The sequence below is a fragment of the Pseudarthrobacter sp. NPDC055928 genome (assembly GCF_042270935.1).
Classification (GTDB): Bacteria; Actinomycetota; Actinomycetes; order Actinomycetales; family Micrococcaceae; genus Arthrobacter.
The window spans coordinates 230,687-282,417 of sequence record NZ_JBHJZH010000005.1 but is presented as its reverse complement, the minus strand read 5'-3'; the positions used below and the strand labels follow the sequence as shown (position 1 = coordinate 282,417).

Annotated in this window: 41 protein-coding genes (1 of these 41 cut by a window edge); 16 read left to right on the top strand and 25 right to left on the bottom strand. The window is 63.0% G+C overall.

The window, feature by feature from the left end; genetic code table 11:
- Positions 1–223 precede the first annotated feature (223 nt).
- Positions 224–1,192 (top strand): hotdog domain-containing protein, encoded by a 969-nt coding sequence (locus ACFC25_RS09485; RefSeq protein ID WP_337350436.1) that lies wholly within the window; start codon positions 224–226, stop codon positions 1,190–1,192.
- Positions 1,193–1,220: 28 nt separating this feature from the next.
- Here the strand turns inward: ACFC25_RS09485 and dnaB are convergent, their stop codons facing one another.
- Positions 1,221–2,603, bottom strand: a complete 1,383-nt coding sequence (gene dnaB, locus ACFC25_RS09480; RefSeq protein WP_337345136.1) for a replicative DNA helicase — start codon at positions 2,601–2,603, stop codon at positions 1,221–1,223.
- Between the two features lie 687 nt (positions 2,604–3,290).
- Here dnaB and ACFC25_RS09475 point away from each other — a divergent pair.
- Together ACFC25_RS09475 and ACFC25_RS09470 are read left to right on the top strand one after the other, a co-directional pair.
- Positions 3,291–3,746, top strand: coding sequence for a hypothetical protein (locus tag ACFC25_RS09475; RefSeq protein WP_337345137.1), 456 nt, complete (start codon positions 3,291–3,293; stop codon positions 3,744–3,746).
- 2 nt (positions 3,747–3,748) lie between these two features.
- Positions 3,749–4,324, top strand: a complete 576-nt coding sequence (locus ACFC25_RS09470; protein WP_337345138.1) for a hypothetical protein — start codon at positions 3,749–3,751, stop codon at positions 4,322–4,324.
- A gap of 52 nt (positions 4,325–4,376) precedes the next feature.
- Here the strand turns inward: ACFC25_RS09470 and ACFC25_RS09465 are convergent, their stop codons facing one another.
- Positions 4,377–4,736: a zf-TFIIB domain-containing protein gene (locus tag ACFC25_RS09465; protein ID WP_337345139.1), complete on the bottom strand. Its 360-nt coding sequence runs from the start codon at positions 4,734–4,736 to the stop codon at positions 4,377–4,379.
- A 77-nt stretch (positions 4,737–4,813) separates the two neighbouring features.
- A complete protein-coding gene (locus tag ACFC25_RS09460) occupies positions 4,814–5,440 on the bottom strand; it encodes an FMN reductase (RefSeq protein ID WP_337345140.1) in 627 nt (208 codons plus the stop codon).
- A 174-nt stretch (positions 5,441–5,614) separates the two neighbouring features.
- On the opposite strand from ACFC25_RS09460, the gene ACFC25_RS09455 reads away from it, so the two are divergent.
- A complete protein-coding gene (locus tag ACFC25_RS09455) occupies positions 5,615–6,037 on the top strand; it encodes a DUF1801 domain-containing protein (protein ID WP_376044896.1) in 423 nt (140 codons plus the stop codon).
- 148 nt (positions 6,038–6,185) lie between these two features.
- Here ACFC25_RS09455 and rplI read toward each other — a convergent pair whose 3' ends face one another.
- The 4 genes from rplI to rpsF form a co-directional block, all read right to left on the bottom strand.
- Entirely contained in the window at positions 6,186–6,638 is a 453-nt protein-coding gene (rplI, locus tag ACFC25_RS09450) for a 50S ribosomal protein L9 (protein ID WP_050057159.1), read from the bottom strand.
- Between the two features lie 17 nt (positions 6,639–6,655).
- On the bottom strand, positions 6,656–6,895 hold the full coding sequence (gene rpsR, locus ACFC25_RS09445) for a 30S ribosomal protein S18 (protein WP_003800144.1): 240 nt from the start codon (positions 6,893–6,895) through the stop codon (positions 6,656–6,658).
- 128 nt (positions 6,896–7,023) lie between these two features.
- Entirely contained in the window at positions 7,024–7,611 is a 588-nt protein-coding gene (locus tag ACFC25_RS09440) for a single-stranded DNA-binding protein (protein WP_337345142.1), read from the bottom strand.
- Positions 7,612–7,684: 73 nt separating this feature from the next.
- A complete protein-coding gene (rpsF, locus tag ACFC25_RS09435; RefSeq protein ID WP_050683795.1) occupies positions 7,685–7,990 on the bottom strand; it encodes a 30S ribosomal protein S6 in 306 nt (101 codons plus the stop codon).
- A gap of 267 nt (positions 7,991–8,257) precedes the next feature.
- Between rpsF and ACFC25_RS09430 the strand changes: the two genes are divergently transcribed.
- The gene (locus ACFC25_RS09430; protein ID WP_376044895.1) at positions 8,258–8,923 is read left to right on the top strand and encodes a DUF1345 domain-containing protein; all 666 of its coding nucleotides are present in this window, start codon (positions 8,258–8,260) and stop codon (positions 8,921–8,923) included.
- A gap of 14 nt (positions 8,924–8,937) precedes the next feature.
- On the opposite strand, the gene ACFC25_RS09425 is transcribed toward ACFC25_RS09430, so the two are convergent.
- Positions 8,938–10,353, bottom strand: coding sequence for an amino acid permease (locus ACFC25_RS09425; RefSeq protein WP_337345144.1), 1,416 nt, complete (start codon positions 10,351–10,353; stop codon positions 8,938–8,940).
- Positions 10,354–10,830: 477 nt separating this feature from the next.
- On the opposite strand from ACFC25_RS09425, the gene ACFC25_RS09420 reads away from it, so the two are divergent.
- The 5 genes from ACFC25_RS09420 to ACFC25_RS09400 all read left to right on the top strand — a co-directional run bounded on the left by ACFC25_RS09420 (position 10,831) and on the right by ACFC25_RS09400 (position 18,302).
- Positions 10,831–13,518 carry an AAA family ATPase gene (locus ACFC25_RS09420; RefSeq protein ID WP_376044894.1) on the top strand — a complete coding sequence of 896 codons (2,688 nt, stop codon included), beginning with the start codon at positions 10,831–10,833 and terminating at the stop codon, positions 13,516–13,518.
- A gap of 147 nt (positions 13,519–13,665) precedes the next feature.
- On the top strand, positions 13,666–15,249 hold the full coding sequence (locus ACFC25_RS09415) for a sugar transferase (RefSeq protein ID WP_337350440.1): 1,584 nt from the start codon (positions 13,666–13,668) through the stop codon (positions 15,247–15,249).
- A 23-nt stretch (positions 15,250–15,272) separates the two neighbouring features.
- Complete coding sequence (locus ACFC25_RS09410) at positions 15,273–16,412, top strand: Gfo/Idh/MocA family oxidoreductase (RefSeq protein WP_337350441.1); 1,140 nt, start codon at positions 15,273–15,275, stop codon at positions 16,410–16,412.
- 67 nt (positions 16,413–16,479) lie between these two features.
- On the top strand, positions 16,480–17,646 hold the full coding sequence (locus ACFC25_RS09405; protein ID WP_337345148.1) for a DegT/DnrJ/EryC1/StrS family aminotransferase: 1,167 nt from the start codon (positions 16,480–16,482) through the stop codon (positions 17,644–17,646).
- Positions 17,643–18,302, top strand: coding sequence for an acetyltransferase (locus ACFC25_RS09400; RefSeq protein WP_376044893.1), 660 nt, complete (start codon positions 17,643–17,645; stop codon positions 18,300–18,302). Before ACFC25_RS09405 ends, ACFC25_RS09400 begins: the two co-directional genes overlap by 4 nt.
- A gap of 55 nt (positions 18,303–18,357) precedes the next feature.
- Here ACFC25_RS09400 and ACFC25_RS09395 read toward each other — a convergent pair whose 3' ends face one another.
- From ACFC25_RS09395 to ACFC25_RS09335, 13 genes are all read right to left on the bottom strand, one after another.
- On the bottom strand, positions 18,358–19,674 hold the full coding sequence (locus tag ACFC25_RS09395) for a M18 family aminopeptidase (RefSeq protein WP_376044892.1): 1,317 nt from the start codon (positions 19,672–19,674) through the stop codon (positions 18,358–18,360).
- Between the two features lie 10 nt (positions 19,675–19,684).
- Positions 19,685–20,560, bottom strand: a complete 876-nt coding sequence (locus ACFC25_RS09390; protein WP_376044891.1) for an intradiol ring-cleavage dioxygenase — start codon at positions 20,558–20,560, stop codon at positions 19,685–19,687.
- An 85-nt stretch (positions 20,561–20,645) separates the two neighbouring features.
- Positions 20,646–21,281 carry a response regulator gene (locus ACFC25_RS09385; protein ID WP_376044906.1) on the bottom strand — a complete coding sequence of 212 codons (636 nt, stop codon included), beginning with the start codon at positions 21,279–21,281 and terminating at the stop codon, positions 20,646–20,648.
- A gap of 53 nt (positions 21,282–21,334) precedes the next feature.
- Complete coding sequence (locus tag ACFC25_RS09380) at positions 21,335–22,696, bottom strand: sensor histidine kinase (RefSeq protein ID WP_376044890.1); 1,362 nt, start codon at positions 22,694–22,696, stop codon at positions 21,335–21,337.
- Positions 22,697–22,716: 20 nt separating this feature from the next.
- Entirely contained in the window at positions 22,717–23,619 is a 903-nt protein-coding gene (locus tag ACFC25_RS09375) for an ABC transporter permease (RefSeq protein ID WP_376044889.1), read from the bottom strand.
- 3 nt (positions 23,620–23,622) lie between these two features.
- On the bottom strand, positions 23,623–24,567 hold the full coding sequence (locus ACFC25_RS09370) for an ABC transporter ATP-binding protein (RefSeq protein ID WP_337350446.1): 945 nt from the start codon (positions 24,565–24,567) through the stop codon (positions 23,623–23,625).
- Between the two features lie 184 nt (positions 24,568–24,751).
- Positions 24,752–26,248: a phosphatase PAP2 family protein gene (locus ACFC25_RS09365; protein ID WP_337345156.1), complete on the bottom strand. Its 1,497-nt coding sequence runs from the start codon at positions 26,246–26,248 to the stop codon at positions 24,752–24,754.
- A 50-nt stretch (positions 26,249–26,298) separates the two neighbouring features.
- Positions 26,299–27,495 carry an MFS transporter gene (locus tag ACFC25_RS09360; protein WP_376044888.1) on the bottom strand — a complete coding sequence of 399 codons (1,197 nt, stop codon included), beginning with the start codon at positions 27,493–27,495 and terminating at the stop codon, positions 26,299–26,301.
- Positions 27,492–28,265, bottom strand: a complete 774-nt coding sequence (locus tag ACFC25_RS09355) for a DeoR/GlpR family DNA-binding transcription regulator (RefSeq protein ID WP_337350449.1) — start codon at positions 28,263–28,265, stop codon at positions 27,492–27,494. Before ACFC25_RS09355 ends, ACFC25_RS09360 begins: the two co-directional genes overlap by 4 nt.
- 61 nt (positions 28,266–28,326) lie before the next feature.
- Positions 28,327–30,009, bottom strand: coding sequence for an ATP-binding cassette domain-containing protein (locus ACFC25_RS09350; RefSeq protein WP_337345159.1), 1,683 nt, complete (start codon positions 30,007–30,009; stop codon positions 28,327–28,329).
- 46 nt (positions 30,010–30,055) lie between these two features.
- Complete coding sequence (locus ACFC25_RS09345) at positions 30,056–32,044, bottom strand: penicillin-binding transpeptidase domain-containing protein (protein WP_376044887.1); 1,989 nt, start codon at positions 32,042–32,044, stop codon at positions 30,056–30,058.
- A gap of 114 nt (positions 32,045–32,158) precedes the next feature.
- Positions 32,159–33,598 carry a phytoene desaturase family protein gene (locus ACFC25_RS09340; RefSeq protein ID WP_376044886.1) on the bottom strand — a complete coding sequence of 480 codons (1,440 nt, stop codon included), beginning with the start codon at positions 33,596–33,598 and terminating at the stop codon, positions 32,159–32,161.
- Positions 33,591–35,057: a glycosyltransferase 87 family protein gene (locus ACFC25_RS09335; protein ID WP_337345162.1), complete on the bottom strand. Its 1,467-nt coding sequence runs from the start codon at positions 35,055–35,057 to the stop codon at positions 33,591–33,593. Before ACFC25_RS09335 ends, ACFC25_RS09340 begins: the two co-directional genes overlap by 8 nt.
- Positions 35,058–35,231: 174 nt before the next feature.
- On the opposite strand from ACFC25_RS09335, the gene ACFC25_RS09330 reads away from it, so the two are divergent.
- Positions 35,232–35,309, top strand: a complete 78-nt coding sequence (locus tag ACFC25_RS09330) for a hypothetical protein (RefSeq protein WP_376044905.1) — start codon at positions 35,232–35,234, stop codon at positions 35,307–35,309.
- A 709-nt stretch (positions 35,310–36,018) separates the two neighbouring features.
- Here the strand turns inward: ACFC25_RS09330 and ACFC25_RS09325 are convergent.
- Both ACFC25_RS09325 and ACFC25_RS09320 read right to left on the bottom strand, forming a co-directional pair.
- The gene (locus ACFC25_RS09325) at positions 36,019–36,603 is read right to left on the bottom strand and encodes a histidine phosphatase family protein (protein WP_066288602.1); all 585 of its coding nucleotides are present in this window, start codon (positions 36,601–36,603) and stop codon (positions 36,019–36,021) included.
- Positions 36,603–38,108, bottom strand: coding sequence for a CCA tRNA nucleotidyltransferase (locus tag ACFC25_RS09320; RefSeq protein ID WP_376044885.1), 1,506 nt, complete (start codon positions 38,106–38,108; stop codon positions 36,603–36,605). The genes ACFC25_RS09325 and ACFC25_RS09320 overlap by 1 nt, the downstream gene beginning before the upstream one ends.
- Before the next feature lie 207 nt (positions 38,109–38,315).
- Here ACFC25_RS09320 and ACFC25_RS09315 point away from each other — a divergent pair, with 207 nt between their 5' ends.
- From ACFC25_RS09315 to trxA, 5 genes are all read left to right on the top strand, one after another.
- Positions 38,316–38,816: an NUDIX hydrolase gene (locus ACFC25_RS09315; RefSeq protein WP_376044904.1), complete on the top strand. Its 501-nt coding sequence runs from the start codon at positions 38,316–38,318 to the stop codon at positions 38,814–38,816.
- 82 nt (positions 38,817–38,898) lie between these two features.
- Positions 38,899–41,010 carry a murein biosynthesis integral membrane protein MurJ gene (murJ, locus tag ACFC25_RS09310; protein ID WP_376044884.1) on the top strand — a complete coding sequence of 704 codons (2,112 nt, stop codon included), beginning with the start codon at positions 38,899–38,901 and terminating at the stop codon, positions 41,008–41,010.
- A 174-nt stretch (positions 41,011–41,184) separates the two neighbouring features.
- Positions 41,185–42,747, top strand: coding sequence for an ABC transporter substrate-binding protein (locus ACFC25_RS09305; protein WP_376044883.1), 1,563 nt, complete (start codon positions 41,185–41,187; stop codon positions 42,745–42,747).
- Positions 42,748–42,991: 244 nt separating this feature from the next.
- Entirely contained in the window at positions 42,992–43,948 is a 957-nt protein-coding gene (trxB, locus tag ACFC25_RS09300; RefSeq protein WP_376044882.1) for a thioredoxin-disulfide reductase, read from the top strand.
- 36 nt (positions 43,949–43,984) lie between these two features.
- Positions 43,985–44,311: a thioredoxin gene (trxA, locus tag ACFC25_RS09295; RefSeq protein ID WP_131132027.1), complete on the top strand. Its 327-nt coding sequence runs from the start codon at positions 43,985–43,987 to the stop codon at positions 44,309–44,311.
- 5,186 nt (positions 44,312–49,497) lie between these two features.
- On the opposite strand, the gene ACFC25_RS09290 is transcribed toward trxA, so the two are convergent.
- Together ACFC25_RS09290 and ACFC25_RS09285 are read right to left on the bottom strand one after the other, a co-directional pair.
- A complete protein-coding gene (locus tag ACFC25_RS09290; RefSeq protein ID WP_376044881.1) occupies positions 49,498–50,769 on the bottom strand; it encodes a ParB/RepB/Spo0J family partition protein in 1,272 nt (423 codons plus the stop codon).
- A 66-nt stretch (positions 50,770–50,835) separates the two neighbouring features.
- Positions 50,836–51,731: the 3' portion of a ParA family protein gene (locus ACFC25_RS09285; protein ID WP_337345169.1), read on the bottom strand. Its footprint extends 172 nt past the window's final position; the window shows 896 of its 1,068 coding nt (coding positions 173–1,068); its start codon lies off the right edge, out of view — the gene reads right to left on this strand; its stop codon occupies positions 50,836–50,838.

Here is a 51,731-nt window from a genome sequence, read left to right as displayed (position 1 = left end):
GCTGGGTCAGTTGTGTATAAGCGACTGAACCAACCCCCGGGGGGCGGTGCTCGCCAACGGCCTCACATCATTATCTACCGCGGGGGGTGAGCACCGGGGTGCTCACCGCCGTCGTTGTTTTGTTCCTACACATTCGGTGACGCCCCGGACCGTGAGGTGCTTCTTCATCGGGGCGGGGCCGGAGCTACCCTCGGGTAACGCGGCGCCTCAGTAAGATCGCAGCATGACTGAGACCGCAGCCAACTCCGTAACCCTCCGCTTCCTGGCCGCCCCCATGGACGTAGGACACAGCGGGTCCGTTGACGCAGGGACCGTCCTTGAATGGGTGGACAAGGCCGCGTACGCTGCCGCTGTCGGCTGGGCAAAGTCCTACTGCGTCACTGCCTACGTGGGCAACATCCACTTCGCTGACCCCGTCAACAGCGGCGATATGGTGGAAGTCGAGGCCACCATCGTGTACACAGGGCGCTCTTCCATGCACATCCGTACCGTCGTCTCCTCCGGGGATCCCAAAGGCGGGCCAGCGACGATGCGCAGCCAGTGCATGGTGATTTTCGTGGCCGTGGGCGAGGACGGCAAGCCGATCCCGGTGAAACAGTTTGAGCCGGTCACCGACCAGGAAATCGAACAGCGCGAGCACGCCCTTGCCAGGGTCAAGGTCCGGGAACAGATCGTTGCAGCCATGAAGGACCAGGAATATACCGACGCCGGAACGGCCGAGCGCGTCACGCTGCGGTTCATGGCGGCCCCCACCGATGTGAACTGGGGCGGGAAGGTCCACGGCGGCATCGTGATGAAGTGGATCGACGAGGCGGCCTATGTCTGCGCGTCCCGCTACTGCGGCAAGGACACCGTTGCCGTGTTTTCAGGCGGCGTCCGCTTCTACCGCCCTCTGCTCATTGGACACGTGGTGGAGGTGGAGGCGCGGCTGGTCTACACCGGAACCAAAGGCATGCATATTGCCGTACACGTCCGCTCCGGGGACCCCAAGGGTAAGGAACTGAACCTCACCACGTACTGCCTGACAGTAATGGTGGCGCGCGACGCCGAAGGCACGTCAGTGCCCATCCCCCGCTGGGTGCCTGTCTCGGAGGAGGACAAGCGGCTGCACGCACATGCGCGAGAGCTGCTGGAAATCCGGGGCACTGCTCCCGGAAACCGCCTGCCCAACCACTTGCTGGCGCAGGGCTAAGCGGGCCAGCCCCCAACGGTACGGGAGGTCAGAAGCCGCCGCCACCGGCGTCGGCCGCCATGTTGGCGAACCTCGAGTAGTGGCCCTGGAAGGCCACCACGATGTCCTTGGTGGGACCGTTACGGTGCTTGGCGATCAGGATGTCAGCCTCGCCAGCACGCGGTGACTCCTTGTCATAGACGTCCTCACGGTGCAGGAGGATCACCATATCCGCGTCCTGCTCGATCGAGCCGGATTCGCGAAGGTCAGAGACCATGGGCCGCTTGTCCTGCCGCTGTTCGGAACCACGGTTCAGCTGCGAGAGCGCGATGACCGGAACCTGGAGCTCCTTGGCCAGCAGCTTGAGCGCACGGGAGAACTCCGAAACTTCCTGCTGGCGCGACTCCACCTTCTTGCCGGAACTCATGAGCTGGAGGTAGTCCAGGATCACAAGCTTGAGATCGTGCTGCTGTTTGAGGCGCCGGCATTTGGCCCGGATTTCCATCAGCGACATATTGGGGCTGTCGTCGATGAACAACGGGGCATCGTTCATCCGGCCCATGGTGGTGGCGATTTTGGACCACTGCTCATCCTTGATGGTTCCCTTGCGGAGGTCCTGCAGCCCAATGGTGGCCTCGGCGGACAGGAGGCGCATGGCGATCTCGTTTCGGCCCATTTCGAGCGAGAACATCACCGTGGCCAGGTTGTTCTTGATGGCCGCCGACCGGGCGAAGTCCAGAGCGAAAGTGGACTTACCCACGGCGGGGCGGGCGGCGATGACAATCATCTGGCCGGGGTGCAGGCCGTGGGTCAGTTCATCCAGTTCATAGAAACCCGTGGGTACACCCACCATGCCCTCACCGCGGTGGCCGGAGGCTTCGATCTCATCCACCGTGGACTCCATGACGTCCTTCAGGACGACGTAGTCCTCGGCCGTACGGCGCTCTGCCACAGCGTAAACTTCGGCCTGCGCCTGGTTGACGAGGTCTTCCACTTCGCCATCCGAGCCATAACCGAGCTGGACGATCTTGGTTCCGGCGTTGACCAGGCGGCGCAGCACGGCGCGTTCGGCCACGATCTCGGCATAGTAGCCGGCGTTGGCTGCGGTGGGCACGGTCTGGATGAGTTCATGCAGGTACGCAGGGCCGCCAATCCTGTTGATCTCGGCGCGCTTGGTCAGTTCATCCGAGACGGTGACCGCGTCCGCAGGCTCGCCGCGGCCGTAGAGATCAATGATGGCTTCGTAGATGGTTTCGTGGGCTGGACGGTAGAAGTCCTGGCCACGGAGGATCTCCACCACATCGGCGATCGCATCCTTGGAGAGCATCATGCCGCCCAGGACGGACTGTTCCGCGGGAATGTCCTGCGGAGGTTTCCGGCTGCCTTCTGATCCGCGGGTGCCCTCGATCGAGTCCAGATGCGTTACTGACAAAGCTGCCGTCCTCCATTGTGTGCCGCGGCGGAACCGGTCCGGCCGTGGTTAAAGCTGTTCTTCCTGCGGGTACCTGCGCCGTGGAACATCCGCAACGCAGGCACCAGGACAGGTCTATCCGAGGGCACCGACAACTGGCCATCCGGCGGCCCTGTCGGGTCCAAAGGCTTTGTGCACAAAGAGTTATCCCCAATATCCACAGGTTATCCACAGAGGTACCCGCCACGGCGGGATCCAGGGAATCCGCCGCGGTCCTTCGCGTACTCCGCAGCAGCGTTTTCGCGTCCCAAAAACAGGTATCCCGCTACGCTAGCCCCCCTTTCCCCAAGGGCAAAGCCGCGTGTACCCGCGGCCTGTGGATAACCTGTGCACTAAGGGGCATAGCTTGTGCACAGCCTGTGGGTGACCCTGTGGAAACAAAAAAACTTTTCTCTCCCATAAGCCTCTGACCTGCGGAAACGTCCATCCGGACGTGTGGAGGAAATATTCTTTTACTCAACCTTCATCCACAGCTTGCAGGCCGAGGCTGTTGATTGGGAACTGAATTCCGGGTCCAATCCTCCGCATCCATCCCTAAAGCGTGATGAATTCCACAGCACGTGCCCCGAATTGACGCCTTAGCAGGCGACCTGTATGCGAACCAAGGAATATGCTGTGGATAACCACGATCTGGCATAAGCTCTATACATGGGCGAAATACTGATGGTGCTGTTGCCTGCGTTGGTTTTGGTGGCAGTAATCTGGGCTCTCTCAACAGCCCTGAGCCCCCGTGACTCCGGAATCTCCGACGCCGAAAAATACCAGCAGGACCTCGCGATGCGCTCCGCCGAGCACTATGCCGCCCAAGTCCGTGCCGCCACTGCTGCCCGTGCCCGGCTGGAGGCAAACACGCGGCCCAGCCAGAATGAGGCACAGCAGTCACAGCAGGCAGACAACGCCCGTGCGGCATTGCACGCGCAGGCAGGCGGGCCGTCCGGCCAGCACGGGTACACAGCCCTTCCGGGCGGACAGCTCAATCCTCAATTCGCCCTGCAACTCCAGACGATGGCCCGCAGCGGGCAAAAGCTCCAGGCCATCAAACTCCTCCGCCAGGCGACGCACTTTGACCTGGCTACCGCCAAGAAGTACGTAGATCGGCTTTAGAAATGGAATCGCTTGTGATCCCCGCCCTCATCCTGGTGGTAGTTGCCGCCGCAGTGGCCCTGGGTGCCCGCGCCGTCAGCAGGCGCGTGGCGGCTTCCAACGCAGCCGGCACGGCCGCTCCCGCCACCGACCCTGTGGAGTTGGCGCGCACGGCCGCCGCGAAGCTTACGGAGGACCAGCACCGTCGCCTGTACGCCCTCATCGCCCAAGGGCAGGCCATGGCAGCGATCAAGCTCTACTACGAGGCCACAGACGCCGGCCTGAGGGCGTCACGGGATGCCGTAGGCGCGCTGGCGGCCCACCCGCAGCCTTACCGCAGCCCCGCGTCCGCGGAGCCCGTGCAGGATCCCGACGATGACGACACCCCCCAGCGCTTCCCGTACCGCTACCGGGCCATCGCCAGCAAGGGCGACGTAACCCGCGAAGTCAGCAGCAACATGCTCAATGACGAGATCTACGGGCGGATCCGCACGCTGGTCCGCAGCGGCGATATAGAGGCCGCCGCCACGGCGCTGACCAAGCACTCTGACATCACCCTCAAGCAAGCCCGTGAGTTCATCGCGCTCCTGGAAGACTAGGGCCTGCCCTTCCTCCTTGGATTCCTCCCCGCGGCTGTGATGTGTCCAGGGGCTAGAAGTCGAAGAGGTCCCCCAGCCAGCCCTCCTTCTTTTTGTGTCCGCGGCGGTCGTAGTCGCGGTCATGGCCCTGCTTGCCGTACTTCCGGTCGTCGTATCGCGGCTGGTCATACCGCGGCTGATCACGGCGCGGCTCAAAGTTCGGGTACAGCGGAGGCGGAGTCGGACCAGGCGCCGGGACCGCGGGGCGGGCTGGCGCCTGGGATCCTCCGGCCATGGCCTCGTTGGCGCGGTCGATGATCTTATCCAGTTCACCGCGGTCCAGCCAGACGCCGCGGCACTGGGGGCAGTAGTCAATCTCCACACCACTGCGTTCACTCATGATCAGGTCAATTGAATCCACAGGACATTTCATGTCCCGGTCAACGAGTGGCGGCTCCGGATAGTTCGGCAGAGGTGTCCGACGCCGGATTCCCGCCACCGGAGCCTGCCTCAACGTCCGCCCGAGATACCCGCCAGCAGCTGTTCGAACGGCAGGGACTCCAGGGCCGCCGGCTTGCGGCCAGGCTGCTCCCCTGTCAGGAGTCCTGCAAACTCGGCCGCCGCCCGCTCGATCCGGGACGAAAGGGGCGAGCCGCCGTCGTCGGTGTTTCCCCAGTCCTGCGGGCCTGCGAAGACGCCCGTGGCCGCCGTCCGGGTGCGCAGGTAGCTGAACAGTGGGCGCATCGCGTAGTCCAGGACCATCTGGTGCCGGTCGGTGCCGCCAGTGGCCCCCAGCAGGACGGCCTTACCGTCCAGGGACTTGGGGTCAAGCACGTCAATGAAGGACTTGAAGAGGCCGCTGTAGGACGCACTGAACACGGGGCTGACCGCGATGATGCCCTCGGATGCCTCGACCCCGGCAATGACGTCGGCCAGGCGCGGGGCCGCATAGCCGGTGACGAAATTGTTCGCGATGTCCACTGCGAGGTCCCGGAGCTCAACCACGTCCACAGTCACGTCGTAGCCTGCACGGGAAAGTTTGCGCTCTGCAGCAGCGGCAAGCTGGTCGGCGAGCAGCCTGCTTGAGGACGGCACTCCCAGGCCGGCGGACAGGACGGTGATGCGGCGGGTTTCCACTGTGGACTCCTGAAGTTCGATACGGACTACAATACATGCATTTGCATGTACAGGGATAACCGGTGGTCATTCGGGTTTATTCCACGCGCCTGGCGGATCAGCGTTCCACTGATTCACCACGGCAGGTATCAGGTGGTGCTGGCTGACCTCCTCCGCGTCTGCGAAACTACGAGCATGGCAGAGAACAAGACCAAGCCCACAGATGTTCCTGCGGCAGAATTCCTTGCCGAGGTGGAGCATCCGCAGCGGCGTGCGGACGGCTTCGAGTTGTTGGAGATGATGACCCGCATCTCCGGGCAGGAAGCCGTCATGTGGGGTCCGACCATCGTGGGGTTCGGCGCCTACCACTACAAATACGAAAGCGGGCGGGAGGGCTACGCCGCGGCCGTCGGATTCTCACCGCGGAAGGCGAACTTGGTGCTGTACGGCCTCACCGACGGACCCGATGCCGACCGGCTCCTGCCCGAACTGGGGAAGCACAGGACCAGCGCAGCCTGCCTCTACATCAACAAGCTCGACGACGTGGACCGGAACGTTCTTGAGGAGCTGATCCGGTCTGGCTACAGGCATGTCACCACGGAGCTTGACAGCCCCTAACCTGCGCACGAGGTGGTATTTGACGGTAGTCCGGAGCGTCAACACTGCTCTGAAGTGCCATTTCGATGCAGCGTCCGCACAGAAAACCCCCGCCGCCGGTTAGGCAACGGGGGTTTTCGTGCAGTTCAGTGCTTCGTAGCTGTTAAAACTACTTGCCTGCGACTACGTCGAGTTCGATCACTGCGGCAACGTCGTCGTGCAGACGAACGTTGGCCTGGTAGGAACCGACCGACTTGATGTGTGCCGGCAGTTCAACCTTGCGCTTGTCGATGCGGCCAAGGCCAGCGGCCTCAACGGCGTCGGCGACGTCGCCCTGCTTGACGGTGCCGAACAGGCGTCCGGTCTCGCCAGCCTTGACAACGAGCTTGACCGGCTTGGCGGAGAGTGCAGCGGCCTGCTTCTGAGCGTCTTCCAGGGAAGCGTGCTCGCGGGCGGCACGGGCAGCCTTGATGGACTCAACCTGCTTCTCGCCACCCTTGGACCAGGTCAGGGCGAAGTTGCGGGGGAGCAGGTAGTTACGTGCGTAACCGTCCTTGACCTCGACAACGTCGCCAGCAGCACCGAGACCGGTTACTTCGTGGGTCAGAATGAGCTTTGCCATGTTAGTTAATCCCTTCCTTAGCCGCGGCCAGCGCCGGAGTAAGGCAGCAGGGCAACTTCGCGGGCGTTCTTGATTGCCTGTGCGATCTTGCGCTGTTCCTGCACCGTGACGCCAGTGACGCGACGGGCGCGGATCTTTCCGCGGTCGGAGATGAACTTGCGCAGCAATGCTACGTCCTTGTAGTCGATGACAGTGATGTCAGCGGCCTTCAGGGGGTTGGACTTTGGTTTGGGCTTACGGAGTTCAGCCTTAGCCATCGTGGAGCTCCTATTCTATGGAGCCCGTGGATATTGATCCACGGGATGGTGGTGGTCCGACGGCGGCAGTCGCTTCGGTGCCATGCGGCACTCAGGCGGTCCCGGCGTCGGGCCTTAATTTTTGGTTTTTAGAAGGGGGGTTCGGAATCCGGGCCGTTGCCCCAGCCGCCTGCGTTGGAGACACCGGGCGTTGCCCAAGGGTCTTCCTGCGCTGCGGGCTGGTTGCCGCCCCAGTTTCCGCCGGAGTTGCCGCCCTGGCTTGCACCAGCGCCGCCTCCCCCGAACCCACCGCCGCTGTTGCCGCCGCCGAAGCCACCCTGTCCGCCGTTTCCGGCACCCCCGGCGCCGGAGCGCTGGGTACGGTTGACTTTGGCATTGGCGTAGCGCAGGCTCGGGCCGATTTCATCGACTTCGAGCTCAATGACGGTGCGCTTTTCGCCTTCTTTAGTTTCGTAGGAACGGCTCTTCAACCGGCCGGAAACGATCACGCGCATGCCCTTGGTGAGGGACTCGGCGACGTTCTCGGCTGCTTCACGCCAGACTGCTGCGCGGAGGAACAGGGTTTCCCCGTCCTTCCACTCATTGGACTGGCGATCAAAGGTGCGTGGGGTGGAAGCGATGGTGAAGTTCGCTACTGCCGAACCTGACGGTGTGAACCGCAATTCCGGGTCATTGGTGAGATTACCGATGACCGTAATAGTGGTTTCGCCTGCCATCTACTGCCTCCTTGTTCGATCCTGGATGAAGAATTCGATCCTGCGGGGTGAAGAATGAAAATCGGAGCTGAAGTTACTCAGCAACAACCTTCTGCTCTTCGGGGCGGGTGATCTTGGTGCGCATGATGGTCTCGTTAAGAGACAGCTGGCGGTCAAGTTCCTTGGCGGTGTCCGGCTTGGCGGTGAAGTTCACCACGGCGTAGATACCTTCGGACTTCTTCTTGATGTCGTAGGCCAGTCGGCGACGGCCCCAGATGTCAACCTTTTCGATGGTTCCACCATCGTTGGTGATGACATTCAGGAACTTCTGAAGCGACGGCTCAACGGTACGCTCTTCGACCTCGGGGTCGATGATTACCATCAATTCGTAAGGACGCATATGTGAACCCACCTCCTTTGGGCTAAGCGGTTACGGCATTTCCGTAACAGGAGGTTCATTTGCGATGCCATGCACAGGCCCGGCCACCGGAACGGAGGCAGGACGCAGCACAGACTTCAATATCTTAGTGCATTTGGATCGGATAGGCGATTCGCGCTTGACTCAACGCTATGCGCCATGGTTCCACAGTGGAAGCAGCCATGAGGATATGTGGAAAACCGAGGCTGGGGGACCAGGGTCCTGTGCGCCGCAGCTAGAGTACAGAGCATGGACGCCGCACCACTCAACGACCGCCCCGGCCCGGTCAGGCGCAGCCGGCTGCGGTTCCTGGCAATGCTGGTGGCGGGAATCGCGGCCACGCTGGCGACGGGCGCTACCGGCCGATGGTTACAGGCCCCGGCCGCAGGTTGGGCCACGGCAGCGCTGGTGTATGTGGGCTGGGTGTGGCTGGTAGTGGGGAAGATGGGTCCAAAGGAAACCAAGGCCCACGCCACCGCCGAGGACCCGTCCCGGACCACCACTGACCTGCTGATCCTGGCGGCGAACGTCGCGTCGCTGGCCGCGGTCGCCGTCGTGGTTATGGACTCACACAATGGCGACGGCGGCACGCAACTTGCTGGGGCTGCACTGGTCCTGGCCAGCGTGGCCCTGTCCTGGATGCTGGTCCAGACCCTGTTCACCCTCAGGTACGCGGAGCACTATTACGGCGGGGCGACCGAAGGCGGCGTCAGCTTCAACCAGGACGAACCGCCGCAGTACACGGACTTCGCCTATCTGGCTACCAGCATCGGCATGACGTACCAGGTCTCGGACACCAGCCTGGAGAACCCGCGCATCCGGCGCGAAGCCCTGAAGCACAGCCTCCTGTCCTATGTTTTCGGTACGGTCATCCTGGCCGCCACGATCAACCTGGTGCTGGGCCTGGCGGCCTGAGGACGTCCGGAGACTTACGACGCTTGTGCTGCGCCGACGGCGGCATCCTCACCCTGCGGGGCCTCAGCTGCCGGTCCGGCCGGGCCACCCTTCCGGTAGCGCCATACCCCGATGCCAACCACCACGGCGGCCAGTGCCAGGGAGAGCATCAGGGACTCACGCGTGGATTCCAGGATCACCATGCCGATCAGCAGCGCCACGATGCTGGCGATGGAAACCCAGGTCAGGTAGGGGAACAGCCACATCTTCAGGGCGAGGTCCTTGGCGGCGGCACCCATGCGCTTGCGCAGGATCAGCTGCGAGGACGCAATGACCAGCCAGACAAAGAGTGCGATCGCGCCCGAAGTGTTCACGAGGAACAGGAAGACGGTCTCCGGGGCGATGTAGTTCAGCCCCACGGTGACAAAGCCGACGACGGTGGAGGCCAGGACTGCGGAGGCAGGTACGCCCCGCTTTGAAATCCGGGTCCAGGCCACTGGCGCGTCGCCGCGCTTGGAGAGGGAGAAGAGCATGCGGCTGGCGGTGTAGAGGCCGGAGTTCAGGCAGGACAACACGGAGGTGAGGACCACAATATCCATGATGGTGCCGGCACCGGGGATGCCGAACAGTTCAATTACGGCGACGTACGGGCTCTTGGCTACGTTGGCATCATTCCAGGGCAGCAGGGTGACCACGATGGCGATGGAGCCGATGTAGAAGACCAGGATCCGCCAAACAGTGGACTTGACGGCTTTCTTGACTGCGTCAACGGGGTTCTCGGACTCACCAGCGGCAATAGTGGCGATCTCTGCCCCGAAGAAGGAGAAAACGACCACCAGGATCCCGGCCAGGACCGCTCCCGGCCCGTTGGGCAGGAATCCGCCATTCTCGATGAGGTTGCTCAGGCCCGGTGCGGGGACTCCGGGGATAAGGCCCATAATGGCTGCCACTCCGAAGAGCAGGAACAGCACAATGGCTGCGACCTTGATGGAGGCGAACCAGAACTCGAATTCTCCATAGGACTTTACCGATCCCAGGTTGGTCAGCGTGAGCAGGACCATCAGGATCAGCGCCCACACCCACTGGTCGATTCCAGGGACCCACCGGTGCATGATCGCCGCGCCGGCGGTTGCTTCGATGCCCAGGACGATGATCCAGAACCAGGCGTACAGCCACCCGATGCTGAAACCTGCCCAGCGGCCCAGCGCCTTGTCGGCGTAGGTCGAAAAGGACCCGGTTTCAGGGTTGGCGGCCGCCATCTCGCCGAGCATCCGCATCACCAGGATCACGACAATTCCGGCAGCCATATAGGCCAGCAGGATTCCCGGGCCGGCCTGTTGGATCGCGGCACCGGACCCCACAAAGAGGCCTGCCCCGATGACGCCGGCAATGGCGATCATGGACAGATGCCGCGGCTTGAGCGACTTGGCGAGTTGTTGGTCAGCGTGCATGGGTGCGCCGTCCTTCATGTTGGTGCGGAAATTTGGCTGCCTTGCGGGGCCATAACGACGGGGCGGGAGGCCATCGTGGTTGCTCCGTGCGGTGGATCACACGTTTTATCCCACCCTAGACGCGCACCGGGCGCCGGTTGATGTGCACTGGCACAGAACGCCGGAGGCCAAATCAGATGTTTCCACAGGATGGCACACCATTGCGAACCATCCACTGCCCTGCAGGCAACTTTGAAATGCTCTCGAAACCTAAGTACTCAGGGCTCCAAAACCTGAGTACTCGCGGCTCAAACTACTCTGGTGCGGGATCTGGAACGGGGCTATATTGACTTCCAACGGTTGGGTACCGTGCTGGACGTAACGAAGCGGCCAGGAATTGCCCCGGCTCAGTCATGGGAATGATTGGACGGGGCTTCGACGACACATACAGGAAGTACAAGGCAATATCGGTCTCCTTCAACGATGGATGGGGACCACATGTCGTTAATCGGGCGAAGCAAGGAGTTGGACCGGATCCTCTCAGTGATCCGAGGGCCGAAGGAATCCGCCCTGAGCGTTGTAGGCCGCCGTGGTGTGGGTAAATCCGCCCTCCTGTCCGAGATCCCCCGGCTCTCTGACTACCGGACAGTTTTCCTGCGGGCCAGTGCCTCCGAGTCCGACTGGCCTCTTTCGGGCCTCACTGCACTGCTGAACGGAATCGATGATCCCGTCCTCAACCGGTTCGCCGATGAACTGCTGAGAAACTCCACCGCCGCCCTGGATGTCCCCACCGTGTCCACGATGCTCCTGAATGGACTGCATCAGCGCTCGTCCTCACGCACCGTCGTCGTCGTCGACGATGCAGACCAGTTGGATCCCAGCAGCCAAGCTGTGATCGGGTTCCTCGCCCGCCGCCTTTCCGGGACGGACGTGGCACTTTTCATGAGCGTGCGCGAAGAAGTGCCGGACAGCCCGTTTGGCAGCCTCCCGGCCCTTCACCTCAAGCCTCTGAACTACAACGACACGGTCCGGATGCTGGAGTCAATTCCGGCGCAGCAAGTCGCAACAGCGGCAGTCCACGCGGTGGCTGCTACAACCCAGGGCAACCCGCTTGCCGCCGTCGAGCTTTACACCTGCCTGTTGGAGCGCCAGGCCGAGGGGAAGTACGCCCTGCCTATTCCACTGCCCTGCAAGGGGAGCTTCGAATCCGAATTCGCGGCAACGGTGGGCAGCCTGACCCCGGCCGCGCGGCAGGTCCTTGACCTGATGTCGCTGTCCTGCCGGAGCGATATCGCCACCTTGGAGAAGGTTTACAGCGACCTGTGGACGGGGGTGGACGAACTCCTGGCCAACGGCATGGTCAGCAGGTCCGGCCCGCATCTGCGGATCCAGGACCAGTTGCTGCGGGGCTTCGTCTTTACCGCCATGACGCCGGCTGTCCGGACCACCAACCACCGTGCGCTGGCGGATGCTGCCGGCGAGACAGATCCTTACGCCAGGCGATGGCATCTGAGCTTTACGGCCTTGGAGCGCCAGACGCCGTTTGGCCTCCTGCGTTTTGCCGTTGACCTGATCCGCAACGGGGAAGTGTCCTTCGCCGTGGAGTACATCGAGCGTGCCCTCACCATCAACCCCTGGGAAGCGGAGACTGCGGCACGGCTCGCCAACGTGGCTGAACTGCTGTTCAACAGGGGAGAGTTCGTTTATGCCAGGCGGTACCTGGAATGGGCGCAGCGTGTGACACGCAACCCCGCTCTGATCCTGCGCCTGACCGGCCTGGATTTCGAGATCCAGTTCATCCAGGGCGCCGCTGTGCGCTCCAGCATGGTGCTACGCCTGGTGAAGGAGTTCGGCCAGCACGATCCTGCCTATTCAGCCACCCTGTTAGCGATCGGTTCGCTTTTTTACGCGGAACGGTGGGAGTTGGAAGACGCCCTCCGCCTGCTCCGCCACGCCGAGCAGTTCCAGGACGCTGCCTCCAAGGACTGCCTCGCAGTGACGGACCGTGCCAAACTCCTGATCGAAGCAATCAGCGGCAACACCGGGAATCTGGGCCGCAAGCATGACGCGGGCGCCACAGTAGCTACCCTTCTGGTGCAAGGCCGCGCCCTGACCTACGCAGAGCATTATGAACTTGCCCAGGAGGCCTTCGCAGTGGTGCGGAACTCCGTTGAGGCGAACAACGTCAACTGGAGGGAAACCGCGGACTACCTGGCCGTGGACAACGAAATCCGGGCCGGGAACGTGCGGACCGCTGTCCGGCTCATTGAAGACCTGGAACTCACGGAGCCGGAATCCAAATACCACCGCGGGATGCGGCACATCTTCCGCGTGTGGCGCGCCCACTCACTGGGCGACGAGGCGCTGGCCCGGCTTTACGTGGCGGAGGCACAGCGTTTCTCCGGCGCTGAAAGCCACCCCGCCATCACTGCCCAATTGGCCGCCTGCCAGGGACATTTCGCACTCATGCGCGGCAACCTGGCCGAATCATTCGCCCAGTTGTCCCGCGCCGTGGAGATCGGCATGGCCTTCGGCAACCCGACACTGCTTCGCTGCGAAGCGGACCTGGTGGAAGTGCTGGTGCGGTTGGGACGGCACCGCGAGGCCACCCAGGTCCTGTACCGGCTCGAAAGCCGCTCCGTGGGGCTCAGATCCCCATGGCTGCTGTCCGCCGTCGCACGCAGCCGAGCGATGCTCGCTGACGGTGAGCAGTCGCTTCAGCTGTTCAACCACGCACTTGAGAACAGGGGTGCCCACGACTCACTGCTGGAACGCGCCAGGACGCTGCTCTGCTACGCGGAGCGGCTAGGGGCCTTCGGCCGGCTGCGGGATGCCAGGGACGGCCTGCTGCGGGCCAAAGTGATGTTCGACGAGGTCGGCGCCGACGCGTGGACCCAGCACGTTGATTCCCTGTTGCTGGACGAGCGCGTTGAACCTGCCCGCGCCCCTGGCAACCCTTCCATGCTGATGCTCGCCGACCATGAGCGGGCCCTCGCGCAGATGGTGGCGCGGGGCATGCGCAACAAGGAAATCGCAGCCACGTTGTACGTCTCCGTGCGGACGGTGGAAGTGCGCCTTACCGCGATCTACCGCAAGCTGGGTGTGGAGTCTCGCGCACAGCTCACCGCCCTGGCCGCAGGCAAGGATTCCGCTGCCCGGGAACCCTACGTCCTGCCTGTCCTCTAGGGACCAAAACGCTGGAACCCGCAGTATCCACATTCTTCCCTTCCCGCTACCACAAAGCGCCTGCTTTTCCCCGTAATAACCGCCGTTTCCGGGCTAATTTTGCTTCACAAGTGGAACCCAATGCGGACTCTGCGGGAAGCGATGATCATGGCGGAAATTCCAGTAGCCCCTTTCCGAAGCGCGTCGTTTGGCTGGCCGGTTGAACCCTTGGCCGCGCAGCGGAATGCAACGTCGCCATTGCGTCTGCCGGAATCCTCACCGAAAGGGACCCCGCAGCCACCGGCTGCCGCCCCGGCAACGCCAGGACGCAAGGCGACGGCGGCGTGGATCTCCACCCACATCAACCTCCTGCGCATCACTGACTCGGTCGTGGTGGCCTTGGCCGTGTTCGCCGGCTACCTGCTCTCCAGCGTCGGTTTCACCCCCGGCGTAGAAAGCGACAAAGGCGGAGTCCTCACCGCCACCACGGTTACGCTGCTGTGGCTCATGGCGCTGGAAATATATCGGACCCGCGACTCGAAAGTCCTGGGTGTCGGCGCGGACGAGTACAAGCGCGTTGCCTCCGCAACCCTGCGGATCTTCGGCCTGATGGCCATTGCCGCCGTGGTCTTTTCCGTCCATGGCGGGACCGCGTTCGTCACGGTTTCCCTTCCGTTGGGGCTGGTGGCCTTAACGGGCAACCGCTGGGTGTTCCGGCGCCGGCTCACCAAGGAAAAGGCCCGGGGACACCACCTGTCCCGGGCCATCGTAGTGGGGGAACCTGAGGAAGTCCGTTACGTGGTGCACCAAGTGGCCAAGAAGTCCGGACCCGTCTACAAGATCCTGGGAGTCTGCCTTCCCGGCGCCCGGCGCGGAGCCAGCCTGCGCGTGGATGGCCAGCAGATCCCGGTTCTCTCCTCCACGGACGACATTGCCCGCACCGCCAGGCTGACCGACGCCGATGCGGTCATCGTTGCGGGCCCTCTGCCCGGCGGAAACAAGTTCATCCGCGAACTCGGCTGGAAACTGGAGGAATGCGCCGCGGAAATGGTCCTCGCCGCCACCCTCACAAACGTTGCGGGTCCCCGCATCCACTGGCGCCCGGTGGAAGGACTCCCCCTTATGCACGTGGACATTCCCCAGTACTCGGGGGCGAAACACGCGCTGAAGAGGGTCATGGATGTGGCGGTAGCGCTGGCTGCCCTCCTTGTGCTGTCGCCACTGCTCCTGGTGCTTGCCGTGATTGTGCGGCTGGACAGTCCGGGTCCGGTGCTTTTCCGGCAGGACAGGGTTGGCAAGGACGGCACCGTGTTCGGGATGTTCAAGTTCCGGTCCATGGTGGTGGACGCCGAGGCCCGTCTGGCCGCCCTTACTGAGCAGAACGAGGGTGCCGGAGTGCTGTTCAAGCTGCGCGATGATCCGCGGGTCACCCGGTGCGGGCGGTGGATGCGGAAGTACTCCCTCGATGAACTCCCTCAACTCTGGAATGTTGTGCTCGGCGACATGAGCATGGTGGGACCCCGCCCGCCGCTGGCCCGGGAAGTCCACGGCTACGAACGCCACACTCACCGTCGCCTCCTCATCAAGCCGGGAATCACCGGCCTCTGGCAGATCAACGGCCGCTCGGACCTTTCCTGGGACGAGTCAGTGCGGCTGGACCTCTATTACGTCGAGAACTGGTCCATCGCCGGTGACCTGCTGATCCTGTGGCGGACATTCCGCGCAGTACTCCGGCCCTCCGGCGCCTACTAGATCGTGCGAGAAGAAGGACAGCCATGAAGAGCTTCATTGATCCCTTTCATACACCGGCCCATCGGCTGCCGGCCCGGAAACTGTCAATCGCCGTCGTCGGTGCCGGATATTGGGGGCCGAATCTGGCCCGCAACCTTCAAGCGAGCCCCGTCTGGGACCTGGTTGCCATCTGCGACGTGAACTCAGAACGAGCGCGGGCGTTGGGTACCCCGTTTACTGACGTTGCGGTGGTCGAATCCCTTGATGAACTGCTGGACACCTTCGAGGTGGATGCAGTCGCCATAGCAACCCCGGCGCATGCCCACTACGGGACGGTCATGACGGCTCTTCGGGCAGGAAAGCACGTCCTCGTGGAGGAGCCGATGGCGGACAGCCTCAAGCATGGACTTGAGATGGTGGCCGAGGCGCAGGCAAACGGCCTGGTGCTGATGGTGGACCACACGCACTGCTACTCCCCAGCAGTACTCAAGATGCAGGAGCTGGTGCAGGCCGGCTCGTTGGGCGAGATTCTCTTCGTGGACTCCACGCGGATAAATCTGAGTCTGGAGCGCCCTGAGGTAGACGTGTTCTGGGACGTGGCGCCACACGACCTTGCGATTCTTGACTTCGTTCTTCCTGGCGGCCTGAATCCGACCGAGGTCTCCGCGTTTGGGGGTGACCCGCTTGGTATCGGGAGAAACTGTGTCGGCCACCTAAACTTCAGGCTTCGGAACGATGGCACGGCCCACTTGCACGTGAACTTGCTGAGCCCCACGAAGATACGACAAATGGTCATCGGCGGATCGCTGAGGACCCTGGTGTGGGATGACCTGAACCCGAAGCAACGTCTCAGCGTCTTCGACAGAAGCGTCTCGCTGGACCCGTCACCAAAGTCGGCCAACGAAAAGAGGACTTCCGCTACGGCCTACAGAACGGGCGATATTTGGTCTCCCGCCCTGCCGGAGCGCGAGCCCCTGGGCCAGGTCATAGAGGAGTTGGAATTCTGCATCCGCAACAAGCGTGAGTCGCGCACGGGTTGGGATTCTGCGTTGCGCATTCTCGCAGTGCTGGAAGCAGGGGCGCGGAGCCTCAGTCGTGATGGTCAAACGTCCGTTGTCGCAAGCACCGAACTGGCAGACTCAGCCCGTGCGGGGGCCGAGATCCGGAACATGAGGGCACTTTGAGCGGCCGGGTGGAAGTTTGTGGGCACAAGAACGATAAGACCGCCGAGACAAGGAAAGTTGGTGCCCGATGACTGCGGAAACAGTCCTCGCGGGGATGAGTGCGATGAAGCCATGGCTCGGTGATGAGGAAGCGCGCGCACTGGCTGAGGTTGTGGCCTCCGGTTCGATAGCCCAAGGGCCGAAGGTCAAGGAGTTCGAGAAGGACTTCAGCTCCTTGCAACGCGTGCGCTACGCCGTCGCAACCTCCAACTGCACATCTGCGCTTCATTTGGCCCTCATAGTGGCCGGCATCGGTCCCGGGGACGATGTTGTGGTGCCGTCACTGTCGTTTATTTCGACGGCGAACGCGGTGACTTACGTCGGCGCACGCCCGATCTTCTGTGATGTGGACCCCGCCACTGGGAACGTGACTGCCGAGACTATCCATGCGGCACTCACCTTGGACACCCGTGCCGTGATCGTGGTGGACCAGGGCGGCGTGCCAGTGGACCTGCACCCCATCCGCGAACTGTGTGACCGGCACGAGATCACTGTGATCGAGAACGCCGCCTGCGCAATCGGCTCCACCTACAAGGACAGCCCAGTGGGCACAGGGGCCGATCTGACTGTGTGGTCCTTCGACCAGGAGAACATAGTGACCACGGGTGAGGGCGGCATGCTCACGACCCGCCGCGCTGACTGGGCTGCACGGGCGCGAACCCTCCGCGACCATGCCAGGAGCGTCACGGGCATGGGCCGACCCGAATCGCTGGCGGCACTGCCCGAGGTCTACCTTGAGATCGGCTTCGACTACCGGATGACTGACCTGCAGGCCGCCATCGGAATCGTGCAGTTGGCCCGGCTCGCACAAATTGTGGAGCGGCGCCGGACCCTGGCCGGCCAGTACGTCGCCGGGCTTGCCGGGTTGAGGGGTTTGCGTTTCGTCGCGGATCCGCCGTACGGCACTACCAACTTCCAGTCCTTCTGGGTTGAGGTCCTGCCGGGATTTCCTGTCAGCCGCGAGGAACTGCTGGGGAGGCTGGCTGACGCGGGTATCTCCGCCAAGCGGGGCGTCATGGCGGCGCACCGGCAGCCGGCCTACCGCTGGCGCGACACGGGCAACGCCAGGCTGCAGCACACTGAGCGCCTGACCGACCGGACGCTCATCCTGCCCATCTTCCACGAGCTGGACCCCGTCAGCATGAACCGTGTCATGAACACCATCCATGCCGCCGCCAACGGGGTGGGCAGGTGAGCGAGCTGATCCTTATCGCCGCGAGCGGGCTGGCCCGCGAGGTACTGGCGATGGTCCGCAGCAGCGGTCAGTACGACGTCGTGGGCTTGCTCGATGATGACAAGGAGATGGCGGGAGTCACCGTGGACGGGGCACCTGTCCTGGGGACCATCGACGATGCACCCAAATACACGCACGCTTTTGTGCTGGTGTGCCTGGGCTCCGGAAAATCGCGGGAAGCGGTGGTGGAGCGGCTCACCGCGATGGGCCTGCATGAGGCCCGGTATGCCACAGCGATCGACCCGTCCGTCCAATGTCCGGAGGGATGCAGGATCGGCCGGGGCAGTATCCTGCTTCGGAACGTGACGCTGACGGCGTCGGTCACGCTCGGTTCGCACGTGGTGGCCATGCCATCGGTCACGTTCACGCACGACGACGACGTGGCGGACTTCGCCACGTTTGCCGCGGGTGTGTCGCTGGGAGGCGGAGTGCGGATTGGCCGGGCCGCCTACCTGGGCATGAATTCCAGCGTCCGGGAACGGACGTCTGTGGGCGCCTATGCCACGGTTGGGATGGGTGCCGCCGTGCTCAGCAACGTTCCCGACGGCGAGACCTGGGTGGGTGTGCCGGCCCACGAAATCGACCGGGAGATTTTCTGCTTTGGGAACGGACGCTAAGGATCCGGGAGCCTCGCGGGACTGAGCCCTGGACCCTGGCCGCTGCCCGCGACCCTTACGCGGCAGTCCGGAAGAACAGTTCCGTCACCGCAGCCAGCCGGTGCGGGTCTTCGATGCCGCAGAGTTCGCGCGCAGAATGCATCGACAGCAGTGGCACCCCGACGTCCACGGTCCGGATCCCGAGCCGCGTGGCGGTGAGCGGGCCGATGGTGGAGCCGCACGGCATCACGTTGTTGGACACAAATTCCTGGTACGGCACGTTCGCCTGCCCGCAGAGCCGGGCCCAGAATGCGGCACCGTTTGCGTCCGTGGCGTAGCGCTGGTTGGCGTTGATCTTCAGCAGCGGGCCGCCGTTGAGTTCAGGATGGTTGGCGGGGTCGTGCCGCTCGGCGTAGTTGGGATGGACAGCGTGCCCGGCATCCGCGGAGACACAGAACGACGCCGCCAACGCCTGCCGCCGCTGGCTCACCGTGGCATCCAGGCCGTCGGAGATCCGCACCAGAACATCCTCCAGGATGGGTCCGCACGCCCCGGAACGGGAGTTGGAGCCGATTTCCTCGTGATCGAAGGCCGCCAGGACTGCGATCGGCGCATCGGCGCGGTCAGAACCAGTCCCAGAAGTGGAAGCATGCGCGATGAGCGCCGCCAGCCCCGCGTGCGTCGCCGAAAGGTTGTCCAGGCGCCCGGAGGCAAAGAACTCCCCATGGGCCCCGAAAACCGCAGGCGGCTGCGTGTCCGCAATCACGACGTCGTACCCGCCAATCCGGGCGGGATCAATGGATGCACCGTCAACATGCGAGGCCAGCACCGCCAGCAAGTCCACATTGGCCGGGTTGCCGAGCCCCCACACCGGGTTCATGTGCCGCTGCTTATCCAGCGTGAGGCCGTCGTTCACCGCGCGGTCCAGGTGGATGGCCAGCTGCGGGAACCGGAGCAGCGGCCCGGTGGCCGTGAGGTGCTGGGCGCCGTCGAGCATGACCAGCCGGCCGGCCAACTGCAGTTCCCGGTCAAGCCAGGAGTTCAGCAGCGGCCCGCCGTAGATCTCGACTCCGGCCTGCAGCCAGCCATGGGCCCCAGTGGTCGGCTTGGGCTTGAGCTTGAAAGAGGGGGAGTCGGTATGCGCTCCCAGGATGTTGAAGCCGGTAGCCGGCCCTGCACTTTCCGGCACCACCCAGGCGATGAGGGCGCCGTCACGAACTATGTAGAACGAGCCTGCCCCGCCTTCCCACGGTTGCAGCTCATCCAGGCCTGTGAACCCGGCCGCATCCAGCCTGCGGGCAGCCTCATGGACGGCGTGAAAGCTCGACGGCGAGGCGCTGACATAGGCGCCAAGGTCCTGGATGTGGTCTGCGGCGTTGGAAAGGGAAGGCATGGTCTCGAGTCTAGATGGTCACATTGAGCCCGGCCGTGTATCCGGCGGCAGCCGATCCGGTCATGCTGGCAAGCTGGTAGATCCCGCCGTCGTCACCGAAGACGTTGTCCGATTGCAGAGTGGTCCGGGGGAAGTTCCGCGCACTGGTTTCATAGCCGGCCGTGGCGTAGACGTCCTTGCACGCCGCATCCGTCAGGGCGATCTGTGAAACGGCCAGCACCTGCCCGGCCGAGGTGGCATTGCTCATGGACTCGAACACCTCAAAATGGATGTGCGGCCAGCGGCCCATGTAGGCGCCCGGAAAGATCGACGTGAACGTGACCTGGCCGTTCGCATCGGCCTCCTGGACCCCACGAAGGAAGTTCTCGTTGTCGAGCCCGGAATCATACATGGAGTACTTCCCGTCGCGGTCGCAGTGCCACGCGTAGACGGCCGCACCGGCGAGGGGCACGCAGCCGTTGGAGTTGTCCAGGAGCGTGAGGGTGAAGGTCAGGGGCACTCCCTCGACCTTCGTGGTGGACGTTCCGAAGCTTGTGGTGATGTCCTGCCGCACCACGCCGGAGGCCTCCAGGACGTTGGGCCCGTTGGAACCGTCTCCGGGATATGGCCCCGCGGTTTCCTGGGGGATTTCCGCACCGCACTCGGCAATTGCGCGGGTCAGCGTGGGCGTCGGAGTGGCTGTGGCGGTTGCGGTGGGGGCGGCAGTGGCCGTGGCCGACGCCGAGGTGCTGGCTGTGGACGTCGACCCGCCGGGTGTGCAGGCCGCCAGCGCCACAGCGGCGCCGCCGGCACCGAAGAACATGCCCAGCGACCGGCGGCTCATCAGGGTGGAGAGGTCGAACTCGAGGCCACGGTCGTGGTTGGGGTGGGGCTGGTGATTGGTCATGTGTCCATACAACCGCCCTCCCCTATGCCATGCATAGAGAGTTCCTGTGAGGGTGCTGTGTGCCAGCAGGATGCTATCGGGGGATTCAGTAGTCAGGGTTGCTCGGGACCACCAGGCCGGTTTCGTACGCATACACCACGGCCTGGACACGGTCACGCAGGTGCAGCTTTGTGAGGATACGGCGGACGTGGGTCTTCACAGTGGCTTCGGACAGGAAATACCGGTGCGCGATCTCTGCGTTGGACAGGCCCTCTGCCATGGCCTCAAGCATCTCCGTTTCGCGGGGCGTCAGCTCCTCCAGCAGCGGATCACGCGGCGCGGCAGCGGGAGCAGGGCGGGCAGCACCACGGACGTATGTTTCCAGGAGCCGCTGAGTGACGCGTGGGGCCACCACTGCATCCCCGCTGGCCACTACGCGCACGGCGTGGATCAGTTCCGACGGCGCCACATCCTTTAAGAGGAATGCGGACGCGCCGGCCTGGAGGCCAGCGAACGCATACTCGTCCACGTCAAAGGTGGTGAGGATGATGATCCGTGCGCCGGATCCGGATGCTGTGATGGCACGGGTGGCCTCGATGCCGTCCAATACGGGCATCCGGACATCCATCAGCACCACATCAGGGTTGAGCTCCCGGACCTGCCTGACGGCGTCAGCGCCGTCGGAGGCCTCGCCCACGATGTGGAGGTCGTCCTCGCCCTCCAGGATGAGGCGGAAGCCCATCCTCAGCAGCGGCTGGTCATCGGCCAGCAGGACGGTTATTGGTTGGTTCCCTGTCACGTTTTGCCTTGCATTTGGTGCGGACGGTTGAGCGGCTCAGTGGGCCCGTCATCGGGACAGGTGAGGACGGCATATACGCGCCAGCCCCGGCCGCTGCGCCCGGCTTCCACGGTGCCGGAGTAGATGCGTGCCCGCTCCGCCATTCCCGCAAGCCCCTGGCCTGGACCCGGAAGGGCCGGGCCCGAGGTGCTCGAACCTGGCCCGCCGCCGTCGGAGGTTCCCTGCCCCGCAGCGCCGGCGCCGTCGTCGAGCACTTCAATGGTGACTGTTGAACCGGCCCGGGCGATGCCCACATCCACGCGGCCAAGCGACCTGCCGTAGCGCAGGACGTTCGTAAGCGACTCCTGGACGATCCGGTAGACGGTCAGCTGGAAAGCCGCATCGCCGGGCAGCGCGGGACCGGTATGCGAGTAGTGCAGCGGAAGGCCGGCGGTGCGGAATCCTTCGAGGAGTGTCGCGAGGCTGTCACCGGAGGCCAGTGGCTGCCGCGGCGCCATCGCCCCGGAATCATCCCGCAGTACGCCCAGCACACGCCGCATGTCCGCCAACGCAGTCCGGCCAGTCCGGGACAGTTCACCGAGCACCTCAACGGCGCGGTCCGGGCTTTTCCGGACCACGACGGCGGCCCCATCCGAGAGGCTGATCATCACGGTCAGCGAGTGGGCCACGACGTCGTGCATTTCCCGCGCGATCCGGTTCCGTTCGTTCACGGATGCCAAGCTTGCGGTCCGCGCCGCCCAGGCTGCGATTTCCTGCTCATGTTCCCGCCGCTGCCGCACGGAAATTCCGATTCCCGTGGCGATGACGTTTGACAGGGCGATGGTCGCTCCCGTGGCGATGCTGGTCAAAAGGTGGAAGTCACCGGGGTTGCTGCCGGGGTCATGGACGAAGGAGGTGTCCATGGGTCCGACGGCGGCCAGCAGATACAGCAGTGCCAGCGGGGCAGTGGCCACCGCCATGGTGACGAGCGCGAACCGGCGGGTGTGCACCACCGCCACCGCATACAGCGAGAACCATAGCCCGGCAGAGACGTTCGAACCCCACGGGTGGAGCAGGGTGACAGCCACTTCCACCACCGCTATGAAGGCAACGAGTGCCACGGGATATGGACGCCGGAATAACAGGGCTCCTGCAACGGCGAGAAGGAGCACCGCAGCCAGCCATGCCCCGGACATCAGAGCATCCACCACGGTGGGGGCCACCAGCAGGGTGTAGCTGACCACCACCACGCCGTCCATCACCCGCGGGTGCTTGTGAAGGTACCGGCGGAGCAGCCCCCGGCGCTTGGCCGTGATTTCGGCAAAGGACGCGTCGGCCAAGCCGGCCGGCGCGTCCCTTACTGGTGCCGTTTCATTCATGGTCTGAGCCTAGCTGCAGCCTAGACGTCGCGTTTCTTCAGGACGACGGCGGCGAGAACTACCGGGATGACCACCCAGGCCCCGAGGACAAGTGCAGCCTGCCACGCCTCGAGGGTGTCCGGCACGTGCTGCACGGCAGTCATGGGGTCGACTGTATTCCCCGGGAGGTACTTACGGGTCTGGACAAAGAACTCACCCGGGATCAGCTGGAAGGCGATAGGTGCCACGAAGAAGAGGCCAACCAAGGTCATAATGCCGCCCGCCGAGTTCCTGAGGAGCGATCCCAGCGCCATGCCTATGGCGGCGACGGCGGCAACATAGAGGCTGTTGATGAGCAGCATCTTCACCGACTGCGAGCTGGCCAAGTCCAGCTTGAGGTCGTAGTTGTCCAGGATCGGCACGGAGACCAGGCCCGCAACGTATACCGAGACCGCGGTGACTACGAAGGCGGTGACCATCACCACCAGCAGCTTGGCGACAAAAGCCGGCGTCCGTTTGGGCACCGCGGCGAACGTTGAGCGGGCCATGCCCGTGGAGAACTCGGAGCTCATCAGGAGCACGCCAAGGGAGCCGAGAATGAGCTGGGCAAAGGCAATACCCGACGTCGGGACGCCGACGGCGATGTCCCCGCCTTGGGCGGCAAAAGCTGCGGCCGCTTCCGGGTCGTTCAGGGCCTGCTCTGCGAACTGGCCCGTGCCCCAGGCCGATAGGGCGCCAAAGCCAACCACTACCAGAACGGTGCAGGCGAGGAGGATCAGCGTGGACAGCAGGGTGCGGAACTTGATGAACTCGGAGTTCAGCACGCGGAGGAAGGACGGGCCCGGGCCTGTGCTGATGGCATCACCGGTCAGTTTGCTGGAGGACGCGGAACCTGCGTACGCACCTCGGCGGGACGGGTTGGGTTCGAGGGTGGTTGAGCTCATGGCCTAGTTGCCTCCGGGCTGGACGGGAGCCGAGGCGCCCGTGGTGATCAGTGAGTGGTATTCGACCTCATCCTTGGTCAGCTCCATGTAGGCCTCCTCAAGGCTGGCCTGAAGCGGCGTCAGTTCGTAGATCATGACGCGGCTGTCGAGGGCGGCGCGGGCGATCTGGCGGGGATCCAGGCCCGTGACCTCGAGCAATTCGTTTTCCTGCACTTCAACGGAGACGCCATCCCCGGCGAGCAGGTGCATCAGCTGGTCTGGCTGATCGGTGCGGACGCGCGTGCGGATCCGTCCCTGGCCGTTGATGATGTCACGGATGGGAGCGTCGGCAATGATCCGGCCGCGCCCGATCACAATCAGGTGGTCCGCCGTGACTGCCATTTCGCTCATGAGGTGGCTGGACAGGAATACGGTACGGCCCTCGGAGGCCAGGTATTTGACCAGGTTTCGGACCCAGACCACACCCTCCGGGTCCAGGCCGTTGACGGGTTCGTCCAGGATGACGGTCTGCGGATCACCCAGCAGTGCGGCAGCAATGCCGAGCCGCTGCCCCATGCCGAGCGAGAAGCCGCCGACCTTCTTTTTGGCGACGTCCGACAGGCCTGTCATCTCGATGACCTCATGCACGCGTTTCTTGGGAATGCTGTGTGTTGCTGCCATTGCCCGAAGATGGTTATAGGCCGTCCGGCTGGTGTGGACCGCCTTGGCGTCCAGCAGTGCGCCGACGTCGCGCAGGGGAGCGGCGTGCCGGGCGAACGGTGTGCCGTTGACAGTCACAGTGCCCGACGTCGGCCGGTCCAGGCCCATAATCATGCGCATGGTGGTCGATTTGCCGGCACCGTTGGGGCCGAGGAAGCCGGTCACGCGGCCGGCTTCGACGGTGAAATCGACGCCGGAAACGGCCGTCTTTTCGCCGTAAACCTTGGTCAGGCCTTTTGCCTCGATCATGGATTGTTCCTTCGAACAGCAGCCAATGGCTGCGGGGATTTTTGGAGAGTGGTGTATCCACAACGCTACAGACGCAGACCATGGATTTCGCCGGTCTCAGGGATGATTCAGGGTTGAATCAGGGTAGTCCGTCCGGATGACCGGATCCCCCGCAGAGTCCACGGGCGCCCCGCAGGAAAGTGGCTCAGGACTGTGGCGAGTAGTACGTCAGGTGACGGTTGGCAACCCGGAACTCCGCCGTTCGGACGCCGGCCAGGGCTTCGCCGTCGACGGCCAAAACCATCGGTGAGCCGTCGGATTCGACGCGGATCGTAGAGGCTTCGGACAGGTGGGTGATCCGGGAAGTAGCCACAGTTCCCGTCAGGACGGACCATAGGAGGCGGAGCCTTGCGAAGGACTCATCAGCCGTGATCATGCGGACATCCAGGACGCCGTCGTCCAGGACGGGCCTCACCAGGGGTGCATGGTCCCGTGGGTAGTAGCGGCCGCGGCCAATGTAGGCGATCCAGAGTTTGTGGCGCACGCCGTCCACCAGCAGGGTAGTGGGCGTTCCCGTCGCGAAGGTCCGGAACATGGCCACTACACCGGCCAGTGGCTTACCCAGCGCGGGCTGCAACATTTCCCGGCGCCGGACGAGGTTGGGATAGAGGCCGATGCTCGCTGTATTCAACATGACGAGCTCTGCCGTTTCAGGGTTCCCTGCCATTCCCCGTTCCACGGTCACCAGGCCCACGTCCGCCAAGGCCGCTTCGCCACGGTTGGCGGCAGTCACGGCTTCCTTAAGGTGTCCCGTGCCGGCGTCCCGGGCGAAGTGGTTCAGGGTGCCCCCGGGCAACACCAGCAGCGGGAGGGAATGTTCGACGGCGGCGGCGGCCGCGGTGCCAACGGTTCCGTCCCCGCCCCAGACTCCCAGGGCAACTGTTCCCGGAAAGGTGGCGGTCGCCTGTATTTCAACGGAGAGGTCTTCGCCAGGCTCCACCGTGTTTATATGCGCTTGGGGGAATACTTCCTGGAGCGCCCCGGCCGTTTCCTGCGTGAACGATCCCCCGAGGGTGTTCACCACGATGCTGAGTCCGGCCCCACCGGGCAGTTCCGGAGCTTGGGTGAACGTCCGGCTCACGGCAGGAAACGGCGGGCGGACTGGCCACCACTTCCTGGTTATCAGGGCTGCGCCCGCGCCGATGGCGGAGCCGAAGAACACGTCCGAGGGCCAATGCGCCCCGGTGTGGACCCGCGAGTACGCAACACCCACGGCCACAGGGGCCAAAGCGGCCCCGACCACCGGCTTCACCAGTCCGGCACCCACGGCGAAGGCGATGGCAGAGGCCGAATGCCCTGACGGCATGGACGAACTCGTGGGTTGTGGATGGACGAACCGGAAGACCGGAAGGTGCTCCGGTAAAGGCCTGGCACGGGGCAGCAGGGTTTTGAAGCCCATATTGGTTACTGCGGAGGCTACCGCTTGGGCGATCAATCCGTGGAGGGCTGCCCGGCGGGGCTTTCCCGGGAACGCCGCCATGATGGCTGCAGCGCCCATCCAAAGCTTCCCGTGGTTGGCCGACGCGGACAACCGGCGGAAAAACACGTCATGGTTTCCGCCTGGGAATCGCGACACCTTCCGGACGAGATGCCGGTCGAAGCGGCTAATCCAGCCGGAACCCCTGCGCCACCTGATCTGCATTCCACCACCCTACCGCCGGGAGCATTTCACCCGGGCAGGCCAGCCGGGACCTATTTCCCGCTCAGCGGCTTCGCGGCGCCCGCAAGGAGGAGGGCAAGCAGGATCGGAGCCAGAATGGCCAGCAGTGCCAGGTGGATGCCGGTCAGGTCGCCCAGGTATCCCAGCAACGGCGGACCGGCCAGGAAGGAGATATACCCCAAGGTGGATACAACCGAGACACGGGCTGCGGCATGCTTGGGATCATCAGCTGCAGCGGACATGCCCATGGGGAAGGCCAGGGCAGCACCTACGCCCCACAGAGCGGCGCCGACCGCGGCGAGCCAGACGTTGCCGGCCAGGACGAACAGCAGCAGGCCGGCGGCCGCAGCGGCCATGCTCGCGCGGAGGACAACCACACGGCCATAGGCGTCGATGGCCCTGCCGCCGACGAAGCGCATTGCTGTCATGGCCAGGACGAACAGGGCAAACATCAGGGCTCCGGTGGACTCTGTGGTGCCGAGCCCGTCCACGGAAGCCTTCGCGATCCAGTCATTTCCTGCACCTTCGGTAAGGGTTGCACCGAGGACCACGACGCCGATCAGCAGCGTGCGGCCGTCCCGCCACGCGGAGGGTCCCTTGGCCGCCTTAGGTTCGCCTTCAGCCGGTGTCGCAGCTGCTATATGTGGCAGGAAGTACCGCGGTGTCACCAGCGCCACTACGGCCACCACGCCGGCGATGACCAGGAGGTGGACCGGCAGCCCGACTCCGATGGTGGAAAGGCCGGCGCCGATCAGGGCACCTACGAAGGCTCCGCCACTGAACGCCGCATGGAACTGGGGCATGATGGTGCGGCGCATCTTGTGCTCGACGTCGGCGCCTTCGATATTTTGGGCTACATCCCAGAGACCAATGCCGATGCCGAAGAAGAACAAGCACACGGCGGTACCCGGGACGGATTCGACCGAGAGGCTGAGGGCAATCCCGACACCTGCCAGCGTTACCAGCACGCCGGCTGCCCGCACCGTGTTGGCGGTTCCCAGCCTGCCCACCACGAGGCCCGCCGTCGGAAGCGCCAGCAACGAACCGACGGCGGTGCACAGCAGGAGGGTGCCCATCTGGCCTGATGTCAGGTTCAGCGTCTCAGTGACGGCAGGGATGCGTGCCGCCCAGCTGGCGAATACCAGTCCATTGATTCCGAAAACTATGAATGTTGCGGCAGCCGCCGCCTTGAGGGACGGGCTGGCCGTGGTGCGGGTATTGATGCTCATGCTTTCACTACTTCCACCGAGAGCTTGTTGAGGTGTGCGAGTTCTTCCGCACGCAAGTCTTTGTCTGTCACGATCACGTTCACTGATTCGAGGGGCGCTACCAGTGCCATAGCGTTGGCATTCCATTTGGAACCGGCGCAGGCAACAATCACTCGGGCTGCTGACTCGAGGCCTGCCCTTTTGACAGCTGCGTCGTCGAGGTCGTGCGCGAGCAGGCCGTCTTTGAGGTTCAGGGCGCACGGCGTCACCACGGCGGTGTCGAAGCGCAAGGACCGGATGTTGGCTTCCGCCAGCGGGCCGCGAAAGCACAGCTCGCCGGGAACCAGGCTGCCGCCGGGGAGGAGCAGGGCCGGTCGCTGGCCTGCATTCGGGTCGTCAGCCGTCACCGTAGTCAGCGACCGCACGGACATGGGCATCAGCGTCAGCTCGCGGCCGCGCAGGGTCCTGGCGATTTCCGTCGCGGTGGTTCCACCGTCCAGCCACACGTGTTCCCGATCCCGCAGCAAGCCGGCCACGGCCGCCGCAATCCGGACCTTGACGGCCTGGTCTTCGAGCTCACGCTGGCCGTAGCCGGGGTTCTCACCGCTGACAATCAAGCTCCGTGCGCCGCCGTGGACGCGCCGGAGGACGCCATTGGATGCGAGCACCTCCAGGTCCCGGCGGATCGTGGCTCCGGAGGCGCCGCAAGCCACTGTGAGCTCCTCGACGGAAGCCTCGGCCTGACGGCGCAACAGCTCGCCAATCAGCCGATGGCGCTCCTCAGTCTTCATGTTCAAATGCTAACAAGATTTGATCATTTAATCATTCCTGTGATCAATCCACCTCAACGGCCTAGCGGACCCGTTCCACTCGCTTTTCGTCCCAGACGGGCTCGGTGGATTCGTACACCTTGCCGTCAGAACCAAATATCAGGAAACGGTCAAAAGTCCGGGCAAACCAGCGATCGTGCGTCACGGCGAGGACCGTTCCTTCGAAGTGGTCGATGGCGCGCTCAAGTGCCTCGGCCGAGTGCAGGTCCAGGTTGTCGGTCGGCTCGTCGAGCAGCAGCAGCGTGGCTCCGGAGAGCTGCAGGAGCAGGATCTGGAACCGCGCCTGCTGCCCGCCGGAAAGGGATTCGTACTTCTGCTCGGACTGCCCCGCCAGGCCGTAGCCGTCGAGGGCGCCGGCCGCAGCCTCGCGGCCCAGCCCGGACCGGTGCTCATCGCCGCGGTGCAGGATCTCCAGGAGCGTCTTGCCCAGGAGGTCGGGACGAATGTGGGTTTGGGCAAAGAATCCCGGCCGGATGCGGGCGCCGAGCTTCACGGTGCCCTCGTGCGGCACTTCGGCGATCTCGACATCGGACACGGGCAGGTGCTCACGCTCCGGATCCGTGCCTCCGGTCGCGAGCAGGCGCAGGAAGTGGCTCTTGCCGGAGCCATTGGAGCCCAACACACCCACACGGTCACCAAACCACACCTCGGTGGAGAACGGTTTCATCAGGCCGGTCAGTTCCAGCTTCTCGGCCACGATGGCGCGCTTGGCAGTCCGGCCGCCCTTGAGCCGCATATGTACGTTCTGCTCGATTGGCAAGGCCTCCGGCGGGCCAACCTCGAGGAACTTCGCCAGCCGGGTCTGGGCTGCGTGGTAGCGGTTGGCCATATCGGACCGGAACGCCGCCTTGTTCTTGTACATGTTGACGAGTTCCTTGAGCTTCACGTGCTCCTCGTCCCAACGCTTGCGCAGTTCCTCAAAGCGGGCGTTCCGGTCAGCCCGGGCTTCCACGTAGGAGCCGAAGCCGCCGCCATGGATCCAGGCGCCGGCACCGTTGATGCCCGGCTCCAGGGTGACAATCCGGCCCGCGGCGTTATTCAGCAGCTCTCGATCGTGGCTGATGAAGAAGACCGTTTTCCTGGACTCGTTAAGCTTTTCCTCGAGCCAGCGCTTGCCGGGCACGTCAAGGTAGTTGTCCGGCTCATCGAGCAGCAACAGCTCGTCGGGGCCGGCAAACAGGGCTTCCAGGACCAACCGCTTCTGCTCACCGCCGGACAAGCTCGACGCCGGGCGGTGCTGGGCTCGGTCAAAGGGCAGGCCCAGGGCGGCCATGCAGACTTCGTCCCATACGGTTTCTACGTCGTAGCCACCTGCGTCTCCCCAGTCCACGATGGCCTGGGCGTAGCGCATCTGGCTGGGTTCGTCGTCGAGCTCCACCATGGCGAGTTCCGCCTCGTCCACTTCGCGGGCAGCGGCGGCCAGCGCAGGCGGAGCGGCCGATACAAGGAGGTCGCGGACGGTTGAGTCGTCCCGGACCTGGCCCACAAACTGGCGCATGATGCCCATGTTCCCGGAGCGCCCGATCACGCCTTCATCCGGAACGAGGTCGCCGGAAATGATCCGGAACAGCGTGGTCTTGCCCGTGCCGTTGGGGCCGATCAGGGCAGTTTTGGTGCCATCCGGGACCTTAAAAGTCACCCCGTTGAGCAGCTGGGTGCCGTCGGAGAGGAAATAGTCAATACCGGAAACGTCTATGTGGGCCACGCCAATAATCTTCCCACGCCCCGCGCCGCGGTCCTCGTCGGCCGGGTCAGCCGGCTGCGACGAGGAACTCCTTGAGCAGGGGCCCGGACGTGGTGGCGCCGAGGCCGCCATCCTCCACAAAGACGGCTACGGCGAGGTCACCGTGGACAGCCACGATCCAGGCGTGCGTCTTGGGCGGGTTCTCGTTGCCGAACTCTGCGGTGCCCGTTTTGGCGCCCACGGGCGCGCCCGGAACGGTGGACAGGAAGCCTGCGTGGCCGGAAGTGACCACCGCCCGCATCATGTCGGCGAGGGCTGCGGCCTCAGCGGCCGTGATCGGCTTGTCCGAGGGCTGGGACGGCGCCTCGGGAGTGACGGTCGACGACGGCGGCGCGGCCCCGTCGGTAGGCTCACTAGTGGCCTCTGCCGCGGCAGGGCCGGCGTCGGGATTCAGGACAAGCTGCGGGGAAACGGGCGCGCCCTTAGCGACGGAGCCGGCCATGACGGCCGCGGCCAGCGGTGACAGCAGCACCTTGCCCTGGCCGATCATCGAGGCCGCATGTTCGGTGCCCTCAGCCTCACCGGGGACTGAGCCCAGAAAGGCCGCTGCCCCCAGTGACGGCGCTTCCACGGCAACCCCCATGGCCATCGCGGCAGCCTCGAGCTGGGACTGGGACACCTTGTCACGCGCTCCGATGAATGCTGTGTTGCAGGAATGGGCGAAGGCATCCCGAAGTGTCACGGATCCCAATGATTCGGCGGGGTAGCCTTCGGCGTTTTTGAAGGTCCGGCCGTCCACAGTGAGGTCGGGGGGGCACTCCACCTTGGAATCCGGGGTAAGTCCATTGCGCAGCATGGCCAGCGAATCGACCATTTTGAAAGTCGATCCGGGGGCGTACTGACCCAGCATGGCGGTGTTGTAGCCGTTGCTCCCGGGACCGGAGGCGGCCGCCAGCACAGCCCCGGTGGAGGGACGCAGTGCCACGATTGCGGACGCCGGACCAACACTGGTGAGCGTGCTCTCCGCCAGCGACTGGAGGGCCGGGTCAAGGGTAGTTTTCAGGGGTGTGCCAGGCGTTGGCGCCACCTCAAAGACGACCCTGCGCGGATCCGTAGCGGCAGTCTGGATCTGCTCGGTGGTGAGGTCGGCCCGCTGGGCCCGGATTACCACGGCGTCGGTGCCGCGCAGCTGGGCGTCGTACTGCTGCTGCAGGCCGCCGATACCGGTCACGTCTCCGGCTGCCAGGGCCCCGGCTGAGGCCTCGATCTGTTCAGCCGTGGCTTCGCCGACCGAACCGAGGACTGCACGGGCAAAGGTACGGCTGGGCGCCAAAGGCATGGTGGCAGCAATACCGCGGGCACCGGGGATCTCGGCGATCTGCTGGTCCGTGATAGTACGTCCCTCCTCGCGGAGGGTGATGGCCAGGACAAATGCCTCAGCGCCGGAAGCGGCTACCTGCTGGGCGTAGGCAGCCGGATCGATGCCCACGAGCTGGGCCAGTTTGGTGGCAGATGCAGCCGCATCGGCAGCGCCGAGGCGGGGCTTGTCGATGCCCACATTCACCACGGGCCTATAAGTGACCAGCTTGGCATCGCCGGCACCGAGGATGTCAGCCCGCTGCGGCGATTGCGTGCCTTTGCTGAGGATCTCGCCGTCGGCCAGGTCCGGGACGAGGTCTGCCGGATCCCACACTGCCCGCCACTCGCCGTCGGACTTCTTGAGTTCCGCGGAGACGGTGTATTTCCATTCAGCTGAGGCAATGTTCCATGTGTAGTTCAGGGGGAAAGTGGCGCTGTCACCGTCGAGGGTGAGCTCGCCGGCTTCCACGGTAGGCTTGTCCGGCTCGAGGGACTTGAACACTTCCTTGAGCTGATCATTCACGGCCGCTGAGTCCCGGCCGTCGAAGGCGACCGAGCCCACGTCCAGGGCGGAAACGCCGGAGGCAAGCTGTTTCGCCGCGGCTTCCGCGTCCCCCCGCCCATCGTCGCAGGCGGCCAGGGAGGCGCCGAGAATGATTCCAACTATGGCAAGAGACAGTTTTTTTGAGTTCCCCACGGCGTCATTATGCCCCGTTTTTGGCCATTCCCCTGCGCGACCGAACGTATGACGCCCCGCGGAGCACGGTGTGAAGTAGACGTATGCCCCGAGGAAGCTGGAAAAACTTACTGCCTACAGCCCCAAGGGCGGAACGTCCAGACCAAACATGTCTTTCAAGGCATATTTTGCGGCGTAGAAGCCAGGCATGCCCGTTACACCCGGCCCCGGAGGGGTGGATGATGAGCAAAGGTAGACGCCGCGGAGGGGGGTCCGCCAAGGGACCGTGGAAATAACCGGCCTCTGGAGAAGCCCGCGCACGTCCATGAGGCCAGCGCTGAAGTCTCCGCCAATGTAATTCCGGTTGTAGCGGCCGAGCTCCGCTGCGGTTGTTACGTGGGTCTGCATCACCAGGTCGCGGAATCCGGGCGCGAAACGCTCGAGTTGCGCAGTGACCACCTCGCCCATGTCCCGCGTCGATCCGGCGGGGACATGGCAGTAGGCCCAGAGCACGTGGTGGCCGGCGGGCGCGCGGCCGCTGTCGAAGCGCGACGGCTGGGCCACCAGAACGTACGGGTGTTCAGGGTGCCTCCCGGCCGTAACCTCGTTCTCGGCGTGCGCCAGTTCAGCACGGGTACCGCCAACGTGCACTGTACCGGCATCCGCCAGTTCGGGGGCTGCCCAGGGAACCGGTCCTGACAGGATGTAGTCCACCTTGCAGGAGCCGTTCCCGTACCGGAACGACTCCAGCGACCGCCGGTACTTAGCCGGCAGCCCATCCCCGGCGATGTGGAGTAATCCGCGCGGTGCCACGTCCACGAGGGTTGCGCGGGCACCGCCGAGTTCCCGGAGGTCTTCAACCGGACTGTCCGTATGGATCACGCCGCCGTGGGCGCGGATGTCATCACCCAGCGCGGCAGCAATCGACGCCGAACCCCCCACCGGAATCGGCCAGCCTTGGGCGTGGGCCAGGCCGTTGAGCATCAGCCCGGCACCTGCGGCGGCCAGCGAAGGCAGGTGCGAGACAGCATGGGCCGCTACGCCGCTGAGCAGTGCGGGAGCGAATTCTTCCCTGAACCGCGTATTCCATAGCCGCGTGCCCTGCTCCAACGTGCCCAGCCCGAAGATCACCGCAGCCACTGGATCCTTGGGGATCCGGAGGAGCTGGTGCTGGGTCAGGTCCATAACTCCGTCGATGCGGCTGACAATCGGACGCATCAGCTTCCGGTAGGCCTGACCATCACGCCCCAGCCCCTGGACTGTTCGCTCCAGTGAATGGTAGGCCAACGCCGCGCGGCCGCCGTCGAGGGGGGATCCGAACGACAATTCAGGAACCACCAGTTCCACCCGGCGGGCCAGCTCAAAATCGCGGAAAAAAGGTGAGGCCAGGGCCATCGGGTGGACCGCCGAGCAGACATCGTGGAAGTATCCGGGCTGCATCAGCTCTGACGTCCGGGTTCCGCCTCCGATCGTTCCTGCCTCTTCGAAGACCTCAACGTGGAGTCCCGCACGCGCCATCACGGCGGCAGCAGCCAGTCCGTTCGGCCCGGATCCGACGACGGCGACGTCAGGCATGGCTCTTGGCCCGCCAAGGAAGGACGGATTCCGCCGGTTTGAGGATATGGATTCGCAAACGGTCAGGTGCCCCCTCAAAGGGCCCGCCTTGGGGGTCATCCATCTCATGGCGGCGGACGGGATCGTAGCCGGGGTCGTAGATGTCCCACACCACACGGCCCATAAGATATGCCGTTGCGAGCATGTGAGCCGCGACAGCAAGGACGTAATAGGGCATATCGATATTGTGTTGCGAGGAGCCTCCGCTGGTCACCTGTCCGAGGTACATCCAAATGGCAGCCCAGTGGAGGCCCTCAATTCCCTGCCACACGAGGAAGTCCCGCCAGCGCGGCCTTGCCAGGGCAAGAAGGGGAATCAGCCAAATCACAAACTGGGGGGAGTAGACCTTGTTGGTCAGGATGAATGCGGCCACTATGAGGAAGGTCAACTGTGCGAGCCGGGGCCGCCTCGAAGCGGTCAGTGCAACTATGGCAATGCCGACGCAGGCCAGGACAAACAGGTTGAGGGCCAGCGCGTTGATGACTTCGGCGTCCAGGACTTTCCAGCGCAGCCTTGTTGCCACCAGGTTGTACGCGAACCAGGGTGAGCTGTAACCGGCCGGCCGATCTTCCGTGAATTGGTAAAAGTACCGCCACCCTGCGGGGTTCATCAGCGCAATCGGTATGTTGACGGCCAGCCATGCCACCAGGGCCGCACCCCCGGTGACCACGAATGTCCGGATCCTTCCGGTCCTTAGCGCCAGGAGCAGGATGGCCCCAAAAATAAGCACCGGGTAGAGCTTGGTGGCTGTTCCCAGGCCGATCAGGACGCCGGCCAGCACCAGCCTCCCCTTCGAAAAACACAGCATGCCCACGGCCAGCAGACCCACGGCCCACATATCCCAGTTGATGGTCCCGGCCAGTACGATCCCAGGCGCCAGCGCCACCATCGCAGCATCCCAAGGACGGCGCCGCGACATCCGTGCGGTTGCCAGTACAGTGACGATCCAGACAGCGGCGATCAGGGTTGCATTGACGTCGAAGTAGCCGAGGATCCTCGCATCGGTGACGCCCTCACCCGGTACAAGCCAGGCAGTGGCACCTGCGATGAGCCCCATCAGGACCGGGTATTCGAACAGGCTCCCTTGGCTGAAGAACGGGAAGGTCCCGTCTCCCAGCCCGCGGTTGCGGAAGAGCTCCGGAAAATCCGAATAGCACGTTGAGTAGAACTGGCTGGGGGACTCCCAACCGTTGGCGCGGCAATAGCCCTTAATGAGGATGCTCACCAGGGCCGCGAGCACCGTCAGGATGATCAGCACGCGCTCCACCGTGAACACCCCGGGGGAGATCATGCCAGGAGCCGAACGGACACCCATTGGCCCGCCAATGATTTCAGTGAAGTTTCTGAGCAGCAGGTCGCTGCGGCTGGGAACCACCAAGCGAGTGCGTCGCGGGTGTGCCGGCGGTTTGGTCTCCTGCATGCTTTCGAGCTTACCCGTGTGGTTCCAGGCAGCAACGACCCACAGTCTGCAGGAAAGCCATTGGACTCGCTTCGCTTAAATGGGGGAGCCCACGCGTCGCCGCGTGGGCTCCTTGCGGATTGCTGCCGGTATTAGCCATCAGCTCCTCCTGTACGAACGAAGAGGGACTGCGGCATCAGTTCATGCCGCGCATTTGCTGGTGCATCAGTAAGAAAACGTACTCACGATGGCTGTCCAGTAGGTCACCGTTGAATTCACGGGGCCTGTCGCGGACTTGTTGGGGCCTGGAGAACAGTCGCTGGATCTTTTTGATCATGTGTGTCACCTCCTTCCGAGGGTCTTTGGCAGCTTGGCTTGCAGGCTGCGAACTGGATGGTGCCGGCGTGGTGATCGTCATGGTCTCTGGGCTTTCAGCAGGAATTAGGCACAACAAATAGAGCCGTTTATGGTCGCGACAATAAACGCCTGAATTTAGGCAAAGAAATGCCCGGTGCTAATTAATAGAGTTCGCAGAATGCGAAAATGGGGCCCCTGAGGCTGGCGCTGCAGACCCAACAAGAAGCTGGTTCCGAACTATGGGTGCTGCGCAACCGAGGGGTTCCGCCTGGACCAGATGCTGACAACCGGCCACCCTGACGGGGCGGCTAGTAGGTAACTATTGCTCCACTGATGCTCGGCATCAGCAGCAATAGGCTTTAGGAGTCAGTTCGTCGGTCAAGATGGCGCGCATGTGCGACAGGGGCCGGGAACGCGGTGATGGTCATCTTCCATCCGCTAGTCAAAGTAATCATTTCTCCCAACCTCCTTTTCCGCTAAGCCGTTGCACTGACTGACTCGCCAGGCAAACGCGCGCCTTGACCCCGGCGAGACGCTCTGGGGTCAGAAATAAAATTACACTATGAATGCATCAGTTCGCCACTGAATGGGGAAACATTTCAAATTCTTTTGTAACTAAAGCCTTCTAGAGGCCCCAGCGCACAATTGCCGGAGTCTTCTTATCCCAGCCCAATGTGCAGACTTTCGCGGTACCCAATATGAAGTGGCGACCTTCGGTGGGTGCCAATTCGAGCCAGCGGGCGGTAAGGATCCGGGAAAAGTGCCCGTGGGCGACGATCAGCACATTATCCAGACCTGATTCGAGGACCCTCGCCACGATCTTGTCGGCGCGGGCCGCCACTTCGTCCAGGGTTTCCCCGTTGGGCACCCCGTGCGTCCAGATCAGATAGTCAGGATTGTCCTTGCGGATCAGGTCCGAACTGATTCCTTCATAGTCGCCGTAGTTCCACTCCACAGCGAGGGGCTCGTGCTGCGCGTCCGGGAATCCTGCGAGCTCGGCGGTGCGGCGGGCACGGCGCAGCGGGGAGGTCAGGACCAGGTCGAAGTCCACCTGGTCCAGCACTTTGCGAGCCTCCACGGCCTGCTGCTCGCCCTCCACCGTGAGCGGCAGATCGGTCAGGCCCGTGTACTGGCCGCTCTTGGACCACTCCGTTTCGCCGTGGCGCAGGATCCAGAGCTGAGGCCGGGGGGTCATGGCAGAGATGTTCATTAGGGCTCCTCAGTAGCGGAAAGTTCGACGTCGGCGAGAGACTCATCGGCCTCCGGAACCGGAGGTGCTGCTTCGGGCTGCTGCGCCCACCAGGCGAGCAGCCTGGCCTCGGCATCGTCCGGCTGCAGGGGGCCATGCTCCATCCGTTCCTCCAGGAGGAACTTGTAGGCACGGCCAACGACTGGCCCCGGTTTGAGGCCCAGGATGTCCATGATCCGGGCACCATCGAGGTCGGGGCGCACGGCGTCCAGGGATTCCTGCTCGCGCAGTGCTGCGATGCGGGCCTCAAGGTCGTCGTAGGCGAAGGCGAGGCGCTCGGCTTTGCGCTGGTTGCGGGTGGTGACGTCCGAGCGGGTCAGCCGGTGCAGGCGCTCAAGCAGCGGACCGGCATCCGTGACGTAGCGGCGGACGGCAGAATCGCTCCAGCCGGCATCGCCGTAGCCGTAGAAGCGCATATGCAGTTCCACCAGGCGGGCCACGGCTTTGATGGTGTCGTTGTCGAAGCGCAGTGTCTTCATCCGCTTCGCAGTGAGCTTTGAGCCCACCATGTCGTGGTGGCGGAAGCTGACCGCGCCGCCCGGTTCAAAACGCCGCGTAGCCGGCTTGCCGACGTCGTGCATCAACGCCGCAAACCGCAGCACAAAGTCCGGAGCCGGCACGTCGCCGTCGGCATCGGTTTCAAGGGCAGCCGCTTGTTCCAGGACCTGCAAAGAATGCTGGTAAACGTCCTTATGGCGGTGGTGCTCGTCCGATTCAAGCCGCAGGGCGGAGACTTCGGGCAGCACGTACTCTGCCAGGCCGGTGTCCACCAGGAGGTCCACGCCGGTCCGGGGGTTGGCGCCGCAGATGAGCTTGACCAGCTCATCGCGCACACGTTCGGCGGAGATGATCGTGATCCGCTCGGCCATTTGGCTCATGGCGAGGCGGACGTCGTCATGCACGGAAATCCCCAGCTGGGAGGCAAACCGTGCGGCGCGCATCATGCGGAGGGGATCGTCGGAGAAGGAGGCCTCGGGGGAACCGGGGGTGGCCAGGACGGAGCCGTGGAGGTCCCGCACGCCGCCGAAAGGGTCAATGAGCTCCAGCGAGGGCAGGCGCAGTGCCATGGCGTTAATAGTGAAGTCGCGGCGCAGCAGGTCATCGGTCAGGGAGGAACCGAACGCCACCACTGGCTTCCGCGACTCGGGATCATAGGCCTCGGCCCGGTAGGTGGTGATCTCGATCTGAAAGCCGGCTTTCCGCATACCGATGGTTCCGAAGGCGCGGCCAATCTCCCAGTAGTTGTCCGCCCACTTCTTAATGAGGGCCACCGTCTGATCCGGAGTGGCATCGGTAGTGAAGTCCAGGTCCGGCGACGTCCGCCCCAGGAAAAGGTCACGGACCGGGCCACCCACCAACGACAGCTCGTGGCCTGCGTCGACAAACCGCTGGCCGAGCTCCAGGACCACCGGGTCAACCTGGAAATCGACGGTGTGGGATTCAGTCTTGTGATGTACGTGCGCCATAGTTACTTAAGCTTGGCAGAAACCAGAGCGTTGGCAGGCCAAAATCTCGTGAAGATCACGCCTAATCGTTCCGGCGGGGGCAAAGTGCGTCATACGCAGTCCATCCCGATGTCATGTTCCGGTCATCAGGAACGGGCAAGAGTCGTTAGAGTGGACTTCATGGCCCATCCCGTACCGAGCGCTCCCGGCAGGAGGACAAACCCACCGTTGCCATCGGCAATCGGTGCCCATGTCGCGCCCGCCCAGCACTCGGCACCGGCCTCGCTTCCAACTGTGGAGGAGATCAGCGCCGGCGGGGTAGTAGTGGACACTTCCGACGGCGACCTCAAGGTTGCGATCATCGCCCGCCTTAACAGGGGCGGACGGCTCGAATGGTGCCTGCCCAAGGGGCACCCGGAGGGCAAAGAAAACAACGAAGAGGCCGCAGTCCGCGAAATTGCCGAGGAAACAGGCATCGAGGGCGACATTCTGGCGCCGCTGGGCAGCATCGACTACTGGTTCACTGTCAGCGGACATCGCGTGCACAAGACCGTGCACCACTACCTGCTGCGCGCCACCGGCGGCGAACTCACCATCGAGAACGATCCCGACCAGGAAGCCGTGGACGTCGCTTGGGTACCTATCCAGGAACTCGCGCGGAAGCTCTCCTTTCCCAACGAACGGCGCATCGCCGACCTCGCGCGGGAAGTCCTGCCCGAACATCTTTGAGTAGTCCATCGCGCGCGCCCCGCGGCCGCGGCTTCCCGCTGCGTTGCGGCAATATCGGCTTCCGGGTGAGACGATGAAGTCGATGTCCGCTACCAACTTCCCCTCCGACAACGCAGGCAATGCCGGTGAAGCCGAGCCTGCTGCCGTCCAACCCAGCGAAACGCGCTCCAGTGCCATCATGGCCGCCGGTACGCTGATTTCCCGCTTCCTGGGGTTCGGCAAGACCTGGATGCTCGGCATTGCCCTTGGACTCGGGTCCACTGTTAACGACACTTTCATCAACGCGAACAACCTTCCCAACCTGATCTTCCTGCTGGTTGCGGGTGGCGTTTTTAACGCCGTACTGGTGCCCCAGATCATCAAGGCAAGCAAAGCGCCGGACAGGGGAGCGGACTACATCAGCCGGCTGCTGACCCTGGCTGTGCTCCTGCTGCTGGGGCTCACGGCCCTGGTGACCCTTGCAGCCCCATGGGTAATTGAACTGACCACGCAGGGTTACTCGCCACAGCAGAAGTCGCTGGCGGTGGCTTTTGCGTTCTGGTGCCTGCCACAGATCTTCTTCTACGGCCTGTACGCGCTGCTCACCCAGGTCCTTAACGCCAACGGAGCCTTTGGCCCTGCCATGTGGGCACCCATCCTGAACAACCTCGTGGCCGTCGCTGGCCTGGGAATGTTCATTTGGATCTTTGGGGCCAACATTGCCAACCCGCACACGCTGGAAAACTGGGGTTCTTCGCAGACCCTTCTTGTGGCGGGGTTTTCCACCATTGGTGTGGTGGCCCAGACCGCCATCCTGCTGGTGCCGGTATTCCGTCTAAAGCTCAAGCTGCGTCCGCGGTTCGGCTGGCGGGGAGTAGGACTTGGCCAGGCGGCAAAACTCAGCGTGTGGACACTGCTGACGGCCGCCGTCGGGCAGCTCGCCTTCCTGTATGTCATGCGTATCGCCACAATTCCCGGAGCCGAGCGGCTCAGGCTTCAGGCTGCCGGTGATCCGGCTGCCGCCATGCTGCCCGGCAACGCCGTGCTGGAGGTGGCCAGCCAGCTGTACCTGCTGCCGCACTCCATCATTGCCATTTCGCTGGCCACAGTCCTGTTCAACCGGATGACCCGGGCTTCCCAGGACGGCAACCGGGACGAGCTCCGTGATGCCCTTTCCCACGGACTGCGAACCATGGCTGTCGCCACTGTTTTTGGCGCGCTGGCTCTCTTCGCCCTGGCGGGACCGCTGGGCATGTTCTTCTCGGGCGGCCCCCGGCAGGACGGCGTGATGCTGGCCCAGACGCTCACGCTCCTGGCCCTCAGCACGCCCTTTATGAGCGCAAACTTCATGATGTCCCGTGTCTTCTACGCCAATGAAGATGCACGCACACCGTTCTATATTCAGCTCCTGCTGGCCCTTGTCTATGTTGTGGGCGCCTTCGCCATCCAGTTCCTGCCCGTCGGTCAGATCATCTACGCCATCGCCATCCTCTATATGGTGGGCAACATCCTCTCGGTGGTGATCAGCGCCTATTTCCTGCGCCGGCTGCTGGGACACCTCGACGGTCCGCGGATTGCCAATTCGTATATCCGGATGGGGTACGCCGCGCTGGGATCCGCCGTTGCGGGCGCCGGCGCGTTATGGCTGATGGGCAGTTACAGCCCGGACGGCTTTGCCTGGACCAACCAGGCAACCGCACTGGTGACCCTCATCGTCGTCGGACCCATCATGCTGGTGGTCTACGTTTTCCTGCTCAAGATCTTCCATGTCTCGGAGTTGCGCGACCTTCTCCGCCCGCTGCTGGGACGCCTTGGTCGGTCCAAGTCCGCCGCTCCCACTGACTCCGGTCCGGAGACGCCGCCGTCGTCCGGTTCAGGGGGAGCCCACTCCGGAACGGGACGTCCGACGCCGGAACGCGCCACGGTCTCGGTGGACACCGGCCTGATTCCCCGGATTTCCGGCGAGTTTGACGCCGTCTCTTTCCGGGCGGGGCCAGTGCCGGAGCCGTCACGGGACCACGCCCCCCACGCCGTTCCCCCTCCAGCCGACTCCGACGACGGATCCGGCGGTGGATACTTGCCGGCGGAAGACGTGCCCGGCACAGCCAGGCGGGGCCTGCTGCGGGACGAGATCCCGTTGCCCGGCCGGCGGACCTTCCAAGGGCCAGCGGGGCAGAACCCCCACTTCAAGCCGCGACGGCCACGAAAAAAGTGATATAGCCGGGGTTATCAGCTGCCTGTCTCCACCGGCCGCCACAGCCCATCGGCTAGGATCGAAAGTGAACAAGGGTTGTTGCAGTCAAGCGTCAGCCGGCCCGCCGGCAGGCCCTGGAACGGCAGTGGCACCATCCACAAGCCGGCAATTTCCCGGACAGTCTAGGAGGAACACGTGTCCCACCCGATCGATGTTGGATCAGTACTCGGCGGCCGCTACAAGGTCACAGCCACGGTATTGACTTCACACGACCAGGATCTGGTGCTGGACGGGGTGGACCAGGTTCTCAACCGTCCAGTCAGCATTCTGGTCGCCGGCCCGGAAAATACCGAGCAGGTTGCCCAGAGCGCCCGTGAAGTTGCCACCGGTGAACGGCCCGGCACCGTCCAGGTCCTTGATCTTGGTGTCACGGAGGCAGCCACCTACCTGATCACCAATCACACTTCCGCCGCAGACCTGCTGGACCTTGTGGTCGCCTCAAACCCGCCGTACGTAGAGCCGTTTTTCACGGATACGCTCGGAAGTGAAATCTTTGGCCAGGCACGGTCACATGAACCGGAACCGTACGACGACGAAGAGAACGTCGACGCCGGCTACATCAAGTATTCGGATGATCACCCGAGCCAGGTCGACCCTTACCGAGCCAACCAGCCGGTGGTTCCGCCTAAGCCGCCCGCCCGGCCCGCTTCGTCCCCTGCGGCTGGCGCGGCCGCCGGAGCGGCCGGTGGTGCTGCTGCCGCCGGCGTTGCCGCTTCCGGAACCGCGTCCCAGCACGTCACCTCCCCACAGCCGCTCCAGCCGAACGGCCGGCAGCCCAATGTGCCGGTAGCCGGGGGCTCCGGTTCCGCGGACAGCACCAGCGCGGCCTCACCCAAGGTCTCCCTGTGGAATGAAGAGGACTACAACTACGGTACGGACCAACAGGAAGCCGCCTATGATGAGCCGGCAGCGACCGCCGCGCCCCGCCAGGCGGATCGTTCCTCTGGGAAGTTCCCCGCTTTTGCCCGTTCTGCTGCGCCCGCAGCGGCAGCGACATCCTCCGCCCCCGCAGACGAACCCGAGACCTACTACGACGACGACGAGCCCGAGCGCGAGCCCCGCTCCATGCGCTGGCTGGTCGGGGGCCTGCTCGCCGTGGTCCTCATTGCTGGACTCGTCTTCGCTGTGACCAATCTGGGAAGCCTGTTCCGCTCTGATCCACAGGCAAACACCACTGCCACTGGCTCAAACGCGGCTCCTTCGGAATCCGGTCCGGCCAACCCGACCGCTACTTCGACTGCGCCAGCTGCACCTCCCGCCATCGAGGGCATTACCCGCCAGGGTAATTTCGATTTTGCCGCCACCTACGATGTGGACCTGGTGAAAGCGTTTGATGGCAATGCCGCCAGTTACTGGTCTGACATGGAGTTTGCCACTGAGGGATGGGGCGGGCTAGCTCCTGACGGTGTGCCGCTGTTCATTAAGCTGAAGAGCCCGGCCACTGTTTCTTCTATCACGCTGACCCAGCTGGGAGCATCCGGCGGTAACATCAGCGTGTTCACGAACGACCGGCCATCATTGGATGGCGCCAAGCAGGTGGGGACCAACAGCTTCACCTCCACCGATCTGACCATGCCCCTCGCTGAACCTGTTGACGCCCAGTACGTCATTGTGTCCATCAAGTCTTTGCCCAAGCTGGCTGCGCCTAAGACGCGATATGGCTACGGCATCCGTCTTGCCGAAATCAAAATCCAATAGTTCACGCGTTCTTGTCGTTGCAGTCGAGCCGCGCCAGTTCCCCTTCACTCTTGGGGTAACAGGCGCGGCTCTGCTGTCTGCAGACGGTAATCTGGTATGGCGTCGTTGTTGAGGTGACTTTGCACCGTTACCGGATGGTTCCTTCGTTTACCGGCGCCCGGAATATTCAGCAATGCGATTCAGTTGTGCCATGTGGCCACCTCCACGGGGTGGCGCATCAATTAAGGAAGAGGTTCACCGTTCAGTGAGCAACGCAGAAAACACCGCGTCCGAAGTACGTGATGTCATCATCGTCGGCTCGGGCCCGGCTGGTTACACGGCCGCCGTCTACACGGCGCGTGCCAACCTCAAGCCCTTGCTTCTGGCGGGCTCCGTCACCGCTGGCGGAGAACTGATGAACACTACCGACGTTGAGAACTATCCGGGCTTCCCCGAGGGCATCATGGGCCCGGACCTCATGGAGAACTTCGAGAAGCAGGCGGCGCGGTTCGGTACGGAGATCCAGTTCGAGGATGTCACCGCACTGCAGCTTGAGGGCGATGTCAAGACCGTCACGATCGCCACGGGTGAAACATTCCAGGCACGCGCAATTATTCTGTCGACGGGATCCGCCTACCGTGAACTGGGACTACCCAACGAGAAGCGCCTTTCCGGCCACGGCGTGAGCTGGTGTGCAACCTGCGACGGTTTCTTTTTCAAGGACCAGGACATTGCAGTCATCGGCGGGGGAGACTCCGCCATGGAGGAAGCGCTGTTCCTGACCAAGTTCGCAAGGTCTGTCACAGTAGTCCATCGCCGCGATTCGTTGAAGGCTTCGAAGATCATGGCTGACCGAGCGCTGGCCCACGAAAAGATCAGTTTCATCTGGAACAGCACCGTGGCCGACGTCATTGGCGAGAACAAGGTAACGGGACTGAAAATCAAGAACCTCCTGGACGGATCCGTTTCCGACCTCGCTGTCACCGGGGTCTTCGTTGCAATCGGCAACGACCCCCGCACTGAGCTCGTGAAGGACACTTTGGATATCACGCCCGCCGGCACCATCGCCGTCGAGGGCCGCAGCTCCAAAACCAGCATCCCTGGCGTCTTTGCCGCCGGAGACGTTGTGGACCCCACCTACCGTCAGGCCATCACGGCTTCCGGTTCGGGCTGTGTAGCAGCCATTGATGTAGAGCACTACCTCGCAGACCTTCACGCCTAATTCGCGTATCCACCCTTTGAAGAGAGAGAAAAGGTTATGAGCAACGCAAAAGACGTAACTGATGCAAGTTTCGGCACGGACGTCCTGTCAGCGGACAAGCCGGTCATTGTGGACTTCTGGGCGGAGTGGTGTGGCCCTTGCCGCAAACTGGGCCCCATCCTCGATGAGATCTCCGTGGAGTACAGCGAGAAAGTGAACGTCGTCAAGGTCAACGTTGACGACAACCCGGCCATCGCGGCTGAGTATGGCATCACGTCCATTCCCGCCGTTTACCTGTTCCAGGATGGGCAGGTCAAGAACACGGTGATTGGCGCCAAGCCAAAGCAGTTCTTTGAGAAGGAATTCGCGGACGTTCTGTCCTAAGGGTTCTCGCTGGAACTGGGCTCATCGCTCAGCCGCCAACCGGATGGCCACCGCTTCCAAGCGGTGGCCATCCTCTTTTAAGCGGCTGAAGTTACTGAGGTCCACCACTTATGCCGCGATCTGCTGGGTTATGTGTCCATTTTTCGTTTAATTCGTATCGCATTTGTTCTCCCAGCCGTCCTGAGTGTCACTTTCTGGACTTGCCTGCAACTGGGGGAGCGCTGGGCAAACTTGGTGAAGTTCCACTTGTATAGGCACGGCTCCGAGCCCGTGTTTCACGTGAAACATTGCGTGGCCTTGAAGTGGCAAGAGATGGACTCTGTGCGGCATGCAGTGGAGGGCGCCCATTCAGGTCTGTCATCCTGAGGGAACCCGAGCAGACCAGCCCTCGATGTGCATCAGCTCTGGAGGCCGGTGTCTGTCATGGGGCCGGAACTCTCCTGGATCGCGAGATGTACCTCAAAGCGACACCTCGTCATTCCCGTCGGATGAGCATAAGGTGCCATAAGCGTATGGCAGGCTCACGCCTCTGGTGAATCAGTTCCTTGGGGCTGAGCTAAAGAATGACCCGGCGCCGCACTTCCATCACGAGTCGATACTTTGACTTCATAGTTGCCCGGGTGGATTCCATGCGGTGCTCTGCGACATTTTCCGAGTCCATCCAAGGCTGTCGAGCGCGTGTGGGACCCGTGGATGAGCGATTCGCGCACCTCATCGGAAGTCCCTGCCAGTCGACAAAATAACGTGTTTCACGTGAAACATAGCGAGTCATCCTTCCTACATACAGCGGCCCACAATTGGACGAGCACATGATCCGCCGGTGCACATCCAGTGCAACATTCCCTAGAATTCTGGCTGCGCCACACCCGCCGAGAAAATGGAAAATCGCCAAGGAACAATGGCAACAACCGGATACGGCTAACATCCAGCTTGCTGTGAGAATCAAACCGCCCTTTTCGACAGTTATTCACCCTATCTGTCTGCAAGTCGCGATTACTCTTACGGTCGGTTGCCTGCCGCAAAGTTTGGTGGCAAAGACCGGTGGCAACGTCAGGCTCGGCCGCTCAGGACAGGGGACTGGGCCCCTCGGGATAGGGGACCGAGTCGGAACGTCGATCTGCAGCAACGGGCGCGTCCAGGGTTCCTGAAACACCCGCCATAACGCCATCGTCCCCGGAGTCCACGACTACAGATTCACTAGTGCGCGGCCCAGGGCAACTCATGGCGCAGTCGCCGAGGTTTCTGAATCTGGCTGGTCCCCATCGATTCATCCTGTCTCTTGAGCCCACCACCTGAGCATCTGGTGCAAACTCTGGGCGACTACAGAATAGCCCTACTTAATCTGGCACCAGCTCAGCCAGACAAGCCAGCCCCATTCTAGAAAGCTACATTCGGGCATATCGCCACTGTGGACGGGGAGGAGGACCTATCCACTGCGCGAGACAGGCCACCACGTCCGCCGGCACCAGCAATCGAAGGCACGACGTGTTCGGCCGCCCGGCAGTACGCCGCACGACTTGTCCGCCTGCGAGTTTTCGTAGGGGCTCAGCGACCCAATGGACAACGCGTCGGGTATTCTGTCCGCCTCTACTCAGCTCATCATGTCCTTGGAACCAGAACACCAGGACAAAGCCACCAGGGCCACGACGCCTTCCGGCTGTTTCACGTGAAACAGGACTCAAGCAGTGGCAGCCGCCAACCGTGGCGGTACTACGATCGACTCTTGCTTGGCTACATCCCAATTGGCTTCGTCGGCTGGCTTCCTCGGCAATGTCGGCTTGCAAGTGCGTTGACACTACTTCGCATAGCCCTAGCCCTGCACTTTGCCGAACCCAACGCCCGGGGCGGTCGGCACTACGCTGGCTCCCGGACAGAGCAGACAGCCTTCCGGTACGCCCTTCGGCCTTAGCTGCCGGTATGCCCCTTCGGCCTAGTGCTGCTGCCGCGGTGCATCAGTGCATGCGACCTGCAGCCCGGCTCGGAGCTTACGGGGCCCTTTGGCTGCTGTTGGCGCCACGAGCGTGGCCCGGACGGGCGCAATGTTTCACGTGAAACACCCTAGCCGTCCTTGGCTGTAAGGAACCGAAAGCGCGAGGCACACATGACGGAGAAAGCAGTCGCTTCGACGGCAAGACCCCAGACACGCACCTGCCGAAATTGGGGCCGCCTAACCCACTCGCACCTTAGGTGCTAATAGGGGCAGTGCTAGTCCTTTGAGAGCCGCACATCCCAAACGTCATGGAAGTGTCCGGCATCAGCCGGCGAGTGTTAGACGCCGTTATGCCGCTAAACAGCCACCGCCCAGAGGTACGCAAGGCACCACGCACAGGTCCCGTCGCGCGGGTGACATCACGTACCGGTCCGATCTTCAACCATGCACGGCCTTCCGTCGATCGGTCAATCAGTAGCGAACACGTCTTACTAGACGATCGGGTCCTGGTTGCGCGGATAACCTAAGGCAACAACCCTCCACTGTCGAACCCATGTTGAGGCACTCAGAGGGGAAAGCCGCGCCAAGCATGCCGTGATCCATTCCATGGCAGTGACCGATTCTTGAACCCGCGTCTCACATACCGTTCCGCCAACGGAACAAAGCACTGACTTTGAACCAGTTAGGCTGGAGGCTTCACCTCGGTGGAAGGCCAGTTTGTCAACAGGCTGCATGCTTATCCCCAGAAGTTATCCACATCATTATCCACAGGCTTATGCACAAGGTGGTTTTTGAGAAATTAATCACAGGAACGCAGGACTGCCATTCCTTGCCTAGCGCCGACATGGGCTGGCGGAAGTCCCCTTGAGCAGAACCCCCATTGCCCCCACTTCTGCGCTACTATTGGGGCCCTTCAAGCCCGAAAATCAGCTTCAGTAAGCGAATATTCCGGTATTTCCGCCCGGGCCGAGACAACCTAGTGTGTTTCACGTGAAACAGGCGGCCGTCCAGTGAGTAGGGACCAGCCAAAGAGAACCCAGAAAACAAATGGGGCGTCGACACCGAAGGGGCTCGCGGTATGTCCGGCCGGCTTCTATCCACAAAGTTATCCACAGCGTTATCCACTGCACAATACACAGGTCGTCCCCAGACTACGTCGACCCAAGCCTCTCGTCTAAGGGCGTCTGCCAGGCTTTCAGGCAACCAACGTCCAACTCCTCACCGGTAGCATTCATAGTTCTTTTCCGTCCGGACACATGGAGTGGACAGCTCACCGACAACCTCCTGGAGTCAAAGACCGCTCCGCGCCCCACCTGGGACAGGCCGGCTGGAATCGGACGAATACGTCCATCCTCCACCCTTGTGTTGTCACGCGCTCCGGGGCCGCCAGTCCGGAGCCAACTCCTCCTCCAAGCGGCAGTCTCTCAATTCCTTCGGACGGGGCTCCGTCGGTCGTTGAGATCAGCTGTCAATTAGCGGTTCAAATTCTGCACCACGCTCGCCCTGGGCAATTGTTGTCGGGGTACTGAATCCTGCCTGCTGATTGGCCAAGCCCCATGGCGACGGAACACCTCGGCATCCGTCCTGAACCGACGAGGGCGCTCAAGGAGGGGGAGTGCCGATCAGCTCCCACCCCAAGAGGCCATGTCTTCCCCTGCATCTGCAGCGGGCAAGAATCATTCGTCTTTTAGGCTTTGGTCCCGGACTGCCGGACCGATCACCCATTGTGGAGGACTAAGTCTCCAAGATCGACAACGCGATGAAACAGGCCCTGCCAGATCGACGATGAGGTGCATGGCTGGTCCGACAAAGCCGCCGGGTGGGGGACTGTCAGCCTGGCGTGCTCCCTCCACATGAGATTTCCATTCCGAAGCGTATAGAGTGTCCACGCTCTGGTTCATCGGGACGAAGGCTGCTGAATAGCTCAACAGGAGATTGTCCTCTGCATACCGTGGTTCAGTACGATCCAAGGCAAGGACCGAACCTAGCCTGCCCAGACCCCCGAAGACGAATCAATTTGGGCAGCAAGGTGTCCGACGTCAGAAAATAGTGGCCGTGGGCTCCGACGCTCTGTATGTTGCCAGCTCAGCCTCTTCCCACGATGACGGTCCCATGAGGGGCGTAGCGAACGTGAGGCCCGTAGCACGGCTGTTGGGCCGCCCAATGAGGTGGACCTTCATATCGCCCCCACTGTGGCCCCGGGCCGCCTCCGGGACGCAGATGCGCCCTGGATGGTACGGGTAGTGATGGATCTGGGGGCCTTCAGAGACGGGCAAAGCAGACGCAGTGCCACAATGAGCGGGTAGGAGTTCACTGCCCGTCCGGACCTGTGAACTTTCCGGCTGGAGTAGTGCTGTTTCACGTGAAACAATCCGCCGAAGAAGCCCTCAGAAAGGCCAAGGCAATCGTCTTCCGCTCGCGGAAGGAATGCGCATGCTTGGGCCGCGGCCGGGATGCTTCTAATAGTTCCATGTTTGGCTCTGGCCTATTGACGTACAGTTGCAAGCTTTGAGGCCTGAGCCGGCATCCTGGGCCGAGGCAACGCATGCACTCCAAGGTACCCAGATTCTAAGTAGCCGCCGGGCTAGACGTACCCAACATCTGGGATTTCCGGCATCGGGGAGCAAGTTTCCGCCCAAGTCTCTGCATCGCCGTGTGTTTCACGTGAAACGACAGGGGACACTGTGGATCGTTCTGCTCCCACGGTGCAAGTGCCCTGGACGAACGGTCACAGAGATCAGGTTCCACGACCTGAGAACCTTGTGTCCCAGAGTGAGCGCCGCGACCGTAGACGAAACAGAAAGTCCCGGAAATGGCGCCACCAAGTTGGAAGCCATGCTAGGAAGACTCTTTTCACGTCCCAATTCGATGAGCCTGGGCTCGATTCCGGAAATGTATCCGAATAGCCTCGAAAGCTTCCCGTTTTGTTCGCCGTAATAGAAGAAACACGAACGTTGTGGTAATCGCGCGTCAGTGAACGGACGGAACGCTGAACAGGAACCAACACATGCCGCAGGACTCAAAAATGCAATCCATAGGGTTCACCCATCAGCGCGGCCCGATATGCGTCCAACCTGATTCCGCCGGCTGGCCCTAGTCCCGACCAAGCACGGGAGTGCAGCGGCCTGGAATTTGTGCCCAAGAAGTCACTAATGACATGGTGCTCCCCACAAACGAACTGCGCAGCCCCTCGTGGAAACGAAGACAAAGAAGGGGGCCTGTTTCACGTGAAACAGGCCCCCTCATGCGTATCCTTTTAGCTGTCCTGGCCCGGAGCCAAGACCTCCATGATCCTGTTTAGGTCCTCAACGCTTGCAAATTCGATGCTGACGCGTCCTTTACGCACTCCAAGCGAAATCTTGACGTTTGTATCCAGGCGGTCTGAGAGTGAAGAAGCCAGGTAATCAAGCCGCTCGTGGCGGGCGCCAGGGCGCGGAATGTTGTTCTTGGCTGGCTTCGCCGGGTCCTGGTAAAGAGTGACCGCTTCCTCGGTAGCACGCACGGACATACCTTCGGCCACGATCTTCTGCGCCAGGCGTTCCATCGCTGCAGCATCGGGAAGAGCCAGCAGGGCCCGCGCGTGGCCCGCCGATAGAACACTTGCCGCCACACGCCGCTGGACCAGTGGTGGCAGTTTTAGGAGTCGGAGCGTATTGGAGACCTGCGGCCGGGACCGTCCGATCCGGTCTGCAAGCTGTTCGTGAGTGGTGCCAAAATCTTCAAGAAGCTGCTGGTAGGCCGCAGCCTCTTCCAGTGGGTTGAGCTGGCTGCGGTGCAAGTTCTCGAGCAGCGCATCACGGAGAAGGTCATCATCTGTGGTGTCACGGACAATCGCGGGGATGGTTTCCAGGCCTGCGGCTTGGACAGCCCTCCACCGGCGCTCACCCATCACCAACTCATATGGTTCACCACCGGATTCGGTTGATGTGCGCACGACAATTGGCTGGAGGACGCCTATTTCGCGGACTGAGTGAATCAGCTCCGCCATGTCATCTTCATCGAAGACGGAACGCGGCTGTTTCCGGTTCGGGTGGATGTCACCCACGGGAATTTCGGCGAACCGCGCTCCGGGCACTTCCACCAAGTCAACACCGTTGTCGATCTGCTGGGTGTCCTCGGAAATGGCAGCTGATGTCCCGGCGGGGGCCTCGTCCTCGGCAAGCTTGGGGGAGCTGGGCTTCGCGGCGGCTGTCCGCTGCTTCGACGGTTCATTCGCAGCTGCCGGCTTAGCCTCAACTTTAGGCGTAGCTCGCGGCGCCGTCTTGGGCGCGGCCGATTTCCTGGCCGTGGGCGTGACATCAGTTTCAGCCTGTGCATCAGCAGCCGCGGGTTCGGCTACGCCGGGCGTCCTGTCAGACGGCGTACGGTCGGCATCATCCTCAACCGAGGTGACTTTTTTCCGGCCTTCAGGAAAGAAGAGATCCACTGGCCGGGACGCTGCAGCCCCGTTACCCGACGCACTGCCAGAGGCGGAACTTGGAATGAGTGCGCCAAGACCGCGGCCTAAGCCCCGTCGCTTTTCGCTCATGGATAAATCCCTCCAGTGGTAGAGCCTGACAAAGCCCGGCTCCGGTTGTTGCAGTTTTCGAAGATTCTAGCGTTCAGCAATTTCAGCTGCGGCTTCCAGGTAAGACAGGGCTCCACTGGAGGAAGGATCGTAAGTCATCACGGTCTGCTGGTAGCTTGGCGCTTCCGATATCCGGACGGAGCGTGGAACCACCGCACCCAATACCTGGTCCGGGAAGTGCTGGCGAACTTCTGCAGCTACCTGCGCCGCCAGGTTAGTCCGGCCGTCGTACATGGTCAGAAGAATTGTGGAGACTTCCAGGTCAGCGTTCAGGTGCTTCTGGATCATCTCTATGTTCTTGAGCAACTGGCTCAGGCCCTCGAGGGCGTAGTACTCACACTGGATAGGAATCAGTACTTCGCCAGCGGCGCAGAAGGCATTTACTGTGAGCAGCCCCAAACTGGGCGGGCAGTCAATGAAAATGTAGTCCAGGCGTTCTTCGCCGTTCTTGGCTCGGGCCTTGGCATAAACATCAATGGCCCGGCGGAGCCGCTGTTCGCGGGCCACAAGGGAGACGAGTTCGATCTCCGCGCCGGCGAGATGGATGGTGGCGGGTGCACAGATCAGGTTGCTGATATCAGGGCAAGGCGCCACAACGTCGGCGAGCGGGAAATCGTTGATGAGGACGTCATAGATACTGTCCACATCGGCATGGTGCTCGACGCCCAGTGCTGTAGAAGCATTGCCCTGGGGATCGATGTCAATGACCAGGACGTTTAAGCCGGCCGCTGCCAGGGCTGCTGCGATGTTTACGGTAGTGGTGGTCTTGCCAACACCACCCTTTTGGTTCGAGACCGTGAAGATCCGAGTCTTCTCGGGTTTGGGCAACTCCCTGCCCAGGAGGCGTTCCCTGCGCTTGGTCTCATGGGCAAGTTCACGGGCGATCGGGCTGGAATCGTCCATCGAGTCAAAAACATTGGTTT

Bases quoted from the DNA above. Each gene is read 5' to 3' on its own strand.
- ACFC25_RS09485 (WP_337350436.1), top strand. From the start codon at position 224: ATGACTGAGACCGCAGCCAACTCCGTAACCCTCCGCTTCCTGGCCGCC.
- ACFC25_RS09475 (WP_337345137.1), top strand. From the start codon at position 3,291: ATGGGCGAAATACTGATGGTGCTGTTGCCTGCGTTGGTTTTGGTGGCA.
- ACFC25_RS09470 (WP_337345138.1), top strand. From the start codon at position 3,749: ATGGAATCGCTTGTGATCCCCGCCCTCATCCTGGTGGTAGTTGCCGCC.
- ACFC25_RS09465 (WP_337345139.1), bottom strand. From the start codon at position 4,736: ATGAAATGTCCTGTGGATTCAATTGACCTGATCATGAGTGAACGCAGT.
- ACFC25_RS09455 (WP_376044896.1), top strand. From the start codon at position 5,615: ATGGCAGAGAACAAGACCAAGCCCACAGATGTTCCTGCGGCAGAATTC.
- rplI (WP_050057159.1), bottom strand. From the start codon at position 6,638: ATGGCAAAGCTCATTCTGACCCACGAAGTAACCGGTCTCGGTGCTGCT.
- rpsR (WP_003800144.1), bottom strand. From the start codon at position 6,895: ATGGCTAAGGCTGAACTCCGTAAGCCCAAACCAAAGTCCAACCCCCTG.
- ACFC25_RS09440 (WP_337345142.1), bottom strand. From the start codon at position 7,611: ATGGCAGGCGAAACCACTATTACGGTCATCGGTAATCTCACCAATGAC.
- rpsF (WP_050683795.1), bottom strand. From the start codon at position 7,990: ATGCGTCCTTACGAATTGATGGTAATCATCGACCCCGAGGTCGAAGAG.
- ACFC25_RS09430 (WP_376044895.1), top strand. From the start codon at position 8,258: ATGGACGCCGCACCACTCAACGACCGCCCCGGCCCGGTCAGGCGCAGC.
- ACFC25_RS09425 (WP_337345144.1), bottom strand. From the start codon at position 10,353: ATGCACGCTGACCAACAACTCGCCAAGTCGCTCAAGCCGCGGCATCTG.
- ACFC25_RS09420 (WP_376044894.1), top strand. From the start codon at position 10,831: ATGTCGTTAATCGGGCGAAGCAAGGAGTTGGACCGGATCCTCTCAGTG.
- ACFC25_RS09415 (WP_337350440.1), top strand. From the start codon at position 13,666: ATGGCGGAAATTCCAGTAGCCCCTTTCCGAAGCGCGTCGTTTGGCTGG.
- ACFC25_RS09410 (WP_337350441.1), top strand. From the start codon at position 15,273: ATGAAGAGCTTCATTGATCCCTTTCATACACCGGCCCATCGGCTGCCG.
- ACFC25_RS09405 (WP_337345148.1), top strand. From the start codon at position 16,480: ATGACTGCGGAAACAGTCCTCGCGGGGATGAGTGCGATGAAGCCATGG.
- ACFC25_RS09395 (WP_376044892.1), bottom strand. From the start codon at position 19,674: ATGCCTTCCCTTTCCAACGCCGCAGACCACATCCAGGACCTTGGCGCC.
- ACFC25_RS09390 (WP_376044891.1), bottom strand. From the start codon at position 20,560: ATGACCAATCACCAGCCCCACCCCAACCACGACCGTGGCCTCGAGTTC.
- ACFC25_RS09385 (WP_376044906.1), bottom strand. From the start codon at position 21,281: ATGGGCTTCCGCCTCATCCTGGAGGGCGAGGACGACCTCCACATCGTG.
- ACFC25_RS09380 (WP_376044890.1), bottom strand. From the start codon at position 22,696: ATGAATGAAACGGCACCAGTAAGGGACGCGCCGGCCGGCTTGGCCGAC.
- ACFC25_RS09375 (WP_376044889.1), bottom strand. From the start codon at position 23,619: ATGAGCTCAACCACCCTCGAACCCAACCCGTCCCGCCGAGGTGCGTAC.
- ACFC25_RS09370 (WP_337350446.1), bottom strand. From the start codon at position 24,567: ATGATCGAGGCAAAAGGCCTGACCAAGGTTTACGGCGAAAAGACGGCC.
- ACFC25_RS09365 (WP_337345156.1), bottom strand. From the start codon at position 26,248: ATGCAGATCAGGTGGCGCAGGGGTTCCGGCTGGATTAGCCGCTTCGAC.
- ACFC25_RS09360 (WP_376044888.1), bottom strand. From the start codon at position 27,495: ATGAGCATCAATACCCGCACCACGGCCAGCCCGTCCCTCAAGGCGGCG.
- ACFC25_RS09355 (WP_337350449.1), bottom strand. From the start codon at position 28,265: ATGAAGACTGAGGAGCGCCATCGGCTGATTGGCGAGCTGTTGCGCCGT.
- ACFC25_RS09340 (WP_376044886.1), bottom strand. From the start codon at position 33,598: ATGCCTGACGTCGCCGTCGTCGGATCCGGGCCGAACGGACTGGCTGCT.
- ACFC25_RS09335 (WP_337345162.1), bottom strand. From the start codon at position 35,057: ATGCAGGAGACCAAACCGCCGGCACACCCGCGACGCACTCGCTTGGTG.
- ACFC25_RS09325 (WP_066288602.1), bottom strand. From the start codon at position 36,603: ATGAACATCTCTGCCATGACCCCCCGGCCTCAGCTCTGGATCCTGCGC.
- ACFC25_RS09320 (WP_376044885.1), bottom strand. From the start codon at position 38,108: ATGGCGCACGTACATCACAAGACTGAATCCCACACCGTCGATTTCCAG.
- murJ (WP_376044884.1), top strand. From the start codon at position 38,899: ATGTCCGCTACCAACTTCCCCTCCGACAACGCAGGCAATGCCGGTGAA.
- trxA (WP_131132027.1), top strand. From the start codon at position 43,985: ATGAGCAACGCAAAAGACGTAACTGATGCAAGTTTCGGCACGGACGTC.
- ACFC25_RS09290 (WP_376044881.1), bottom strand. From the start codon at position 50,769: ATGAGCGAAAAGCGACGGGGCTTAGGCCGCGGTCTTGGCGCACTCATT.